General features: G+C 72.8%; 34 protein-coding genes (1 of these 34 running past the window's edge). 16 read left to right on the top strand and 18 right to left on the bottom strand.

The window, feature by feature from the left end; genetic code table 11:
- The 4 genes in view from ABD223_RS28720 to ABD223_RS28705 are tightly spaced (each overlapping or abutting the next) and all read left to right on the top strand, a layout consistent with a single transcriptional unit that may run on beyond the window.
- Nucleotides 1-4840: the 3' portion of a type I polyketide synthase gene (locus tag ABD223_RS28720; protein ID WP_344039705.1), read on the top strand. The gene continues 4076 nt to the left of window position 1, outside the view; the window shows 4840 of its 8916 coding nt (coding positions 4077-8916); its start codon lies beyond the left edge, outside the window; its stop codon occupies nt 4838-4840.
- Complete coding sequence (locus ABD223_RS28715) at nt 4837-9207, top strand: type I polyketide synthase (protein ID WP_344039704.1); 4371 nt, start codon at nt 4837-4839, stop codon at nt 9205-9207. The genes ABD223_RS28720 and ABD223_RS28715 overlap by 4 nt, the downstream gene beginning before the upstream one ends.
- Nucleotides 9204-10634 carry a hypothetical protein gene (locus ABD223_RS28710; protein ID WP_344039703.1) on the top strand — a complete coding sequence of 477 codons (1431 nt, stop codon included), beginning with the start codon at nt 9204-9206 and terminating at the stop codon, nt 10632-10634. Before ABD223_RS28715 ends, ABD223_RS28710 begins: the two co-directional genes overlap by 4 nt.
- The gene (locus ABD223_RS28705; protein ID WP_344039702.1) at nt 10631-12232 is read left to right on the top strand and encodes an MFS transporter; all 1602 of its coding nucleotides are present in this window, start codon (nt 10631-10633) and stop codon (nt 12230-12232) included. The genes ABD223_RS28710 and ABD223_RS28705 overlap by 4 nt, the downstream gene beginning before the upstream one ends.
- Here ABD223_RS28705 and ABD223_RS28700 read toward each other — a convergent pair.
- The 3 genes from ABD223_RS28700 to ABD223_RS28690 all read right to left on the bottom strand — a co-directional run bounded on the left by ABD223_RS28700 (nt 12207) and on the right by ABD223_RS28690 (nt 16903).
- A complete protein-coding gene (locus ABD223_RS28700; protein WP_344039701.1) occupies nt 12207-15254 on the bottom strand; it encodes an alpha-mannosidase in 3048 nt (1015 codons plus the stop codon). The genes ABD223_RS28705 and ABD223_RS28700 overlap by 26 nt on opposite strands.
- 108 nt (nt 15255-15362) lie before the next feature.
- On the bottom strand, nt 15363-16085 hold the full coding sequence (locus ABD223_RS28695) for a response regulator transcription factor (protein ID WP_344039700.1): 723 nt from the start codon (nt 16083-16085) through the stop codon (nt 15363-15365).
- A complete protein-coding gene (locus tag ABD223_RS28690; protein WP_344039699.1) occupies nt 16082-16903 on the bottom strand; it encodes a sensor histidine kinase in 822 nt (273 codons plus the stop codon). The genes ABD223_RS28695 and ABD223_RS28690 overlap by 4 nt, the downstream gene beginning before the upstream one ends.
- A gap of 140 nt (nt 16904-17043) precedes the next feature.
- On the opposite strand from ABD223_RS28690, the gene ABD223_RS28685 reads away from it, so the two are divergent.
- Both ABD223_RS28685 and ABD223_RS28680 read left to right on the top strand, forming a co-directional pair.
- The gene (locus ABD223_RS28685; RefSeq protein ID WP_344039698.1) at nt 17044-17751 is read left to right on the top strand and encodes an ABC transporter ATP-binding protein; all 708 of its coding nucleotides are present in this window, start codon (nt 17044-17046) and stop codon (nt 17749-17751) included.
- Nucleotides 17748-20084 carry an FtsX-like permease family protein gene (locus ABD223_RS28680; RefSeq protein ID WP_344039697.1) on the top strand — a complete coding sequence of 779 codons (2337 nt, stop codon included), beginning with the start codon at nt 17748-17750 and terminating at the stop codon, nt 20082-20084. Before ABD223_RS28685 ends, ABD223_RS28680 begins: the two co-directional genes overlap by 4 nt.
- A gap of 233 nt (nt 20085-20317) precedes the next feature.
- Here ABD223_RS28680 and ABD223_RS28675 read toward each other — a convergent pair whose 3' ends face one another.
- Entirely contained in the window at nt 20318-21358 is a 1041-nt protein-coding gene (locus tag ABD223_RS28675; protein ID WP_344039696.1) for an AraC family transcriptional regulator, read from the bottom strand.
- A gap of 108 nt (nt 21359-21466) precedes the next feature.
- Here ABD223_RS28675 and ABD223_RS28670 point away from each other — a divergent pair, with 108 nt between their 5' ends.
- A complete protein-coding gene (locus tag ABD223_RS28670) occupies nt 21467-22477 on the top strand; it encodes an aldo/keto reductase (protein ID WP_344039695.1) in 1011 nt (336 codons plus the stop codon).
- Between the two features lie 383 nt (nt 22478-22860).
- Here the strand turns inward: ABD223_RS28670 and ABD223_RS28665 are convergent, their stop codons facing one another.
- Nucleotides 22861-24012, bottom strand: a complete 1152-nt coding sequence (locus tag ABD223_RS28665; RefSeq protein ID WP_344039694.1) for an alkaline phosphatase PhoX — start codon at nt 24010-24012, stop codon at nt 22861-22863.
- A 1089-nt stretch (nt 24013-25101) separates the two neighbouring features.
- Entirely contained in the window at nt 25102-26760 is a 1659-nt protein-coding gene (locus tag ABD223_RS28660; protein ID WP_344039693.1) for a glycoside hydrolase family 27 protein, read from the bottom strand.
- A gap of 587 nt (nt 26761-27347) precedes the next feature.
- On the opposite strand from ABD223_RS28660, the gene ABD223_RS28655 reads away from it, so the two are divergent.
- Both ABD223_RS28655 and ABD223_RS28650 read left to right on the top strand, forming a co-directional pair.
- Entirely contained in the window at nt 27348-27722 is a 375-nt protein-coding gene (locus tag ABD223_RS28655) for an integrase (RefSeq protein WP_344039692.1), read from the top strand.
- A 333-nt stretch (nt 27723-28055) separates the two neighbouring features.
- A complete protein-coding gene (locus ABD223_RS28650; protein ID WP_344039691.1) occupies nt 28056-29096 on the top strand; it encodes an IS630 family transposase in 1041 nt (346 codons plus the stop codon).
- Nucleotides 29097-29263: 167 nt separating this feature from the next.
- On the opposite strand, the gene ABD223_RS28645 is transcribed toward ABD223_RS28650, so the two are convergent.
- From ABD223_RS28645 to ABD223_RS28635, 3 genes are all read right to left on the bottom strand, one after another.
- The gene (locus tag ABD223_RS28645; RefSeq protein WP_344039690.1) at nt 29264-29860 is read right to left on the bottom strand and encodes an SMI1/KNR4 family protein; all 597 of its coding nucleotides are present in this window, start codon (nt 29858-29860) and stop codon (nt 29264-29266) included.
- 750 nt (nt 29861-30610) lie between these two features.
- Nucleotides 30611-30859: a hypothetical protein gene (locus ABD223_RS28640; protein WP_344039689.1), complete on the bottom strand. Its 249-nt coding sequence runs from the start codon at nt 30857-30859 to the stop codon at nt 30611-30613.
- Nucleotides 30860-30930: 71 nt separating this feature from the next.
- Complete coding sequence (locus ABD223_RS28635; protein ID WP_344039688.1) at nt 30931-34941, bottom strand: nSTAND1 domain-containing NTPase; 4011 nt, start codon at nt 34939-34941, stop codon at nt 30931-30933.
- Here ABD223_RS28635 and ABD223_RS43660 point away from each other — a divergent pair.
- The 3 genes from ABD223_RS43660 to ABD223_RS28625 all read left to right on the top strand — a co-directional run bounded on the left by ABD223_RS43660 (nt 34889) and on the right by ABD223_RS28625 (nt 37438).
- The gene (locus ABD223_RS43660; RefSeq protein WP_380646998.1) at nt 34889-35176 is read left to right on the top strand and encodes a DUF2690 domain-containing protein; all 288 of its coding nucleotides are present in this window, start codon (nt 34889-34891) and stop codon (nt 35174-35176) included. The genes ABD223_RS28635 and ABD223_RS43660 overlap by 53 nt on opposite strands.
- 236 nt (nt 35177-35412) lie before the next feature.
- Entirely contained in the window at nt 35413-36837 is a 1425-nt protein-coding gene (locus tag ABD223_RS28630; RefSeq protein ID WP_344039687.1) for a hypothetical protein, read from the top strand.
- Nucleotides 36838-36937: 100 nt separating this feature from the next.
- Nucleotides 36938-37438: a helix-turn-helix domain-containing protein gene (locus ABD223_RS28625; protein ID WP_344039686.1), complete on the top strand. Its 501-nt coding sequence runs from the start codon at nt 36938-36940 to the stop codon at nt 37436-37438.
- Nucleotides 37439-37608: 170 nt separating this feature from the next.
- Here the strand turns inward: ABD223_RS28625 and ABD223_RS28620 are convergent, their stop codons facing one another.
- Nucleotides 37609-38286: a hypothetical protein gene (locus tag ABD223_RS28620; protein WP_344039685.1), complete on the bottom strand. Its 678-nt coding sequence runs from the start codon at nt 38284-38286 to the stop codon at nt 37609-37611.
- Nucleotides 38287-38511: 225 nt separating this feature from the next.
- On the opposite strand from ABD223_RS28620, the gene ABD223_RS28615 reads away from it, so the two are divergent.
- The gene (locus tag ABD223_RS28615) at nt 38512-38706 is read left to right on the top strand and encodes a hypothetical protein (RefSeq protein ID WP_344039684.1); all 195 of its coding nucleotides are present in this window, start codon (nt 38512-38514) and stop codon (nt 38704-38706) included.
- A 148-nt stretch (nt 38707-38854) separates the two neighbouring features.
- On the top strand, nt 38855-39856 hold the full coding sequence (locus ABD223_RS28610) for an endo-1,4-beta-xylanase (protein WP_344039683.1): 1002 nt from the start codon (nt 38855-38857) through the stop codon (nt 39854-39856).
- A gap of 27 nt (nt 39857-39883) precedes the next feature.
- Here ABD223_RS28610 and ABD223_RS28605 read toward each other — a convergent pair whose 3' ends face one another.
- Both ABD223_RS28605 and ABD223_RS28600 read right to left on the bottom strand, forming a co-directional pair.
- Complete coding sequence (locus tag ABD223_RS28605) at nt 39884-40132, bottom strand: ATP-binding cassette domain-containing protein (protein ID WP_344039682.1); 249 nt, start codon at nt 40130-40132, stop codon at nt 39884-39886.
- Nucleotides 40129-40365 carry a hypothetical protein gene (locus ABD223_RS28600; protein ID WP_344039681.1) on the bottom strand — a complete coding sequence of 79 codons (237 nt, stop codon included), beginning with the start codon at nt 40363-40365 and terminating at the stop codon, nt 40129-40131. Before ABD223_RS28600 ends, ABD223_RS28605 begins: the two co-directional genes overlap by 4 nt.
- A 167-nt stretch (nt 40366-40532) precedes the next feature.
- Between ABD223_RS28600 and ABD223_RS28595 the strand changes: the two genes are divergently transcribed.
- The gene (locus tag ABD223_RS28595) at nt 40533-43253 is read left to right on the top strand and encodes an nSTAND1 domain-containing NTPase (RefSeq protein WP_344039680.1); all 2721 of its coding nucleotides are present in this window, start codon (nt 40533-40535) and stop codon (nt 43251-43253) included.
- A gap of 517 nt (nt 43254-43770) precedes the next feature.
- Complete coding sequence (locus ABD223_RS28590; RefSeq protein ID WP_344039679.1) at nt 43771-44460, top strand: RICIN domain-containing protein; 690 nt, start codon at nt 43771-43773, stop codon at nt 44458-44460.
- A gap of 104 nt (nt 44461-44564) precedes the next feature.
- On the opposite strand, the gene rraA is transcribed toward ABD223_RS28590, so the two are convergent.
- The 6 genes from rraA to ABD223_RS28560 form a co-directional block, all read right to left on the bottom strand.
- Nucleotides 44565-45056: a ribonuclease E activity regulator RraA gene (gene rraA / locus ABD223_RS28585; protein ID WP_344039678.1), complete on the bottom strand. Its 492-nt coding sequence runs from the start codon at nt 45054-45056 to the stop codon at nt 44565-44567.
- A 154-nt stretch (nt 45057-45210) separates the two neighbouring features.
- Nucleotides 45211-47106, bottom strand: coding sequence for a non-ribosomal peptide synthetase (locus ABD223_RS28580; protein WP_344039677.1), 1896 nt, complete (start codon nt 47104-47106; stop codon nt 45211-45213).
- Complete coding sequence (locus ABD223_RS28575) at nt 47103-48863, bottom strand: condensation domain-containing protein (RefSeq protein ID WP_344039676.1); 1761 nt, start codon at nt 48861-48863, stop codon at nt 47103-47105. Before ABD223_RS28575 ends, ABD223_RS28580 begins: the two co-directional genes overlap by 4 nt.
- Nucleotides 48850-53712: a type I polyketide synthase gene (locus tag ABD223_RS28570; protein WP_344039675.1), complete on the bottom strand. Its 4863-nt coding sequence runs from the start codon at nt 53710-53712 to the stop codon at nt 48850-48852. Before ABD223_RS28570 ends, ABD223_RS28575 begins: the two co-directional genes overlap by 14 nt.
- Nucleotides 53699-57196: a non-ribosomal peptide synthetase gene (locus tag ABD223_RS28565; RefSeq protein ID WP_344039674.1), complete on the bottom strand. Its 3498-nt coding sequence runs from the start codon at nt 57194-57196 to the stop codon at nt 53699-53701. Before ABD223_RS28565 ends, ABD223_RS28570 begins: the two co-directional genes overlap by 14 nt.
- The gene (locus ABD223_RS28560; protein ID WP_344039673.1) at nt 57193-57573 is read right to left on the bottom strand and encodes a phosphopantetheine-binding protein; all 381 of its coding nucleotides are present in this window, start codon (nt 57571-57573) and stop codon (nt 57193-57195) included. Before ABD223_RS28560 ends, ABD223_RS28565 begins: the two co-directional genes overlap by 4 nt.
- Nucleotides 57574-57671 lie beyond the last annotated feature (98 nt).

Genomic DNA, 57671 nt, shown 5'->3' with positions numbered 1-57671 from the left:
GATGTCGGCCGTGCTGGGCGGCCTCGGGTTCGCCTCCTACGCCGCGGCCAACCTCGTCCTCGACGCGCTGGCCGTGGCCCACCGCGGGCCGGGCCGGTGGCTCGCCGTGGACTGGGACACGTGGGAGTCCGCCGCGGCGAAGGTGCGGGGTGGCCGGCTCGGCGCGGCGATGACCGAGAACTCCCTGTCCGCCGCCGAGGGCGTCGAGGCCTTCCGGCTCGCGCTGGCCGCGCCGGGCGGGCGGGTCGTCGTCTCCACCGGGGACCTGGCGCGGCGCGTCGAGCGGTGGGTCGGCCTCGTGAGCGCGACCGCGCGCCCGACCCGCACGGCCCGGCCCGCCCTGGCCCGCGCGTTCGCCCCCGCCGACGGCGACCACGAGCGGCGGATGGCGGGGCTGTGGCGCGACCTGCTCGGCATCGACCGCATCGGCGCCGACGACAACTTCTTCGACCTCGGCGGCCACTCGCTGATGGGCCTCCAGCTGATCAACCTGGTGAACGCCGAGTTCGGCACCGCCCTGACCGCGGTCGCGCTCTTCGAGTCGCCGACCGTGCGGGCGCTGACCGCCCGCGTCGCGCCCGCGACGCCGCGCGCGGAGTCGGGCGAGCCCGAGGTCCTGGCCGAGCGGCGCCACCGGGTGCGCGCCTCGGCGGAGTCCGAGCCGGTGGCGATCATCGGCATGTCCGGCCGGTTCCCCGGCGCGCCCACGGTGGACGCGTTCTGGCGGAACCTGTTGTCCGGCACCGAGTCCATCACCCGGTTCACCCCCGACGAGCTGCTCGCCGCGGGCGTGCCGGCGGACCTGGTCGGCGACCCGGCCTACGTGCCCGCCCGGCCGGTGCTCGACGACGTGCGCTCCTTCGACGCGCGGTTCTTCGGCTACAGCCCGCGCGAGGCCGAGCTGACCGACCCGCAGCACCGGCTGTTCCTGGAGTGCTGCTGGGAGGCGCTGGAGGGCGCGGGCTACGCGTCGACGCGCTACGCCGGGCTGGTCGGCGTCTTCGGCGGGGCCAACATCAGCACCTACTGGCACCGGATCGGCTCCGACCCGGACCTGTTCGGCTCGGTCAACGAGTACCAGGCGATCATCGGCGGCGACAAGGACGCCCTGACCACGATGGTGTCCTACAAGCTCGGCCTGCGCGGCCCGAGCTTCGCGGTGCAGACGTTCTGCTCGACCTCCCTGGTCGCGGTCCACCTCGCCTGCCAGAGCCTGCGCACCGGGGAGTGCGACGTCGCGCTCGCGGGCGGCGTCTCGGTGCGCGTGCCCGACCGGGTCGGGCACCTGTACCAGGAGGGCGGCATGGGCAGCCCGGACGGGCACGTGCGCAGCTTCGACGCGCGGGCGGGCGGCAGCATGTTCGGCGACGGCTCCGCCGTGGTCGCGCTCAAGCGGCTGGCCGACGCGGTGGCCGACGGGGACGACGTGGTCGCGGTGATCCGGGGCTCGGCGGTGAACAACGACGGCTCGGTCAAGGTCGGCTACACCGCGCCGAGCGTCGGCGGCCAGGTCGCCGTGATCCGGCGGGCGCTGGCCGACGCCGGGGTGTCGCCGGAGGACGTCGACTGCGTGGAGGCGCACGGCACCGCGACCGAGCTGGGCGACCCGATCGAGGTCGCCGCGCTGAACGCGGTGTTCGGCCCCGGCCGGCCGGGCACGTGCGCGCTGGGGTCGGTGAAGACCAACGTCGGCCACCTCGACCGCGCCGCCGGGGTGACCGGCCTGATCAAGACCGCGCTGTCGCTGCGGCACGGCGTGATCCCGCCCAGCCTGCACTTCGAGCGGCCCAACCCCGAGATCGACTTCTCGGCGGGCCCGTTCTACGTCAACACCGAGCTGCGGGCGTGGCCGGCGCGCGACCGGCCGCGCCGCGCCGGGCTGAACTCGCTCGGCCTCGGCGGCACCAACGTGCACGTGGTGGTGGAGGAACCGCCGTCCCGCCCGCCCGCAGACCCGCCGGGCAGGCCGCACCAGCTGCTGGTGCTCTCGGGCCGCGCCGACGCCGCCGTGGACCAGCTGGCCGCCTCCGTGGCCGACGCCCTCGACGACGGCGGCGTGGAGCTGGCCGACGCCGCCTACACGCTCCAGGTGGGGCGGCGCGAGTTCGAGTGCCGCCGGGCCGTGGTGGCCGCGGACACCGCCGAGGCGGTCGCCGCCCTGCGCGCCGGCGAGGTCCTGGCCGCGGTGGACGAGGAGTTCGAGGTGGACCGGCCGGTGGCCTTCGTGTTCGCCGACACCGCCGCGGACGCGGGAGACCCGGCGGACGCGGGAGACCTGTACGAGCGGGAGCCGGTGTTCCGCGCGGCCGTCGACGAGTGCCGGGCGCTGCTGGACGGCAGCCCGGCGGCCGAGGCGTTCACCACCGGGTACGCGCTGGCGCGGCTGCTGATGAGCTGGGGCCTGCGGCCGGACGCGCTGGCCGGCCAGGGCGCCGGCGAGTGCGTCGCCGCGTGCCTGTCCGGTGCGCTGACGCTGCCGGAGGCCGCGCGGCTGGCGGTCGAACGCGCCCGCCTGACCCCGGCCGAACTGGTGGGGTGGGCGCGGGCGAACCTGGACCCCGCCGCGCCGCGGATCCCGTACGCGTCGGGGACGACCGGCGACTGGGCGTCGGCGGATCCCGGGCACTGGGGGAGCGCACCGGCCGCCGAACCGGTGGACCTGGTGGACGTCGTCACGCGCGGGTCGAGCAGGATCGCCGTGCTGGTGGGCCCCGGTCGGCTCGCCGGAGCCGTGCCGACCCTGGCGGCGGGTGGCGGGGACCGGCAGCGGTCGCTGCTGACCGCCGTGGCCCGGTTGTGGCTCGCCGGGGCGCCGGTGGACTGGGCGGGCCTGCACGCGGGCGAGCGCCGCCACCGGGTGCCGCTGCCGACGTACCCGTTCCAGCGCCGTCCCTACTGGCTGGAGCCCGCCGGACCGGCCGAGCGGGGCAGCGCGGGTGAGGCGTTGAGCGGCCTGCGCCGCGAGGACCCGGACCGGTGGCTGTACCTGCCCGCGTGGCGGCAGACCGCGCCGCCCGCCCCCGCGACCGGTGACGGGACGCCGTGGCTCGCGCTGGTCGGCGGGCCCGCGGGCGAGGCGGTGGCCGACGCCGCGGCGCGCGGCGGCGCCGAGGTGATCAGGGTGCGGCCCGGCGACGGGTTCGCCGTGCTCGACGACGGCTCGCACACCGTCCGGCCGGACAGCCGCGCCGACCTCAAGGCGGTCCTGGCGCGGCTGTGGGAGGCCGACCGGCGACCCCGCCGCCTGCTGCACCTGCTCACCCTGGACACGGACGCCGGCGCTCCTCCGGAGGAGGTGCTCGACCGGGGTTTCCACAGCGTCGTCGCCCTCGCCCAGGCGCTCCAGGACCTGGGCGCGGGCGAGGTCCGCCTCGACGTGGTCACCCGCGGCACGCAGCGGGTCGTCGGCGACGAGCCGCTGCTGCCCGAGCAGGCCACCGTCGTCGGGCCCTGCCGGGTCGTGCCGCTGGAGTCCCCGGCCACGGTCTGCCGGCTGATCGACGTGGTGCTGCCGGACGACCTGGCCCCGCCACCCGGCCTGCTCGCCGAACTCGCGGCCGAACCGGGGGACCGGACGGTGGCGCTGCGCGCCGGCCGGCGCTGGGTGCCCGCCTACGAGCCGGTGCCCGCGCCACCCGCCGCGTCCCCGGTCCGCGACGGCGGCGTCTACGTGGTGACCGGCGGGCTCGGCGGCCTCGGGCTGGCCATGGCCGAACGGCTCGCCCGAGCCGCCCGCGCCCGGATCGTCCTGCTCGGCCGCACCGGTCTGCCCCGGCGCGCGGACTGGCCGGCGCTGCTCGCGGACGACGACCTCGACGCCGACGTGCGCCGTCGCATCGAGGGCGTCCGGCGGATCGAGGCGAGCGGCGCCGAGGTGCTGGCCCTCGTCGCCGACGTCGGCGACGAGGAGCAGGTGCGCGCCGCCCTGGCGACGGCGCGGGAGCGGTTCGGGCCGGTCACCGGCGTCCTGCACGCCGCGGGCGTGCCCGGCCTCGGCCTGCTGCCGTTCAAGCAGCGCGAGGCCGCCGACCGGGTGCTGCACCCCAAGGTCGCGGGCACCCGGGCGCTGGAGCGCGCCCTGCGCGACGACCCGGTCGAGTTCGTGGTCCTGTTCTCCTCCATCACCTCGCTCACCGGCGGCGGCCCCGGCCAGGTGGACTACTGCGCCGCCAACGCCTTCCTCGACGCCTACGCCCACCGCGCCGCCGACGACGGGCGTCGCGTGGTGGCGGTCGACTGGGGCGAGTGGCGGTGGAACGCCTGGGACGTGGGCCTCACCGGGTACGACGACCACGTGCGGGAGTTCTTCCGCGCCACCCGGGAGCGCTTCGGCATCGACCTCGACGAGGGGTGGGCGGCGCTGAGCGCGGCGCTGGCCACCGGGCTGCCGCAGGTCGTGGTGTCCACCCAGGACTTCAGGGCGGTGGCGGACCTCAGCGACCGGTTCACCACCGAGGCGGTGCGCCGCGCGGGACCCGCCGAGCGCCACCCGCGCCCGGACCTCACCACCACGTTCGTGGCGCCGGGGACACCCGTCGAGCGGACCGTGGCGGACCTCTGGGCGGACGCGCTCGGCGTGGCCGAGATCGGCGTCCGCGACAACTTCTTCGAACTCGGCGGCAACTCGCTGGTCGGCGTGGACGTGGTGGCCCGCGTCCGGGCCGCCTTCCCGGGCGCGGACCTCGCGCCGCACGTGCTCTACGAGGCGCCCACGGTGCGTGCCCTGGCCCGGCTCGTCGGCGGCGAGGACGGCACGCGCGACGACCGCGACCAGGACGACAGGCAGGCACGTGGCGCCCGGCGCAGGCAGGCGCTCGGACAGGTGAGGAGCCGGACGTGACCGAGCAGGACCCCGCTGGGCAGGACGCCGCTCAGGACGCTGTTCAGGACGCTGGCCGGGATGCCGGTCAGGACGTTGGTCGGGATCTCGTCGACCAGGGACCGGCGATCGCCGTCATCGGCATGGCGGGGCGCTTCCCCGGCGCTCCCGACGTGGCCCGGCTGTGGCGCAACGTGCTCGACGGCGTCGAGTCGATCCGCCGGCTGACCGACGACGAGCTCGACGCCGCCGGGGTCGACCCGGTCCTGCGGGCCGACCCGCGCTACGTCCGCGTGGCCGCCCCGGTCGACGACGTGGAGGAGTTCGACGCCTCCTTCTTCGGCTACAGCCCCCGCGAGGCCGAGCTGACCGACCCGCAGCACCGGCTGTTCCTGGAGTGCTGCTGGCAGGCCCTGGAGGACGCGGGGCACCACCCGGCCGCCGTGCCGGGCGTGGTCGGCGTCTTCGCGGGCTGCGGGTTCCCCAGCTACCTCCAGCACAACCTGTCGACCCGGCCCGACCTGCTGGCGACGGTCGACAAGATGCAGCTGGGCGTCGGCAACGACCGCGACTCGCTCAGCTCGATGGTCTCCTACAAGCTGGACCTCACCGGGCCCAGCGCGGCCGTGCAGACCTTCTGCTCCACCTCGCTGGTGTGCGTGCACCTGGCCTGCCAGAGCCTGCTGACCCACGAGTGCGACACCGCGCTCGCGGGCGGTGTCTCGGTCGAGGTGCCGCAGACCGGCGGCTACCTGTACCAGGAGGGCGGCATCCTGTCCCCGGACGGGCAGTGCCGCGCGCTCGGCGCCGACGCCAGGGGCAGCGTCATCGGCAGCGGCGTGGGCGTGGTCGTGCTCAAGCGGCTGGCCGACGCGCTCGCCGACGGCGACCGCGTCGACGCGGTGATCCTCGGTTCGGCCGTCACCAACGACGGCCTCTCCCGCGCCGGGTACACCGCGCCCGGCGTCGACGGCCAGGCCGCCGTCATCGCCGACGCGCTCGCCAACGCCGGCGTCGACCCCGGCGCCGTCGGCTACGTCGAGTGCCACGGCACCGGCACCCTGCTGGGCGACTCGGTCGAGCTGGCCGCCATGGCGCGGGTCTTCGCCGGCGTGCCCGCGGGCTCGTGCGCGATCGGCTCCCTCAAGCCCAACACCGGTCACCTCGACCGCGCCGCCGGCGTCGCCGGGCTGATCAAGGCCGTGCACGCGGTGCGGACCGGCCTGCTGCCGCCGAGCCTGCACGTGCGGCGGCCCAACCCCGCGCTCGACGGCCGCGACGGGCCGTTCCGCGTCAACGGGCGGGCACGCCGCTGGCCCGACCGGCGGGGACCGCGCCGGGCCGGCGTCAGCTCGTTCGGCCTCGGCGGCACCAACGCCCACGTGGTGCTCCAGGAGCCGCCCGCGATCCGACCCGGGACCGCCGAACCGTGGCCGCAGGCGCTGGTGCTGTCGGCGAAGAACCCGGCGGCGCTCGACGCCGCGGTGGCCGACCTGCGCGCCCACCTCGACCGGAGCCCCGACCTGCCCCTGGCCGACGTGGCGTTCACCCTCCAGTCCAGCCGCGGCGAGTTCAACCACCGCTTCGCCGTCGTCTGCCGGGACCTGCGGGACGCGGTCCGCGCGCTCGGCGACGGCCGCGGCCTGGTGGCCGAGCAGCGCCGACGGGACCGCCCCGTCCACCTGGTCCTGCCCGACCCGACGGGGTGGCCGCGGGGGACGGCACGCGACGTCGTGGTCCACCCGGAGGTCCGGGCCGCGGTCGACGAGTGCTCCGCCCTGCTGGACGGGAGCGGCGGGGTGGCGGGGCGCGGGCCGGCCGGGATCGAGGAGCGGTTCGGCCCGGCGGTGGCGGACGCGGTCGCCCAGTACGCCGTGGCGCGTGCGCTGCTCGGCTGGGGCGTGGACGTGGCGGAGGTGTCGGGGGAGGGCGCCGGAGGCGCCCTCGCGGCGTCCCTGCTGGGCGAGCTGCCCCTGCTCGACGCGCTGGCCGCCGTGGTGGCGGGGACGTCCGTGCCGTGCCGGGGGACCCGTCGGGGAGAGGACGCCGTGACGGTGGTCCTCGGGCCGGTGGGCGAGGAGCGCCCGGACGTGGTCGCGGGGTTCCCGGACGTGACCGGTCTGGTGGCTCGGCTCTGGCTGGCGGGGGCGCGGCTGGACTGGGCCGCGACCCACCTGGCCGGGCGCAGGCGGGTCTCCCTGCCCACCTACCCGTTCCAGCGCGAGCGGTACTGGATCGACGCCGTGCCGCGTGACCGGAAGCCTGGCTCGGCAGGGGGCGATCTGGCAGGCGGGGGATCGGCAGGGGGTGGCCTGACCGGAGCCGCGCCGGCGGGGCCGGCGGGGCCCGCGCGGTTCGACGACCTGGCCGACTGGTTCTCCGTCCCGGTGTGGACGCGGCTGCCGCTGCCCGTCGACGACCTGGCCGGGCGGGTCGGGGACCGGGGGCCGTGGTTGGTGTTCGCCGATCGCGACGGCCCCGGCGCGGCCCTGGTCGACGCCTTGCGCGACGCGGGCGCGACCGTCACCGCCGTCCGAACCGGGACGGACTTCCACCACGACCCCGATGGCGATTTCTTCCTGCGGCCCGGCAACCGGGACGACCACGACCGGCTCCGGTCCGCGCTCACCGCGCCGCCCCGCACGGTCGTGCACGCGTGGAGCACCGACGTGCCCGCCGGGATGCCCACCCCGGAGGCGTTCGAGGCTGCCCAGGACCTCGGCTTCCACGACCTGCTCGCGCTGCTCGCGGCGGCGCTGCGGTCCGGCCACACCCTGCCCGCGGACGTCGTGGTGCTCACGACCGGGGCTGTGCGGGTGACCGGCGGGGACCTGCGCGTGCCCGCGTCGGCCGGGCTGGGGGGTTGCTGTCGCGTGCTGGGGCAGGAGAACCCGGGCACGGTGTTCCGGCACCTCGACGTGGCCGGTTCCGGTGGCACCGGCTCTGGTGTGGCCGGTCCCGCCGTGGTCGGTTCCGGTGTGGCCGGCTCTGGCGTGACCGATCCCGGCGTGATCGGCTCCGACCCGCGCGTCCTGGCTCACCGCGTGCTGGCCGAGATCTGCGCCGGCACCGCGACCTCGGTCGCCTTCCGCGGCGGCGACCGGTGGGAGCAGTCGTTCCGGCCGGTGCGCGTCCCCGCGGGCGGTGCCGTTCCGCTGCGGGACCGCGGCGCCTACCTGATCACCGGCGGCCTCGGCGACGTCGGTTTCACCCTGGCCGAGCACCTGGCCCGAACCCGGCACGCCCGGCTCGCCCTGCTCGGCCGCACCCCGTTGCCGCCGCGCGCCGACTGGGCCGCCTGGCTCGACCGGCACCCGGCGGACGACCGGGTGAGCGTCGCCCTCCGGCGCGTCCGCGGGTTGGAGGCGGCGGGCGGCGAGGTGCTGACGCTGACCGCCGACGTGGCGGACGCCGACTCCGTGCGCGCCGCGGTGGCACGAGTTCGGGAGCGGTTCGGCGCGTTGCACGGCGTCGTGCACGGCGCGGGGGCCTCCGACGTGGCGGCGTTCGGCCTCGGGCACGCCGTCGACCGGGCGCAGTGCGACGCCCACTTCCGCCCGAAGGTCGGCGGTTTCCTCGCGCTGCACCGCGCGCTGGCCGCCGAGCCGCTGGACTTCCGGCTCACCCTCGGTTCGCTGTCGGCGGTGCTGGGCGGCATCGGGTTCGCCGCCTACGCCGCCGCCAACGCCGCGCTCGACGGTTTCGCCCTCACCGCGAACGACGACGGGGCCGGGCCGTGGCTGGCGGTCGACTGGGAGGGGTGGCGCGTCGGCGACGAGAAGCACCCGCTGCCCGGTGCGACGGTCGCCGACTTCCGGATGTCACCGGAGGAGGGCGTCGCGCTCTTCGAGCGGGCCCTCACCCTGACCGGGCTGGCCGGGCAGGTGGTGACCTCGTCCGGCCCGCTGGGAGCGCGCCTGCGCGCGTGGGTCGACCACGAGGCGAGTGACGCCCGACCGGACGCGTCACCCCGGCACGCCCGCCCCGCCCTGGCCACCCCGCACGCCGCGCCCACGACCGACGAGCAGGTCAGGCTCGTGGAGATCTGGGCCGACCTGCTCGGCATCGACGGCATCGGCGTCGACGACGACTTCTTCGAACTGGGCGGGCACTCCCTGCTGGCCGTGCGGGTGCTCGCCAGGGTGCGCGCGGAGCTGTCCACCTCGCTGTCGCTGGAGGACATGCTCCGCACGCCGACCGTCCGCGCCGTCGCGGCGCACCTGGCCGCTCCGGCGGCCGCAGGAGGAGCTGCGGAAGGGACTGCGGGAGGCACTGGCACCTGCTCGTCCTCAGCGGCCCCTCCTGCGGCCTCCTCAGCCGCCCTCTCCGCAGTCCCTTCCACGGCCACTCCTGTGGCCTCCGCCGCAGTCCCGGTGGCCGGGGCATGACCCCGCGGCGAGTGCTGCTCTCCGACGGCAGCGGCGTGTCCTCCGCCCAGGTCGCGCGCCTGCTCGGCGAGGACGGTCACCACGTCGAGGTCCTGGACTCGGGCGGCGCCCTGCTCACCCGCTCCATCCGGTGGGTGCGGGCGGTCCACGCCGTGCCGCCGTTCGGGGCCGACCCGTTCGCCTGGCTGAACGCCGCGCTCCAGGTGCTGGAGCGCGGCGGGTTCGACGCGCTGCTGGCGACCCAGGAACAGGTGGCCGTGCTGGCGCTGGAGGCACACCGGGTGCGCGACCTCGGGGTGGGACTGGCCGTGCCGGACTTCACGGCACTGGCCCGCGTGCAGGACAAGGCCGAGGCGTGGCGGACCCTGCGCGAACTCGGCCTGCCGCACCCGGTCACCAAGCTCGTGGCGAAACCGGAGGACCTGCTCACCCAGGTCGACCTGCCCGGCTACGTCAAGACCCGCATCGGCACGGGGAGCAGGGGCGTGCGCCTGGTGCGCGACCGCGCCGACCTGGTCCGGGTCGCGGTCGAGTTCGCCGGCGAAGCCGACCACGGCGGCATCCTGGTGCAGGAACGGCTGGACGGCCCGCTGGTCATGGTCCAGTCGGTGTTCGACCGCGGACGCCTGGTCGCGTGGCACGCCGCCCTGCGCGTCCGGGAAGGCGTGGGTGGGGCGGCGCTGGTCAAGGAAGGCGTCGACCTGCCCGCCGTCGCCGAGCACCTGGCCGTGCTCGGCAGCGACCTCGGCTGGCACGGCGCGCTGTCCGCGGACGCGGTCCTGACCCCGGACGGTCCCGCCTACATCGACCTCAACCCCCGCCTGGTGGAACCCGGCAACGCCCGCCGCTGCGGCACGGACCTGACCGGGGCCCTGCTGCGGGTGTCGCTGGGTGAGTCGCCCGTCCCCCAGCCGAACAGGTTCGGGCAGCGCACCCACCAGTTGCTGCTGGCCCTGCTGACCGCCGCGTCGCGCGGTCGGGCGGCGGTGCTCGGCGAGCTGGCGTCGGTGGCGCTGAGGCGGGGCGGTGCGGAGGAGCTGACGCCGCCGTGGCGGGACCGGTGGGCAGCGGTGCTGCTGGCGAAGGCCACCGCACTGCTGCTGGCGAACCCGAAGCGCGCCCGGCTGCTGGCCGACGGCACGGTGGGCGACTACGCCCTGACCGCCGACGGGTGGCGGCGGTTGTGCGAGGTGCACGGGAACCACAACGACCCCGCTGATCCAGCCGATCCCGCTGATCGTGCAGACCCTGTCGGCCCCGCTGATCCCACTGATCCTGTAGACCCTGCCGATCCCGCTGACCCCGCCGCCGCTGACAACCCTGCCGCCGCCCCGGCCGCCAATCTCGCCGCCGACCCCGTTGAATACAGCCCCTGCGCCGGCACCCTCGACCACCCTCCCCCCGACCGCGCCGACCACCCCCGGTGACCCGCGCCTGGTCCGGCCTGGCGGTGATGCTGCTCGCCGCGTTCATGGACGTCGTCGACAGCACGATCGTCGGCGTCGCCCTGCCCGGGATCCAGCGAACCCTGGGCGCGGACGGCGCGGAACTCCAGTGGATCGACGCCGCCTACCCCCTGGCCTTCGCCCTCGTCCTGATCACCGGTGGGCGACTGGGGGACCTGCGCGGCAGGCGACCGGTGTTCCTGGCCGGCGTCGCCGGGTTCACCGCAGCCTCCGCCCTGTCCGGCCTCGCGACCACGCCCGAGGTGCTGGTGGCGGGCCGCGTGCTCCAGGGCGTCGCCGCCGCCGTCATGGTCCCGCAGGTGCTGGGACACCTGCGGGCCGCGTTCCCACCCCGTGCGCGTGGAGCAGCCTTCGGCCTCTACGGCGCGGTGCTCGCCCTCGCCGCCGTCAGCGGCCCGCTGCTGGGCGGCCTGCTCACCGGGGCCGACCTGTTCGGCCTCGGCTGGCGGGCGATCTTCCTGGTCAACGTGCCCATCGGGGTGCTCACCCTGGCGGCGGGCCTGCTGCTGCTCCCGCGCCCACCGGCCCGAGCCGGCCCGACCGCGCTCGACCTGACCGGCGTCGTCCTGCTCGCCGCCGCGCTGCTCGCCCTGCTCTACCCGCTGGTGCAGGGCCGCGAGCACGGCGGCACGTGGTGGCTCGCCTGCGCGGTGGCACCCCTGCTGGTCGTGTTCCGGGCGCACGAACGGCGGGTCACCGCAGGCGGCGGCGCCCCCCTCGTGCGACCGGGGCTGCTCGCCGACCGCGCGGTGTCGGTCGGTCTGCTGGTCGGGCTGGTGTTCAGCGCGGGAGGCAAGTTCGGTTTCGTGCTCAGCGTCCACCTCCAAACCGGTCTGGGGGCCGACCCCTCCGAGGTCGGTGTGGCGTTCGTGCCGTTCGCCGTAGGCGTCGTCGCCGGGTCCGTGACGCGGGCCGGGCCGCGACGAAGCCCGGAGCACACGGCCATCCGCACCGGCATGGCCGTCATGATCGGCGGCCTGGTGGCCACCACCCTCACCGTGCGGTGGTGGGGCCCGGACCTGCACGCCTGGCAACTCGCCCCCGGCCTGCTGCTGGCCGGGGCCGGATTGGCCGTGGTCACCGCGGCCCTGGTGGACCTGGTCCTGGGCGCGGTGCCCGAGCACGAGGCAGGTTCGGTTTCGGGTCTGGTCAACACCTCCTTCCAGTTGGGCACCGCCATCGGCATCGCCGTGGTCGGCTCGGTCTTCTACGCGGTAGTAGGCAACGCGGTCACCACGGCCGCCGACCACCGAGCCCACAACCTGCCCACCTCCTGGTCCACCCGGCCGGAGGCAGCGGCCGCGGTCCGCTGCCTGGCGGCCGAGCACGCCGAGGCCGCGACCACCGGTACCCGACCGTCCCGCTGCACCATTCCGGCCGATCCCGAGATCCGCCGCCTCGCCGAGGACGCGGCGGCGGACGCGGTGCGCCACGGATTCGCCCGCGCCACCGAACGCGGCCTGTGGGCGACGACCGGCATCCTGGTGCTGGGCTTGGCCGCAGCCGGGGCGCTGCCCTCCCGGAGGCCCCGGATCAGGAGCGGTGCAGCCGCACGGTGATCACCTGGAACGGGCGGAACTCCAGCGTCACCGCATCGTTGGTCACGTCCAGGTCTTTCTTGAGGTTGGCTTCCAACAAGTCGGTGATGCAGGCCGATGCCACGGTGAACGACGCCGACAACGAGCAGCTCCTGCGGGTGCCGTACGCCTCGTACAACCGCACGATGACGTCATCCGCCTGGTTGTCGGACAGCTTGACGGTGTCGATCACCACACCGTTGTCGCTCACCCCCACCAGGGGTTTGACCTCCGTCGGGGTGGATGCGCCGCTCACGACGACTCTCCGCAGAGGGTGGTGCAGCCGGTAGCTCTCGCGCACCGCGTCCGGGATGCCCGCATTTACGGCCAAGACGTGGCGGAAGTGGTGTTCGCCGTGGTCGGAACCGTGATCTGGCCAGCGGGAGGCGCGCAGCAACGAGACCCGCACCGTGGTGCTCGTCCCGCCGTCCTCCTTGGGGCGACGGGTGACGTCGTGCCCGTAGGTGGTCTTGTTGGCCAGGAGGACGCCGTAGCCGGCCTCACCGACGTGCAGCCACCGGTGCGCGCAGATCTCGAAGCGCGCGGCGTCCCAAGAGGTGTTGGTGTGGGTTGGGCGGAACACGTGTCCGAACTGGGTCTCCGCGGCGGACCTCTCGGTCTGGACGTCGAGCGGGAAGGAGAGCTTGAGCAGCTTGTCCACCTCCTTCCAGTTGACCTGCGTCGTCACCTCCAACCTGCTGCCCATCCCGGTGACCAGTCGGAGTTCCTGGGTCACCTCGGACCCGGCACCGAAGGTGCGGACCACCTTCACTCCCTCGTCATTTGCCAGCGAAGTCACTTCACAAGGTGTGACCAGGTCCACCACGGTGTTGCGGTAGTAGTTTTCGATGTCCCAGGCATCCCACAACACCGGCAGGTCCTGGTGCAGTTGCAGCAGGTTCCCCCGCTGTCCCGCTGGGATGAGCTCCCGTTCGTTGCTCAGGTCGTAGAGGGACGAGAGGAGTCCGTCGCTATCGACCACCACGCGCAGGGTTGCACTTTCCATCACCCACGTCTTGTCGTTCTTCGGGACGGCCTTTATTTTCCCTTCGGGCGTCCGCTCCGCTCTCGCGCCCAGCGCGGCCACGTCCTGCCAGGGGTGGGGGTTCGAGTTGAAGTAGAAGGTGCCGTCGAATTCTTCCACCAGTTTCTTCTGCGCGCCCTCGACGATGGTGCGGAGTTCCTTCGCCGCGTCCTCGAACGCCTTCACGGCCTCCCGGTGCACCCAGGGGATCGAGGTGCCCGGCAGCACGTCGTGGAACTGGTTGAGCAGCACCGATTTCCAGATCCGGTCGAGGGCCGCGTACGGGTACGGGTGGTTCTTCCTGATCTTGGCGGTGGCGCACCACAGCTCCGCCTCGCGCAGCAGGGCCTCGCACTCCCGGTTGCCGCCCTTGATCTCCGCCTGGCTGGTGTAGGTGCCCCGGTGCCGCTCCAGGTATTGCTCGCCGTACCACACCGGGGGGCTCTGGTACTCGGCCTCGGCCTTCTCGAAGAAGTTCCGCGGGCTGTCCAGGGTGACCTTCGGCGAGCCCTCCAGGTCGGCCAGGCGTCGAGCCCGCCCCAAGTGCTCGCGGGTCGGCCCGCCGCCGCCGTCGCTGTAGCCGTAGGCGAGCAGGGACCTGGTGGCTGAACCCTTCTCGGCGAAGTTGCGCACGGCGCGGTGCAGCTCACGGCCGGTGATCTTGGCCTCGTACATGTTGGCGGGCGTGGCGTGGGTGAAGACGCGCGTGCCGTCGATGCCCTCCCAGAGGAACGTGTGGTGCGGGAAGACGTTCGTGTCGTTCCAGCACATCTTCTGGGTGAACAGCCACTTCGACCCGGACAGATCGATGATCTGGGGCAGTGCTGCCGAGTAGCCGAAGGAGTCCGGCAGCCACACCTCCTCGGTGTTCAGGTCGAACTCGCTGTCGTAGAAGTGTTTGCCGTAGGTGAACTGCCGCACCAGCGACTCGCCGCTGGGCATGTTGGTGTCCGCTTCCACCCACATGCCGCCAATGGGGAAGAACTGCTTCGCCGTGACCTTGTCCTTGACCCGCTTGTACAGCTCGGGGCTGTCCGTCTTCAGCCATTCGAGCTGCTGCGCCTGGGACATCACGAAGGTGTAGTCGGGGTGCTCGTCCATCAACGACACCGCATTCGCCACCGTGCGGAGGATCTTGCGGTGAGTCTCCTGGTAGGGCCACATCCACGCCGTGTCCAGGTGGGAGTGGCCGACAGCGGAGATCAGGTGCGCGCTCGCGTGCGCGGGCCGCGACAGCATGGTGCCGAGCTGGTTGCGCGCGTTCTGGGCGGTGCCGGACACGTTCTGAGGGTCGAGGGCGTCGGCGGATCGTTGCAGGGCGCGCAGGATCTCCCAGCGTCGCGGGGAGTCCAGGCCGAGTTGCAGCATCAGTTCCAGCAGGACCTCCACGTCGTGGGCCAGTTCCCACACCTGCTGGTCGAAGACGCGCAGCTGGGCTTTCTGGAACAGGTAGAGCGGCTTGTCGTACGGGGCCGGCACGGCATGGTCCCCGAAGGGGGACAGCGGTGGGTAGATCAGCGGGTTGGCGGCCGCCTCGACGTAGAACTGCACGGCTTCGCCACCCTTGGCTTCCCTCGCGATCAGGACCCACGCGGTGCGGCGGTTCAACCCCTTGATCGGAATGCCTTTACCGGTATAGGCGAGGCCCTCGGCGCCGAACCCGGTGTGCTCCGGCAGGTAGCCCGGGTCGAAGTGCACCTCGACGCGCTTGCCCTGCCAGTCCGGGGTCTTGGGAACGCCGAGCCCGTCCTTCGTCTCGACCTTGAACCAGCCGGTGCGCCACGGCTTGCCCCACGCCGTGCCCGGATCGATCCCCTGGAAGGTCTTGGTGATCGCGTCCTTGAAGAGGACCTGGTTGTGATCCGGCGTCTCCCACAGGGAAACCTTGAGGTCCACGGACTTCCGGTACTGGGCGGGCCAGATGCGTTGCAGCAGCGTCCGCTCGATGTGCTGCTCGATGGTCACTCGGTCGTCGTGCACGGTTCCTCCCCGATCCCGGCACGGAGTGTGCCCTCACACCAGTTTCAGCCCCGGGAAGGGGTGATTTCCATTACCTGATGGGGTATTCCTGGCACGACACGTTCGAGTTCACTTGTCGGAGAAGGTGTTCCCTGTGGTATCGCCGGGGAGGACGAGCCCCGTCTCGTAGGCGAGGACCACGGCCTGCGCGCGGTCGCGGAGGTCGAGCTTCGCGAAGATGCGGGCCACGTGCGTCTTCACCGTCGCCTCGCTCAACCCCAGTCCCGCGGCCAGTTCGGCGTTGGAACGACCACGTCCCAGCAGGGACAACACCTCCAGTTCCCGCGGTGTCAGGGCGGTGAGGTCGCGGTGGACCGCGGGCGGCCGCGCGTCGCGGTCCACCGCGGCGAAGCGCTGGACGAGCCGGCGCGTGATCGACGGCGCGAGCAGGGCGTCGCCGGTGTCCACCAGGCGCACCGCGGCGACCAGGTGCTCCGGGGTGACGTCCTTGAGCAGGAAGCCACTTGCGCCCGCGGCGAGCGCGGCGTACACGTAGCGGTCCAGGTCGAAGGTGGTCAGCATGACCACGCGGCAGCCGGGGTGGCGCGCCAGGACCTGGCGGGTGGCCTCCAGCCCGTCCACGTTGGGCATGCGGATGTCCATGAGCACCACGTCCGGCCGCTGCTCGCGCACGACCGCGACCGCCTCCGCGCCGTCGGCCGCCTCGCCCACGACGTCGATGCCGCCCGAGGCGAGGATCATGCGGAAGCCGGTGCGCACGAGGGCCTGGTCGTCGGCGATGACGACGCGCGGCTCGGCTCGCCCGGTGTTCGCGGTGGGCCCGGTGTTCACGGTCGCTCCAGCGGGATGCGCGCCCGGACCCGGAAGCCGCCGCCCAGCCTGCGCCGGGCGTCCAGGTCGCCGCCGAAGACCGCGACCCGCTGCCTGAGCCCCAGCAGCCCGCGCCCCTCGTCGGCACCGTCGTCGTGCCGCGCGGGCGCGGTCCGGTCGCCGGACAGCACGCTGGGGCCGGTGTTGAGCACCTCCACCCGCAGGTAGTGGTCCGCGTACCGCACGGTCACCTCCGCCTTCACCCCGTCGCCGTGCTTGAGCGCGTTGGTCAGCGCCTCCTGGATGACCCGGTAGGCGGTCAGGTCGACACCGGACGGCAGCGGCCGGGGATCGCCGGAGATGCGGACCTCCACCGGCAGCCCGGCGAACGCGATGCGGTCGACCAGCCGGCCGAGCCTGCTCAGGCTGGGTTGTGGCGACAGGTCGGGGTTGTCCTCGCCGTCGGCGGGCGGCGCGAGCACGCCGAGCAGGTGGCGCAGCTCGGTCATGGTGTCCCGGCCGGCCGCCTCGACCGCCAGCAGCGCGGCCGAGGCCTGGTCGGGCTCCGAGTCGACGACCCGGCGGGCCGCGCCGGCCTGCACCACCATGACGCTCACGTTGTGGCTGACGATGTCGTGCAGCTCCCGGGCGATCCTGGAGCGCTCGGCGTCGACCGCGTTGCGCGCCGCGCTCTCGCGCTCCCGCTCCAGCAGCCAGCCGCGTTCCTCCAGCGCGCGGGCGAACGCGCGCCGGGCGCGGGCGAGCCGCGCGACGAGCACGGCGAACACCACCGCGGCCGCGGCCGCGACCCCCAGCCAACCCGGCCCGACGTCCCACACGGCGACCACTGTCCCAGGTCGCCGCCCGGACCCGCATCATCCCCGGGAGCCGGCGCGTACACCTCCGGGATGACCCGCCCCGGCCGGTTACCTCCCGGGACCGATGACCGCGCCCGCGCCGCCGGGCCAGGATTACCGGCGTGACCAGTGACAACAGCACGGCGCAAGTGGTGGTGGAGCTGTCCGCCGTGCGCAAGGAGTACCGCGAGTCCGCGGCCCTGGACGGGGTTTCCCTCAGCATCCGGGCGGGGGAGGCGGTGGCGGTGACGGGTCCGTCGGGCAGCGGCAAGTCGACGCTGCTCAACGTGGTGGCCGGGCTGGACCGGCCCACGTCCGGGTCGGTCGTGGTGAACGGCGACGACCTCGGCCGGATGAGCGAGACGGACCTGGCGCTGTTCCGCCGCCGCCGGATCGGCATGATCTTCCAGTTCTTCAACCTGCTCGACGACCTGCCCGCGCTGGACAACGTCGCGCTGGCCGCGCAGCTGACCGGCACCTCGGCGGGCCAGGCCCGCGCACGCGCGCTGGAGCTGCTCGACGAGTTGGGCGTCGCCGGGCGGCGCAACACCTACCCCGCCCAGCTGAGCGGCGGCGAGCGGCAGCGGGTGGCGGTCGCCAGGGCGCTGGTGAACCGGCCCGCCCTGCTGCTGGCCGACGAGCCGACCGGGGCGCTGGACAGCCGGTCCGGCGAGCAGGTGGTTGACCTGCTGCTCGACCTCAACCAGATCGGCCAGACCCTGCTGCTGGTGACGCACGACCAGGCGCTCGCGAACCGCTGCGCCAGTCGCCTGGTCGAGCTGGTCGACGGGCGGGTCGCCCGCGACAGCAGCCTGGAGCGGACCCCGTGACCGCGGTGTGGCGGGTCGCGCGGGGCGCGGTGCGCAGGCGCCGGCTCCAGACGGTCGTGATCGGCGTGGTGGTGGGGGTCTCCACGGCGACGATCGTGCTGGCGCTCGGGTTGCTGGCGGCGGCGTCGGCGCCGTTCGACCGGGCGCACGCCCAGCAGGGCGGCGCGCACCTGGTCGCGGCGTTCGACCGCACCGCGGTGTCGGCCGAGCAGCTGACCGCGGCGGCCGGCCGGGCGGGGGTCGAGGCGGTGGCCGGGCCGTTCGACCAGGTCGCACTGGACGTCTCGGCCAACCGGGGCGCGATGGTGGCGCCCACCCTGAACGCGGTGGGGCGCGCGGATCCCGGCGGCCCGGTCGACCGGGTGAACGTCTGGCGGGGGCGGTGGGTCGCCGGGCCGGGGGAGGTCGTCCTGGACGTGCCGCCCGGTTCCGACCTCGGGGTGCGACCGGGCGAGCGGTTGGACGTCCAGGGCGGTCACCGGCTCACCGTCGTCGGTCTCGCCCACTCGGTGAGCGACACCGCCGACGCGTGGGTGACCCCCGACCAGCTCGCGGTCCTGCGGCCGACCGACGTCCAGGTCCTGTACCGCCTGACCCGCGCCGCGACGCCCGCGGAGGTCGACGAGGGGCTCGCGGCGGTGACGGCCGGGCTGCCGCCCGGCGCGCTGCTCGGTTCGCGGTCCTACCTCATGTCGCGGCAGCAGGTGGCCGCCGAGTCGGGCGTCTACGTGCCGCTGCTGGTGGTGTTCGGCGTGCTCGGCGTGGCGGTGGCGGTCCTGATCGTCGCCAACGTGGTCAGCGGCGCGGTCGTGGCGGGGGTCCGGCACATCGGGGTGCTCAAGTCGATCGGCTTCACGCCGAACCAGGTGATGGCGGTCTACCTCGTGATGGTCACCGCGCCGGCCGCCGTCGGCTGCGTGCTCGGCGCGGTGCTGGGCAACGTCGCCGCGCGGCCGGTGCTGGCCGAGGCGTTCGAGGTCTTCGGCGCGACCGACATCGGTGTCGGCCCCCTGGTGAACGTCGTCGCTCTGCTCGGGATGCCGGCCGTGGTCGCCCTGGCCGCACTGCTGCCCGCGCTGCGGGCGCGCCGGCTGTCGGCCGCCGAGGCGATCAGCGCGGGCAGCGCGCCGCGCGCCGGTCGGGCGCTCGCGGTCCAGCGGCTGCTCGGCGGCGCCCTGCTGCCGCGTGCGGTCAGCCTCGGCCTCGGCCTGCCGTTCGCCCGCCCGGCGCGCAGCGCCCTGACCCTGGCCGCGGTCGCCCTGGGCGTCATGGCCGTGACCCTCGCGATCGGCCTCACCAACTCCGTGACCGCCTACGAGGAAGCGGTCAGGCCGGTCCACGACGACCGGGTCGAGCTGGTGGTCGGGAAGGTGGGCGGCGGGGAGGGGCCTGAGCTGGGCGGACCGACCCACGGCGTCCCGCCGGTGCTGGGCGACGCCGAGGACGAGGCGGTGCTGCGCGCGCTGCCCGGCGCGGTCCGGGTGGCGGCGACGTCGCGGCAGCTGGTGCGGCTGGTCGGCGGGCAGGACTCGGCCATGGTCCTGTTCTACCGCGGTGACGCGGAGGAGCTCGGCCCGCGGATCCTGAGCGGGCGCAGGCCGGACGGACCCGGCCAGCTGGCCGTCCCGTCCAGGTTCCTGAACCAGCACGGGCTCCGGCTCGGCGACACCCTCACCGTGGAGCTGGGCGGGCAGCGCGCGCGGGTGGAGGTCGTCGGCGTCGCCCTGGCCAACAGCGCCGCGCAGGTCTTCGCCGACTGGGACCTGCTCGAACTGCTCGCCCCGGGCACCAGGGCGGGCTCCTACCACGTCCAGCTCGAACCGGGTGCGGACCGGCGGGCCTACGCGGCCGCCGCCGCGGCGGCCGACCCCGGGCTGGCGCCGGCGCCCCCGCGCGGGGGCTCGTCGATGGGCGTGGTCGTCGTCGGCGCCGCGGTGCTCCTGACGCTGGTGCTGGGTGCGGTGGCGGCGCTGGGCGTCTTCAACACCGTCGCCCTCAACGCCCGCGAGCGCCGCCGCGATCTGGGGGTGCTCAAGTCGATCGGGATGACGCCGCGCCAGGTGGTGGTGATGATGGTGACGTCCATGGGCGCGCTGGGCTTGGTCGGGGGGCTGCTCGGCCTGCCGCTCGGGGTCGCCGCGCACCACGTGGTCGCGCCGGCCATGATGCGGGCGGCCCAGGCCGACGTCCTCGACGTGGTGGTCGACGTGTACCGCGTGCCGGTGCTCGTGCTGCCGGCCCTGGCGGGCGTCGCCATCGCGGTGCTGGGCGCCTTCCTGCCGGCCCTGGCGGCGGCTCGGACGACGATCGCGGAGGTCCTGCACAACGAGTGACCGGTCGGGTTCCGCCGGACGGCGGTCGGGCCGGTGTTGATCGAATTGGGTCGTTCGGGCAACGAATTCCCACTGTCGAAACAACCCTGCCGCACTGTTGGAAGTTTCTGTTCCGCCGCCTGGTCGACGATGATCGAGGGAGGAACGCGTGAGGAAGTCGCTCGGGGCCGTCGTGCCCCTGTTGGCCGGTTTGCTGGTGGCGTCGCCGGCATCGGCCGCCGCGAGCTCGTTATTCAGCGGTCTTCGGACTCCGAATCGTGAACCTCGGGCGGCTCCGTCGGCGCGAAATCATCGGGCCTGTGGCCCCTCGGCTGTGCGTTCAGTGAGGCGCGGAACTCTCGCGGTGACATCCCGACAACGCGCCGAAAAGCGGTGCTGAAAGCACTTTCGGATTGGTACCCAACGGCCCCCGCTATGGCCGTGAGGGAGTCCTCCGTGCGCAGCGCGGCGCGCGCCAGTTGCATTCGCCACTCAATGAGGTAGTCCAAAGGGGGTCTTCCTACCTTGTTCCTGAAGTTCTCGGCGAAAGCCGACCTCGACATCATCGCGATTTTAGCCAGCTCTTCGAGCGTCCAGCGGTGGTGCGGTTCGGCGTGTACAGCGCGCAACGCTGCCCCGATCCCGTCGTCGCTGACCGACGCGAGCCACCCCAAGGGCTTGTGGGACGAAAAGGCGTGCAACCTCAGCATGTGCACCAGGAGGATCTGGGCCAGGTGCTCGAGGACGAGTGACCGGCCCGCGTTGTGCGCCTCGATCTCGTGGACGAGGATTGCCGCAATGTTCCAGAGCAGCCTCCCGTCGGTATCGTCTGCTTTGATGATCACGGCTGGGGGAAGCGATGAGAACAGGGTGGATGCGTCGGAGTCCTGAAATTCGAAGTCGACGCTGCACGCGTACGTGACGGAGCGTTGCGAAATCTCGGGCCCGCTCCCGGGATCCTCCTCGCGGAGTGGCCCGTCCGAGTCGCGGGTTCGGGCCGCCTCGATCGAGCTCCCGAGGCCGTAGGGGGGCGGGTTCCCGAGGAGGTAGAAATCGCCTGTGCTCAGGAAAAGGGGGTCCAGTCCGTCGATGCACAGCCAGCACTCGCCTTCCACCACCACGCCGAGCTTGATGTGCGGAAAGGGGGAGAACCGAGCTCTCCACGGCGCCGTCGCACGGAGCGGGACGGGGGCGACGGTCCGGGGTCGCGCCAGCGCCAGGGCGTCCCGGAAGGGGTCGTGCGCATCGAGGGGGACCTCGGCGCCGGACGATCGGTAAACATTGCTGGACTCCACGTTATGGACTGTACGCCCAGCAGTGGGAACGATGGGTATCTGACGGCAGGAACTGCCAGGCGTGAGGAGCCTGCTCGTGCCGGATCGACCTGAGGAGTGAAGAGACGTATGCGATACCGATTTCTTGGCAGATCGGGTCTGCGGGTGTCGGAACTGTCACTGGGGACAGGTAATTTCGGTATGGGCTGGGGTCACGGGGCGCACGCGCCCGAGGCTCGGGCGATGTACGACATCTACAGGGAAGCGGGAGGGAACTTCATCGACACCGCTTCCAACTACCAGTCGGGGGACGCCGAGGAGTACCTCTCGGACATCATCTCCGCGGACCGCGAGGACGTGGTCCTGGCGACGAAGTACACCATGGGTACTTCGGCGAGCAGCGGCCTCCAGATGACCGGGAACAGCCGAAAAGCGATGGTCCAGTCCCTGGAGCAGAGCTTGCGCCGACTGGGCACCGACCGGGTGGACGTGTTCTGGGCCCACGTGGCCGACGCATCCACGCCCATCGAAGAGATCTTGCGGGCCTTCGACGACCTGACGCGCGCCGGCAAGATCCTGTACGCCGGTCTCTGCAATTTCCCCGCATGGCGCGTGGCCACGGGAGTCACCCTGGCGCAGCAGCGGGGTTGGGCCCCTCTCGTGGCGATCCAGGTCGAGTACAGCCTCGTCGAGCGCAGCGCCGACCGGGAGTTGGTGCCGATGGCGGAAGCCTTCGGCTTGGGCGTGCTCGGGTTCTCGCCTCTCGGCGGCGGTCTCCTGACGGGCAAGTACCGGCGAGGCGCAACAGGTCGGGCGCAGAGCTCGATCAGCCAGTTCCTCCACAAGGAGGACGACCCCGCCAAGGCGAAGGTCCTGGACGCCGTCGAGAGCGTCGCCCGGGACCTCGACACGACTCCGGAGCGGGTGGCGATCAAGTGGTCGATGTCGAAGGGGGTGATCCCCATCCTCGGACCGAGGAACGTGGATCAGCTCACGTCCAACCTCGCGGCCGGCGAGCTGGACATCCCGACGCGCCAGTTCGAGTGGCTGGACGAGGTGAGCGCGCCACGGCTGGGGTATCCCCACGAATTGTGGTCGGAGCACGAACGGGTGGAGAAGAACCAGTTCACCCAGCCGTGAGGGACGTCCGCGGGAACAGTGCCGTTCGCGCGGCTCCACGTCACCGAGCGGGCTCCAAGCTTGCAGTTTGAGCTGTTCGGCGGGGGTTGGCGCCCTTCTTGTGGTGGGCCGGTCGGGTGTATGCCTGGCCGGTGACGAGGAGCAGGCCGACGTCGGAAATTGTTCTCCGCTGCCCGGTCCGACGTCGACGAATCCGTCGACCGCGTCACCGGTGGCCGCTCTCGACGTGCCCGAGCTCATCGCCTTCCGACTCGTCCCGGGGTGGGAGCCCGGTCGCCGTCCACCACGGCACGGGGGGAAGGGCGACCCGCGTCCCGAACGGGACGCGGGGCCCGTGGTGGCGGGCGGGCGCACCCGCTCCGGACCGGGGAGAGCCGGCGTTGTTACAGCGAGGTGCGGAACGGGCCGGTGACCTCGTAGGTGATGCCGCCGCTGCTGGAACCGCTGGTGCCCCGCTGGGACGAGAAGTAGAGGCGGTTGCCGGCCGGGTTGAAGGCGACGCCGCAGATCTCGGAGGAGCTCTGGTTGGTGATGCGCAGGAAAGGCGCGACGACGTCGTTGGGCGTGATGACGCAGATCTCCATGTTGCCACCGTCCTCGGCGACGTAGAGGTCGCCGACGGTGGCACCGGTCAAGTTGTCCACTCCGGTGAGCGGCGGATTGCCGGTGAGGTTGTCGTCGTAGGCGATGGCGATGGTGTTCGCGACCGCGTTGTACGCCCACACGCGGTTGTCGCCCTTCGTGGTGAAGAAGCACGTGCCGTTGCGGTAGTAGGCGCCTTCACCACCGTTGAACACCTTGGCGCCGGAGACCTGCCTGCGGGTGCGGGTCGAGCTGCCCGCGGGGTCGGGGACGTTGACCCAGGACAGCGCGCCGCCGACCTCCTTCAGCACCTGCAAGGTGCCCCTGGACAGGTCGCCCCAGGTGGTGGGGACGAAGCGGTAGAAGCAGCCGTCGCTCTCGTCCTCGGTCAAGTAGATCACCTTGCGGTCGGGGTCGCAGGCGGCGGCCTCGTGGTTGAAGCGGCCCATCGCGGCCTGCCGGACGGCCGGGTTCACACCGTACGGGTCGGTCTCGTACACGTAGCCGCGGTCGACCTCCTCGCACGACAGCCACGTCTTCCACGGGGTGGCGCCGCCGGCGCAGTTGCGGTTGGTGCCGGAGAGGATGCGGTAGGCGCCGGTGACGTCGCCGCTGGAGTTGAACCGGATCGCGCTCGCCCCGCCCGCGGCGCTGCCCAGCTCGGCGTTGGACACGTAGATCCAACCCGTGCCGTCGGCGTAGCAGGCACCGCCGTCGGGGGCGCCGTGCCAGACGTAGCTCGTCCCGGGCACGGTCCTGGTGGAACGGGCGATCACCCGGCTGGTGAAGCCCTGCGGCAGCTGGATGCCGTTGGCGTCGGCGCTCTGGAGGCTGCCGTAAGGGCTTGGACCGGTCTTCGCAGGGTAGGCCACCGCTTCGCTCCACAGCGTGAAACCGAACGCCATCGAACCGCCACCGGCGACGGCCGCGCGCAGGAAGGTACGCCTTTCCACGGTTGCTCCTCCCCGCCGAGGGAGTGGTCCGCACCCAGTGGCGGATCGCGTCGCTCCACCCGACGTGTCGGGACAGCAGAGCGGGTGGACGTGAACTCCGGGTTCAGGTGTTCGTGAACCGATCGGCAACAGCTGTCGAACCGTGGTGACGAGGTGGAACTCCTTTCAAGGAAGAAATTCTCACGTTTCGCGCGCTGGTCGCCGTCAAGCATCCACGGTGTTTCACCGTTGACGGTTGCTTCGTGGTGACGCACGCCCGAGTCCACAGTGGCATGTCACGTCGACCGGCCGACGGACCCGCCGTCCGCCCCCCCCGCGGCCCGGACCGCCGGATCGGTTGTTGCCGGCCACCCCGGGCGAGATCTCCGGTGCCGCACAACCCCCGGACCCCTGAGCGGGTGACCGCGAAGCCACGAGGCCGGACCGCATCTGAGGGGAGCGATCACGTGATTGGGGACGCTCACCTCAACCACGTGATCCGAACCCCGAACAGCTCCTGGCCCGACTCTGTCGGTGATCTTGGAATAGCCGGCGTGCGGTGGAGGGTGACTGATCGGCAACGGCGAGGCTTCCAGGGGTCGGCGAAGTCGCAATACTCCCCGAGGTGGTCGGATGTGGTCACCGGTTGGCAAGCGGTTTGCGGTGGAGGTCCTGGAGCTCACCGCGCGGATGGCTCGTGCCGGCAATCCCGGTGGTACGACGGCGATGTGGGTGCGTGACCGCCTCGGTGGCCGGTGGAGGTCGAGGACTTCGCCCGCGACGACTTCCGCATCGACCAGCAGGACATCCCGCGCCTCGCTACCTGACGAGCCGTCGACTGACACGCCGGCGACCAAGATCACCGACAGGGTCGAGCCAGTGGTGTCGGAAGCGGTGACGCTCATCCCGCCGGGCACGGTGGGCGGTTGGGTGTCGGCCCGGCACTGCGGCACGGCGGTGCGGGAGCGCGAGGCCACCGCACCGCCGCGACCGGCCCGCCGGCTCAGGGCGCCGTGCGGGCCGAGTCCTCGGAGGGTGAACCGGGTGGGTGAGGTGTTGGTGTCGTCCCGGTCGGCGGCGAACCCGGAGCTCGCGGTCGCCGCCCGAGGATCAGGTGCGGGTCCACCTCTGGTTGGTGCCGCCGTGGCAGTCCCAGATGATGACCTTCGTCCCGTTGGCGGTGGCGCCGCCGTTGACGTCCAGGCACTTGCCCGACGCCACCGCCGTCACGCTGCCGTCGGAGTTGACGCGGAACTGCTGGTTGCCCTGGCCGTTGCAGTCCCACAACGTCACGGCGGTGCCGTTGGCCGTGCCCTGGTTGTAGATGTCCAGGCACTTCGCGCCGTCGTAGGCGCGCAGCTCACCGGCCGCGGTCGTGGTGAAGCGCTGGTTGGTCTGGCTGTTGCAGTCCCAGATCTGGGCCAGGGCGCCATTGGTCGGCGTGCTGCCGGGGATGTCCAGGCAGCGGCCGGAGCCCTGGCTCGCCAGTGAGAACGACGTGGGCGCGGGACCCCCGCCACCGCTGACGACGTACACCGCGGTGCCGTGCGCCGGGACGCTGGCCGAGATGGCGCCGGACGTGGTGGTCGTGCCGTTGCTCCAGGCGTCGCGCAGGGTGAACGAGCTGCCGGACAGGCCGACCGCGCTCGCCGTGGTCGAGACGGTGGTCGTGCCGCCGCCCTGGTTGAACAGGGCGACCGCGACGTTGCCGTTGACCAGCCGCTTGGCCAGGACGCGTCGGGTGCCGTCGTTGGAGACCTGCCTGGCCTGCAGGCCGAGGCTGTCCTGGTTGATGGCGATGAGGTTGGCGTTCTTCTGGATGGTCGACGTGGCGGCATCCATGTTGCGCAGGTCGTTGCCGGCGATCAGCGGTGAGGCCATGATCGCCCAGAGGGCGAAGTGGCTGCGCATTTCGGTGTCGGTCATCCCGCCGCGGCCCACCTCCATCATGTCCGGGTCGTTGAACGCGCCCGGCCTGGCGTAGGAGGCGAGCGGCACGGTGACGTTGACGATGTTCTGGATGCCCATCGGGTAGCCGTTGGTCTGCCCGGTGTCCCACTTGTTGGTGATGTCCTCGGTCGTGCGCCACATGTTCGCCACGTCGCCCCAGTCGCGACGCGGCCCGGTCTTGTCGTGGATGCTGTTGGAGTTGATGCTGTAGACGATCGGCCGCCCGGTGGCCCGCAGCGCGTCGCGCATCTTGGCGAACGTGCGCACCTGGTCGTCGATCGTCCCGCTGGGCGAGCACCAGTCGTACTTGAGGAAGTCCACGCCCCAGGCGGCGAACTGCCGGGCGTCCTGCACCTCGTGGTTCAGGCTGCCGGTGGCGCCGGGGTAGGAGTCGAAGTACTGGGCGCAGGTCTCGGCCAGCGGCGCCTGGTAGATGCCGAACTTCAGCCCGCGGGCGTGGATGTAGTCGCCGAGCGCCTTCATGCCGCTCGGGAACCGGCTCGGGTCGCCCTGGAGGTTGCCCGACGAGTCGCGGTTGGGGTTCATCCAGCAGTCGTCGACGACCACGTACTGGTAGCCGGCGTCGCGCATGCCGGAACTGACCATCGCGTCCGCCATCTGCCTGATCAATGCCTCGTTGATGTTGCAGCCGAACGTGTTCCACGAGTTCCACCCCATCGGCGGGGTGCGCGCCACTCCGTTCTCCAACGCCTGCGCGGACGACGCGGGCAGTACCGCCGTCACCGTGGACAGCAGCAGCATGCCTGCCGCCAACAGCGTCGCCGCCCTGCGGGGACGGGGAAGTCGAGTTGCTGTCACCTGATTTCGCTCCTCGGTGCGTACGACATTCCGGCTGCCACCCGTGCTGCCGCACGGCCGGGCAAAGCGTTGCCCATTGCTCCGGAATTCCGGGTTGGACAGATCCGCCGGCGGGCTGTGACGGGGCGGCTTCCGTCAGCGGCGCAGGCTTCGACGGAGACAGTGTCGCACCTGTTGTTCACGCTCACAAGACTGCTCAAATAAAAACGAGTGTTCGTTAGCTGGCGTGAGGTACCCATTTGAGACGTTACGCTCACGTATGTCCATAGGCTGCATCTACCTGCGACTATTCGATTTTGAGGTCAGGTGGTTCGACGATAAGCCAACGACATCGGACCTAGGTGAGCGCTAACAATTTAGCTGAGGTGGTGCGTTGACTCCCTGCCCTCTGCGTGGCTACATTGAGCCATTTTCATCGTGACGTTGCAGGTCGCGGCACAGGCTGAGCGGTGGGAGTGCGGTGGGCGAGGCTCCCGGCGAGGCGGCAGTCGACCAGGATCCGATGCCCCGACCGGGAGCCCCTGTGCCGCTCGAAAAGTCATCGCCGCTGGTAGAGCAGTGCAGACGCCGCTTGAGAGCATGCTCGGGTGATCGTGTCTCTGCTGTGCAAGGTGACCCGGAGGTTGCTGTCCGTTCCGTCGGTGCTGCTGGGCAGCGAGGCGGCGACGGACGCCGAGTTGCTCGTGCCGCAGCACGAGAACGCGGTACTTCGTCGGCACCTGGCGGATCCGATCCGCCACGAGCCTGTAGACCGGTTCTGGTTCGCAGCCCTCTCCAGGCCGGTGGATCGTCGGCGCCTGCAGGAGGTCTTCCCGGTCACGCCGGGCACCCTGCTCACCTGGCACCGCAAACTCATGGCCCGCAAGTGGGACTACTCCGCACGGCGACCTGACGGTCGCCCACCGACCCGAGCGGCGATCAAGGCGCTCGTGCTGCGGCTCGTCAGAGAGAACCCGCGGTAGGGGCACTGGCGGATCCAGGGCGAACTGGCCCATCTCGGCCACCGCGTCGCTCACTCGACGGTCTGGCAGATCCTGCACGACGCGGGCATCGAACCGGCGCCACGTCGTCACGGCCCGACCTGGCGAGAGTTCCTCACCGCCCAGGCCGAGAGCATCATCGCGCCGGACTTCCTCTACCTGGGCACCGTGTTCGGCACACGCCTCTACTGGCGGGTCTCGGGGGGTTGACCCGGTAATCGGTCCTGTGGGTTGATCGGCCAGGCTGGTCCCGCATGTCGAGTGCGGGAGGTGGTCGTGGCTCGTCGACCGAGCGTGTTCGTGAGGCCCTTGTCGATGGAGGAGGGGCGGAAGCTCCAGCGGGTCAGCAGGACCGCGAAGGATCCGGTGCGGTTGCGGCGGGCGATCGTGGTGCTGATGTCCGGTCAGGGCCAGGCGGTCCGGGACATCACCTCGTTGATGCGGGTGAGCGAGGACTACGTGCGTGACGTGATCCGCGCGTTCAACGAGCGGGGGTTCGCGGCGCTGGACCCGAAATGGAGCGGCGGGCGGAGTCGGACGATCGGTGAGGCGATCCGTGAACGGATCCGCCTGATCGCCCGCACTGCGCCCGCCGACTGGGACCTCACCGCGTTCTCCACCTGGTCACTTGCGAAGCTGCGTGACCATCTGCTCGACCGCGGCACCGTCGCTGTGATCAGCCGGGAGACCCTGCGCCGCATCCTGCGCGACGCCGGCGTGTCCCGGCAGGCCACCACCACTTGGAAGGCCTCCACCGACCCGGACTTCATCGCGAAGATGCAGCGGATCCTCGACCTCTACGACCACCCGCCCGACGACGGACGCGCGATCTGCCTGGACGAGTTCGGACCGCTGAACCTGATGCCGCGCAAGGGCAAGGCCTGGCGACCGGCGACGTCACCGCGCCGATTACGAGCCACCTACAACCGGCGTCACCGCGTGATGCACACGCTCGCCGCACTCGACCTGACCACCGGGAAGATCCACTACCGGATCCGGCGCCGCAAACGTCATCACGAGTTCCTCGACCTGCTCAAAGCCCTCCGCGCCCGGTGGCCCGACCAGCGGCTCCACCTGGTCATGGACAACTTCTCCCCGCACCGGCACCCCGACGTCCGCGAGTGGGCCGTCGACCATGACGTCGAGTTGGTCTTCCTGCCGACCTGCTCCAGCTGGTTGAACTGGATCGAATCCGAGTTCGCCGCCCCGCGCTACTTCGCCCGGGGCGGCACCGACCACCGCAGCCACGCCGAGCAGAACGCCGCCATCGCCTCGTTCATCCGCCGGCGCAACGCCCGAGCCACACCCAAGACCGGCTTCGCCACCGACTCACCCATCCGCACCTGGACCCATTAACCGGCCAAGGCTGCGTGACCAGCCACTAGCTGGGTCTTTCAGCTCAGGCTGAGGCGCGGTGACGGAGGTTTCTGCGAGGGCTTCCCATCCCGCAGAGCCTCACCGTGGGGCGGACCCGGTCGGCGCGGTGCTCATGGCTCATCCGTGCCGAGCGGTGCGTGGTCCCCCTACCCTTCCCGGTTCGACCAGGACAGGAAATCCGACCAGAACGCTGCTGTGGCGGCAACGACGTGCCGCTCCTCGTCGGCTCTGCCCTGCGGGCCGCCGAACTCCTGGTGCACGTAGTCGATGAGGTCGTACCCGTAGGGGATGATGTCGGCGCCGCGGATCGACAACACCGGGTGGGCGAATGTCGCCTGGCCCGCGGGCAGGTAGCGATGGGAGTAGACCGGAACCAGCTGCGGCACTGACGCCAAGTGCGCCCTCGCGCCGGCTACGGCGTCGGTCTGCCGGGCAGGGCGCGTGCCCCAGCTCGGGTGCCAGAAGTCCGCCTCCGTCACCGCGAACACCACGTCCTCGACCGGTCTGTCGAGCCAGGAACGAAGCTGTGCGGCGTTGCCGTGGCGCCAGTCGGGCCATGCCCCTCCCGTGGGCAGCCCCACCGCGAGAAAAGCGCGGTGGTCGTCGGCGAACGCGAACCCGAACCGCGCTTCGATACCGGTCAACTCCTGCTCCGTCAACCCTGGGCGGATCTCGGCGCGTCCGAGCCGGGCCAGCAGGCGTGCGGCCTTGGCGCCGAGACTCACCCCGAACGGATTGATCATTTGTGCAGTTTACAGCCCCATGGCGTGCAATCAGGGCCCAAGAGCTGCGAGCTCGTCGACGCGCAGAAGATGTACGACGCGCATCGGAGCGATCGTCAGCACCGCACTCGCCCCGCTCGACATGGGAGGACCAGCCTGGACCGTCAGCAGACCGAGCCGATTACCGGGTCAACGTTCCGAGATGCGGCACTACGTCCTGGCGTTCCTCGAACACGGCGCCCGACGCCTGCACATCACCGGCGTCACCGCCCGCCCGACCCGGGATGGACAGCGCAACAGGCCAGAACCTCGTCGTCGACCTCGGCACACGCATCGAGTCCTTGCGACTTCTGCTACGTGACCGCGACGGCAAGTACGGCCAGACGTTCGACACCGTCTTCCGGGCCGACGACCTGCACGTGATCACCAGTGCCGCAAGCGCCCTGGATGAACGCCCACAGCGAACGGGTCATCGGCACCATCAGACACGAAGTCCTCGACCACATCCCGATTCTGGGCGAAGCCCATGCACGGCAAGTCCTCAAGACCTACGAAGGTCACTAAAACCGACACCGATCCCACCAGATCCGTGACCAGCTACCACCCGACGTCCAGCAGCACCCCACCGCCGTGCACAACCTCGACACCCGCAGACTGCTCCGCACCCGCATCCTTGGCGGACTCGTCAACGAGTGCAGACGCTCCGCTTGACCAGCAGCGATGACTTTTCGAGCGGCACAAGGTCCACTTCTTCGCGACCAGGCGTCGGTGCTATCGCAGGACGGTGCCCGGTGTCACCAACCGGTGTTGTCGTAGCCAGTCGGGCAGGCGTCGCACCAACACGGCGAGCACAGCGCGGTCGGCCCGGTTCCACCGCGGGCGAGGGTTGGTCCGGCGCAGCACGGCGACTTCTTGCCGCAGCACCAGCAGCTCCACGTCCTTGGCCGTCGATGACCGGCCGAGCAGGACCAGCCGGCCGACGAGCCGCACGAAGATCAAGTAGAGCAGTCGTGGCGCCACATTTGAACACGCGACCACACCGGTCGGCGACCTCGTTCTGCCGCCCGCCATGCAGGACAACGCCACCGGGCTCAGGCGTTGGCGGGCGGGAGGCCACGCTCGGTTCGCTGCGCGGCCAGTGCCCGGACCTGCTCGATCGGCGCGCAGGAGTCGCAGGTCCACAGCCGCGTCACGCCGTCGGCATGTGCGCTGACCAGCCGCTGCGCGTTCCGGCCGTAGGCGACCGACGGCGCCATCGGCCCGCTCCAGCGGACGACGATCGGGGCCTGACCATTGCCGACGGGCCAGAACCTGACCGTCTTGTCGCTGCCTGTGCTGGCTATCCACCGGCCGTCCGGGCTGTAGGCCACGTCCCACACCATGCCCTCGTGACCGCGCAGGACGACCGGCGGCCCGGACCCGTCTGCGGCCCACAGCAGCACGGTTCCGTCCTGTGTCCCGGCGACGATTCCGGTTCCGTCCCGGCTGAACTCGGCGCTCCACATGATCCGGTCCTGCCCCGCCCCCAGTACGTGTAGCGGGACACCCGTACGAGTGTCCCAAACGCGCAGGGTGCCGTCGTCGGACGCGCTCACCAGCCGCCCGCCGTCCGGGCTGAAAGCTGTCCGGCGCACGGAGTGCCGGTGCCCTCGCAGCACGGTCGGCCGGGTGGGCTCGTCGACCCGCCACAGGTGCACCGACCCTTCCGGCCCGGAACTCGACACCAGCAGGCCGTCCGGGCTCAGAGCCACTCCCAGCGCGTCCGGACTCGACGGCTGGGTGAGCAGCAGCGTGCCGCTGCCGGTGTCCCAGACGCGGATGACCCAATTCTCGGCGAGCGCGGCGGCCCGTCGGCCATCGGCGCTGACGGCGACACGGAGCACCGTGGCCTGATCGCCCTGGAGGACCGTCGGTGACCCACCGGACCCGGTACGCCAGACCCGTACCGTGCCGTCGTAGCCGCCGCTGACCACGGTCGTCTCATCCGGGGTCACGGCCGTGTCCAGCGCGGGGCCCTGGTGCCCGGCGGGCAGGGCGAGCACCTCCCCGCCCGCGGGATCCCACAGGCGCAGGGTGCCATCGGTCCCGGCGCTGATCAGGCGCGTGCCATCCGGGCTGAACCGCACTCCCGCCACGCCGCCCGCATGCCCGCGCAGCTCGAACGGTTCGGTTCGCGCGGTCATGTCCCAGAGCCGGAGCACGCCATCACTGCCGCCGGTGACGACGGAACGTCCGTCCGGTCCGAACACCACCGACGTGAGTTCGCTGGTGTGACTGTCGAACACCTCTGGCGGCCGCTCGCCGCCGAGGTGCCAGACCCGCACCGCGCCGTCCCCGCCCGCACTGGCCAGTCGGCCGTCATCGTGGCTGAAGACCAGTGCCTTGACGTGGTGGGTGTGGCCGACGAGCACGTCCGGATCACCCGGCGTCCCGACCGGCCACATGCGGATAGCCCGGTCGTCCCCGCCCACCGCGAGCCGCTGCCCGCTCGGATCGAACGCCAGGCTCAGCACCCGGCCGGGCGCGGGGAGCACCCGCGGCTCGGTGGCTGCCGGATCCCAAAGACGAACAGTGCCGTCGTCACCACCGGTGGCCAACTGCCCGGCAGGGCCGAACGCCACGGCGTTCACGTTCCCGGTGTGGCCGGGGAGCGCTCGACGCGGGGCGCCCGAACCGACGTCCCACAGCGTTGCCGCGCCACCCGAACCCACAGTGGCCAGTAGCAGGCCATCGGGACTGAAGTCGACCCCGGCGACCGGGCCGCCGGTGGCCAGCACCGTCGGCTCCTTGCCGAGCACGTCCCCGGCTCGATCCCAGATCCGGACCGTGCCGTCGTATCCGGCACTCGCCAGCTTGGCGCCGCTGGAGCTCACGGCGAGTCCCGAGAGATAGCCCTGGCCGGTGTCCAGCGCGGCCCGTCCGCGGAATTCGGCCACCGCCTGGCGCAACACCGCCGCCGCTTCGGCGGACGGCGAACTGTCGAATGCCCGCACGGCCAGCGACAGCCCGAGTTCCGGCTGCCTGGCCAGTTCGGCGCGGGCGGTGGCCACCTGCTGCCGGTGCGAGGCCAGGTCGCGTTCGGTCGCCACCCGGTCCGCCTGTACGACGGCGAGCCCGGCCAGGAGGCTGACCACCACCAGCGCGCAGCTCAGGCCCATGACAACCAGGTTCCGTCGGCGCCGCGCGGCGGCGTGCTCCCGAAGAGCACCGGCTCGGCAGGCTGTGAGGAACTCCCGCTCCTGATCGTTGAGCGCGGTCTCGGGTCGGCGCTCCCAAGCGGCCAGCCGGGCACCGCGGTAGAGCAGCCCCGGATCCCGCCCATGGCTGTCCCAGTCCGCCGCGGACTCCGTCAGCCGCCGGTGCAGGTGCAACGCTTCCCGATCTTCGGTCAGCCACTCACACAGCCGCGGCCAGGACCTGATGAGCGCCTCATGAGCGATCTCGACCGTGTCGCGGTCGAGCGTGAGCAGCCTCGCGGTCGCGAGCCGTTCCAGCACCAGAGCGAGATCAGCGTCTTGGCCGTCGAGTTCGGCACGGGTGATGCGGCGCTTGGTGTCCGCAGTGCCCTCGCCCAGTGCGGTCAGCCGCAGGAACAGATCGGCCGCCACCTGCCGCTGACGGGGTTCGAAGGAGTGGTAAACCGCCTCCGCGGTCTGCCGCAGAGCACCGTCGATTCCACCGGTCGCCTGGAACCCGGCCAGTGAAAGGGAATTCCCGCGCCGCCGCCGCCAGGTTTCGAGAAGCGCGTGTGAGAGCAGCGGCAGGACGCCCACCTCACTGTCCGCGTGGGTGCACAAGGTCGCCAACAAAGCCGATTCCACCGAGCAATTCACACGAATCGCTGGTTTCGTGATTGCGTCGCGGAGATCCTGTCCCGACATCGGGCCGACCACCACCTGGTGGTCCTGCAACACATCGACCAGTCCCGGGTAGCGGCTGCAATGACCGTAGAAATCGGCCCGGACCCCCAGCACGATCCGCACCCGGCTGTTCTCCGCCGCCGCCGCGGTCACCAGCAGCTCGATGAACCGGGAGCGTTCCCGCTGGTCACCGCAGAGCGTGAAGACCTCCTCGAACTGATCCACGATGAGGATCAGTTCGGCGTCGTTGGGCCGGCTGGTGAGCGCCTGCCGCACCAGCCGGTGCAGGCCACGTCCGCCCTCGGACAGGTCGTCGAGCAACGTGGCCGGGCTGCTCCCGAGCGGCGCGGCGAACTGGATCGCGCACTCCTCGATCGGGTGCCGCCCCGGCGTCATCGTGATGACCACCGACGTCCCGGCCCGGAGTTCCGGCAGCAGCCCCGCCCGCAACAGCGAACTCTTCCCCGCGCCCGAGGCTCCGACCACCGCGACAAGACGGTTCGCACGGACCCGCGCGCTCAGCTTTGCGAGCAGATCCCCTCTGCCGAAGAACAGGTCCGCGTCACTTTCCTGGAACGCGCTCAAACCCACATAAGGAGCACGAGCGGCGGGATCGAGTGGCTCGGGTTCCGTCTGCCGTGCGAGTTCGGCGGCGACCTCGTGCCAGCGTTTCTCCCATTCTCCGGAATCCCCGTCACAGGCACGGACATAGGCCAACACGATCGTCAGACTGGGCAGTTTTCGGCCACCGGCAGCCGCCGACAACGCCGAAGCGGACACATGCGCCCGCGCGCCGAGTTCCCGATACGACGGCTGCCCCACCTCCTCCCGAAGTCGCCGGAGATCCCTGGCGAATCGCACGAGTTCGTCGTCCTCATCACCCAACGGCCGTTCGCCACGAGGCAACGCGCCACCCCCCTCCACCCCCAAGGGGATTGTGCATGATCTGTTGTCCAGTGTCCAGCGGCCGATCGTGCACAACCGATCGGTGCTACACATCAATGGTTCGCACCGATCGAGGAGGAATTCCATGGCAAAAAGATCTGCTCGGAAGATCGGGATCCTGTTCGCCGCAGCGGTGGCGATCCCGCTCATCACGATGACCTCGGCGTCCGCCGACACCGACGGCCGGTCAGGCATCGCGGGACTTTGCCACGCGTGGGAATGCGAGGGACTGTGGCCCGACGTCATGCTCTGCGACCAGGACGCGAGGACGGTGAAGACAGCGAGCGTGCAGGGCATCTCCATCCACCTCCGCTACAGCCCCTCCTGTCGATCGGCCTGGGGCCGTATCAGCGGAGGCGCACCAGGTGACCGGGTACGCGTCCACAGTTCGGACGGATCGCACTTCGGCCGGACGAATGGGCCGGGGGTCACCGGCACGTGGACCCAGATGGTGGACGACGCGAACAAGGTGGCCTGGGCGTGCGCTCACGACGTGGGCACGGGACAGGAGAACTGCACCGGGAAGTACTGAACCCACGTCCTGACATGGTTCGCCCAGGAAACCCGCGAGTGCCAACGGATAGTGGTCAACGCCGGGAAGCCGGCCACTCAGGTCGCTCAGGTCCTGTTGGAGATTCCGGGCGATGCACCCGGACCCGTTCCGGCTTCCGGCGAAGGGGACGCGGGTCCGCGAACGGTGCAGTGCACCGGTGAAGTGAGGGGAATGAAGTGAATCCAGGAAAATTGCGACCAGGAAAGACCGGGACGATGGCGAGTTTGGTGTGCCTTCTGCTGACACTTTCTTTCGCGCTTGCCCCCTCCGCGGCGCACGGGCAATCCGCGCTCGGCAACTCCGGTGAAGCGGACATCTCGCCCGAGATCTCCGCGGAGACCGTCGGCGTGCTGGCGGCTCCCATCAGTCGCGGCGAAGTGCTTTCCCGCGCAGCCAGCTGGACGGGTGTGCCCTACAGCCAGTCGGACTACCACCCGACCCCGTACGGCGAGTTCCGGCAGGACTGTTCCGGTTTTGTGTCGATGACGTGGGGGCTTCCTGGCAGACCGGCCGATCCCAACGGCGGAACCAACACCGTCGGCCTCGCAGGCATGAGCAGCTTGATCGCCAAGGACGAACTGCGACCAGGCGACGCCCTGATCGACACCGAGGGCGACTCGAACACCCGGCACGTCGCGCTCTTCGAAAGCTGGGCAAATCCGGAACGGACGCGGTACTGGGCCTACGAGCAGGCCGGCCCGACCGGGAACCTCGGCGCCGAGCACCGGATCATCGAATACCCGTATGACGGAGGGTCCACTCAGTTCAAGCCCTACCGGTACAACAACATCGTCGAAGACGGCGGGGGCCTGCACCACCGGGTGCGGTCGGCCGGCGGCGCCTGGACCCCCTTCGGCAGCCTGGGCATGCCCTCGGCGACCCAGGTGGCGAGCGCGGCCGCTCCCTCCAAGGAGGTGCACACCCTGGCGGTCAGCGGCGGTCAGGTCCACCATCGCGTCCGCAACGCGCTCGGAGTCTGGGGTCCTTGGGGGCTGGTGGGGAATCCTGGTTCCGCTTCGGCGGTGACGGCGGCGACGGATGATGGCGGGAACCTGCAGGTGGCGGCGATTCTGAATGGGCAGCCACATCATCGTATCCGTTATGCCGGAACCGGCGCTTGGAGTGCGTGGGGCGGAGTTGGTGCCGCTGGGTCTTTCACCGCGGTCGCCGGAGCGATCGACACGGCAGGCAAGGTGTTCCACCTGACGGCTGTGTTCAACGGTCAGGTCCACCACCGCGTCCGCAACGCGCTCGGAGTCTGGGGTCCTTGGGGGCTGGTGGGGAATCCTGGTTCCGCTTCGGCGGTGACGGCGGCGACGGATGATGGCGGGAACCTGCAGGTGGCGGCGATTCTGAATGGGCAGCCACATCATCGTATCCGTTATGCCGGAACCGGCGCTTGGAGTGCGTGGGGCGGAGTTGGTGCCGCTGGGTCTTTCACCGCGGTCGCCGGAGCGATCGACACGGCAGGCAAGGTGTTCCACCTGACGGCTGTGTTCAACGGTCAGATCCACCACCGCATCCGCAACGCGGACTCCACCTGGACTCCCTGGGCGCGCGCGGGCAATCCCGGCACAGCGCTCGCCATCGGCGCCACCGTCGATCCCGATCGCGCCCTTCACCTGGTCGCCACCTACTGACACCCGGCGCTGACCGAGGTGGCCTGGTTGGGAGCATCTTGACCAGGCCACCGTTCGTGCCGAGCCCGCCCTTGGGAGGACATCAGGACCGAAGGACCCGGTGCGACTGCGGCGGGCGATCGTGGTGCTGATGTCCGGCCAGGGCCAGGCGGTCCGCGACATCACCTCGTTGATGCAGGTGAGCGAGGGCTACGTCCGTGACGTGATCCACGCGTTCAACGAGCGGGGGTTCGCGGCGCTGGACCCGAAATGGAGCGGCGGGCGGAGTCGGACGATCGGTGAGGTGATCCGTGAACGGATCTGCCTGATCGCCCGCACTGCGCCCGCCGACTGGGGCATCACCGCGTTTTCCACCTGGTCGTTGGCCAAGCTGCGCGACCATCTGCTCGACCGCGGCACCGTCGCCGCGATCAGCAGGGAGACGCTGCGGCGCATCCTGCACGACGCCGGCGTCTCCTGGCAGAGCACGGTTGTGGGCAGGATGACCGAGGCTGCGATCTGGGTTCCCTCCAGTTCGGAATCCGGCCGGGGTCGATGCCGAGGGCGTCGAGGAACCCGCGCACCGCCACCGCGGGGTCCACCGAGTCCCTCGCGGGACTGAAGCCGCGCAGGTCCACGAACAGCTGCCCGTCGGGGAACCGGTCGAGGTTGCGGTGGGCCCAGGCCGGAGCGAGCCAGGTCTTGCCGATCCCGCCGGCTCCGCCCAGCGCGCAGATGACCACCGCCGCTCTGCACCCGGGCCCCTCGGCGGTGGACAGAGCTCGGTCCGGATCAGCCAGGTGCCCCTCGCGGCCGACGAAAAAAGCCGGTGACGCGGGCAGTTGCCGAGGTACGGCGGCACCGCTGTCGTCGAGCACGGCCCGGAGTCGGTCGAGCACAGCCGGGTCGGCTGGATAGGGGAGGTCGGGCAGGGGAGAGCCAGGCGGTGTCCCGGACCTCCTTCACCGCCACCGCAACCGGCCGGAACGTGGCAGGGTCGAGCACCTCCGAGTGGCGGACCACCTCGTCGAACAGCCAGCGCGACACCACCAGCGCGACCAACCCGCACGAGTCCGCGAGTGCCGTCTTCACCGACGGGGCGTCGAGCAGCCGGAAAGCCGTGGTCACCGCGGTGGAGGTGACGCCGTGGCGGTCGAAGGCCACCTCACCGGCGTGCACCACCACCCGCAACCGGACACGGCGCATGACGGCACTGGTGTCGTTGTGCCCCTGCAATGCCGCCACCAGCGCACAGGGAAACACCTCCACCAACGGCGCCTTGGCGAACTCCGGGGGCACCAGTATGAACACGCCGTCACCACGGTCCTCGTAGTAGCACGCCTCCCAGGGCACCCCCGCTGCGTTCAACGCATCGACGATCGCCCGGTACGGGGCCGCCCGGGTGCCCACCTGGTGGGGCGGAGTCCGGCGAGGATCACCGAAGCCCTCCACGTCCACCACCACGATCATGCGGTGCACGGCCTGACCGGAACTCGCCATTCCAGACCTCCAGGGCACCTGCCGGGTCTGCCGACCAAGCCCGGTCTACTGCACGACCGACCGCCGTCCTCCCCGACCCCGCCACGCATAACGCCCGTTCGGTCCCACGACTTCACCCGACCGGCAGAACCCACTCTCCCGCCTCCCTGCTCGGGGGCGACGGCGGCCCAAGGCGTGAACTGGGTGGTGGTGATGATGGCAACGTCGCGGCAGCTCGCGCGGTTGGTCGGCGGGTTTCTCGGGGTCGCCGCGCACCACGTGGTCGCGCCGGCCATGATGCGGGCGGCCCGGGCCGACGTCCTCGACGTGGTGGTCGATGTGTACCGCGCGCCGGTGCTCGTCCTGGCGGCGGCGCGGACGACGATCGAGGAGGTCCTGCACGACGAGTGACCGGTCGGGTTCCGCCGGACGGTGGTCGGGCCGGTGTTGATCGAATTGGGTCGTTCGGGCAACGAATTCCCACTGTCGAAACAACCCTGCCACACTGTCGAAAGTTTCTGTTCCGCCGCCTGGTCGACGATGATCGAGGGAGGAACGCGTGAGGAAGTCGCTCGGGGCCGTCGTGCCCCTGTTGGCCGGTTTGCTGGTGGCGTCGCCGGCATCGGCCGCCGCGAGCTCGTTGAAGGACGCCGCGGCGGCCGGTGGCCGGGTGTTCGGCGCGGTGGCCCAGGCCGCCCGGCTCGGCGATGCCGACTACACCAAGACGTTGGACCACGAGTTCGGCCAGCTCACGCCCGAGAACGAGATGAAGTGGAACGTCATCGAGCGGGTGCGGGGGAAGTTCGACTTCGCCGCCGCCGACCGACTGCTCGACCACGCCGAGAGCCGGGGCATGGAGGTGCGCGGCAGCGTGCTGGTGTGGCACAGCCAGCTGCCGTCGTGGGTCATCAACATCGACTCGGGCGCCGGGCTGCTGACCGCCGTGCGCGAGCACGTCGACGGCGTCGCGGGCCACTTCAAGGGCCGGATCGACTACTGGAACGTGGTCAACGAGGCCTTCACCGACAGCGGCGCACGGCGCAACTCGGTGTTCCAGGAGCGCATCGGCGACAGCTGGGTGGAGGAGGCGTTCCTCGCGGCCGAGGCCGCGGACCCGGGGGCGCGGCTCTGCTACAACGACTACTACACCGACGGGTACGGGCCGAAGTCCGACGCGGTGTACGAACTCGTGCGGGACTTCGTCGCGCGCGGCGTGCCGATCGACTGCGTCGGTTTCCAGGCGCACTTCAACAGCGACCACCGGGTGCCCGCCGACATGGGCAAGAACCTCCAGCGCTTCGCCGAACTCGGTGTCGACGTGCACCTCACCGAGCTGGACGTGACCGGTTCCGGTGAGGTGCAGGCGGCGGCGTACGCCCAGGCCGTCAACGCGTGCCTGTCGGTGCCGCGCTGCACCGTGATGACCGTGAGCGGCGTGTCGGACAAGTTCTCCTGGAACGTCGCCCGGACGCCGTTGCCGATCGACAGCGACTACGGCCGCAAGCCGGCGTACTACTCGGTGCTCGACGCGCTGAACGCGGCGGTCCCGGCGCCGAAGTAGGCGGGGAGGCCGGCCCGGAGTCCGGGTTCAACCGTCCACAGAGGACAGCACGACGCCGGGCCCGTCCCGCAGCACCCCGGGGAACCGCACGTGCGGCCGACCGTCCCCGCCGGTGGTGACCTCGGCCCGCACGCCGTGCACGTCGGCGATCAGCTCCTCGGTCAGCACCTCGCCCGCCGGTCCGGCGGCGACCACCCGGCCGGCGCGCAGCACCACCACCCGGTCGCAGGACATCGCGGCCGGGTTCAGGTCGTGCAGGGCGACGACGCCGGTCACCGGCAGGGCTGCGACGAGGGCTCCCGGTGAACGTCGTCCATGGTCAGCGCGGTGGAGCGGACCCCGTCGCCGTCACCGCTGTTGTCCTTGGCCCCGCAGTCGGTGGGCGACAGGTAGGTGGCCACGCCCGGCTGCTCGAACCGGTCGCGGGTCGCCACGCCGCTGACCAGGCCCAGGACCGGCATGATCTCCGCGCTGCCCTGGTTCAGCACCACCGCGGTTGCCGGTTTCACACCGGATTCCCCCGTCCGGACCCGCCCGGACGCGGGCTCGGCCGGCAGGGGAGAGCTGACACGGCGCCTGACCGGTCCCGGCACGCCGAGGCGCCGCGACGACACCCTATGGCGGTGTCACAGGCCCGTCGGCCCGGCAAAATCGGTTCCTCGGAAGGGGGGTGGCCGTGCCACGCCACGAGCGCCCGCTGCTCTCGGAGGACACTCCGGTCCTGAAGTTCGCCGGCGACCTGCGGCGGCTGCGGCAGCGGGCCGGGCTGCCGCCGTACCGCGAGCTCGGCCGACTGGCCAACTACTCGGCCGCCGCGCTGTCCGAGGCGGTGGCCGGGCGGAGGCTGCCGAGCCTGGCGGTGACGCGGGCGTTCGTCCGCGCGTGCGGCGGCGACGTGGAGGAGTGGACCGCCCGGTGGCGCTCGCTGGTCGCCGCGCCGGAGCAGCGGCCGGAGGACTGCCCGTACGTCGGCCTGGCCGCCTACCGGGTGGAGGACGCCGACCGCTTCTTCGGCCGCGAGGCCCTGGTCGACTCGCTGCTGGCGCTGGTGGACGAGCGGTGCTTCGTCGGCGTGTTCGGCCCGTCCGGGTCGGGCAAGTCGTCCCTGCTGCGCGCCGGGCTCGTCGCGCGGTCCGGGCGCACCGGCCTCGTGGTCACGCCGGGCGCGGATCCGCTGACCGCGATCGCGGCCGCGATCGCCGGACCCGTCGGCCGGTCCGCGGTCGAGGTCCGGGCCGAGCTGGCGGCCGACCCGGGTCACCTGCGCGTGCTGCTGCGGCAGGTGGCGGACGACCCGCTGGTCGTGGTCGACCAGTTCGAGGAGGCGTTCACCCTCTGCGGCGAGGCCGACCGGGCGTGGCTGGTGCGGGCGCTGACCGGGGCCGCCTCGGGCGCCACCCGGGTCGTCCTCGGCGTGCGGGCCGACTTCTACGGGCACTGCGGCCGCCACCCGGAGCTGGTGGCCGCCCTGCACCGGGCCCAGCTGCTGGTCGGGCCCATGTCGGTGGACGAGCTGCGCCGCGCCGCCACCGAGCCCGCCGCGCGCCGCGGGGTGTCGCTGGAGACCTCCCTGCTGACCCGCCTGCTCGCGGACGTCGCGGGCCGGCCGGGCGCGCTGCCGCTGGTGTCGCACGTGCTGGTCGAGACGTGGCGGCGGCGACGCGGGACGGTGCTGTCGCTGGCCGCCTACGAGGACGCGGGCGGGGTCGGGCACGCGTTGGCCCGCACCGCCGAGGAGGTCTACGGCGCGCTGACCGAGGAGGACCGGCACGCGGTGCGCCGGGTGCTCCTGCGGCTGACCGCGCCGGGCGACGGCACCGAGGACACCAAGCGGCGCGCGCACCGGCACGAGCTGGACGTCGGCGACGAGCTGCTGGGCAGGCTCTCCGCCGCGCGCCTGATCGCCCTGGACCGGGACGCCGTCGAACTCGCCCACGAGGCGTTGTTGCGCGCCTGGCCCCGGCTCGCGGCGTGGCTCGACGAGGACCGCGACGCCCTGCGGGCGCACCGGCGGCTCACCGAGGCCGCCGCGGCGTGGCGGGCGCACCACCGCGACCCCGACGCGCTCTACCGGGGCGCGCACCTGGAGCAGGCGGACCGCCTGCGGGACCGGCTCAACCCCGGCGAGCGGGAGTTCCTGGACGCGAGCCTGGCCTCGCAGCGCGAGCTGCTGGCCGACCGGCGTCGCGGCGTGCGCAGGCTGCGGCGGCTCGTGGCGGGCCTCGTCGTGCTCGCCGTGCTGCTGGCCGGGACCGCGGTCTACGCCGGGTCCGCCCAGCGCACCGCCGCCCGTGAGCGCAACGAGGCGCTGTCGCTGCGGGCCGCGGACGCCGCCGTCGCCCTGGCGCACTCGCGACCGGGCCACGCGGTGGCCCTCGCGCGGGCCGCCTACCTGGTCGCGCCGACCACCGAGGCGCGCGACGCCCTCCTGCTCGCGGCCGCCGCGGGCGGCGCCGAGACCCTGGGCGGCGGCTTCGCGTTCCCGCCCGACCGGATCGCGCTCACCCTGGACCGGCAGGGCGACCGGCTGTGGGCGCGGGACGGCGACCGGTGGCGCCGGGCGGCCGCCCTGCCGCCCGAGTCCTTCCCCTACCTCGTGAGCGCCGACCAGCGCACCCTGCTCACCAGGGCGACGACGGGCGACTCCTTCCGGCTCTGGGACGTCGGCGACCCCGACTCGCCGAGGGAGGTCGCCACCGTGAGCGGTTGGCCGCTGTTCCACGGCATGGACGCGGCGGGCGCCCTGCTGACCGCGGTGGAGGACGAGGCCGCCGTGACCTGGCGGCCGGGCGACGCGCACCGCACCCGCCTGCCCGCCACCGCCGTCGAGCACGCCGTGCCCCTGCCCGACGGCACGGGCGTCGTCCTCTCCCGCCGCGAGGGCGGCAGCCACCACGTGGAGCTGTGGTCGGCGAACGGGACGCCGCACCGCGTCGCGACCCTGCTCAGCCGCACCAACCGCCTGTACCCGCACCCGGGGCCCCGCGGCCTGGTCGCGGTCGTCGACCTCGACACCTCCGACCTGACCGTCCTGGACGCCGCCGACCCCGGCTCGCCCCGCACCCTCCTGGAGGCGGACGGCGTCCCCGAACGCCCGGAGGTCGGGTTCTCGCCGGACGGGCGGGCGCTGGCCGCCGTCCACCGCGGCGCCGTCGCCCTGTGGGACCTGGCGTCCGGCCGGTCCCTGCTGTCGCTGCGCACCCCCGGTCTGGAGTTCTCCGGACCGCGCTACGACCCGGAGAGCCGCCGGCTGCGGCTGGTGGAGGTGCGCAGCGGCGAGCTGTGGCAGTTCGACACCGACTTCGAGCGGGTGCTGCGCGAGACGTGCGCCGAACCCGCCGGCGCCGACTGGGAGACCTACTTCCCCGGTGTGCCGCACCGGTCGGTGTGCCCATGAGCGGAGATGTCGACCCGAACGCGTGTTCGATTTCGAGGAAGTGCCCACGTGCGGGCAACCTCCGGGGGCGGAACGCCGTCCTCAGGGTGTCCGGACCAGTCCGAACGGTATCCCCGTGTCCCGCCGGCGGGATGCCGGAGAGGGCGGTCCGGTCATTGCCCGCGCTTTGTTGAGCTGCCTGTTGGAATTCTTGGACAAAGCCGGGGCGCGGATCCGCGCCGCCGTGTCCGGAGCTCCTCGGCGCCATTTCTCCACGCCGTCCCGGAAGCGGTGCCCCGGTGTCCCGGACCTGGACTGCTCTTGCGCATCGCGTGAGGTGAACAGCTGCTGAACGATGCCTCGGCGGAGAGTTGCGCCGGATACGGCCGACCTCGTCCGAGGGGTGGGCGGCGTCTATCGTTCGAGAGGCTCGATCCGTTACCCGTGCAATTCTGCTTGACGGCGTGGGTGATTTCTGCGAAGGTTTCTTCGCCCGGTTCGGAGACCGGGCGCTCACCAGTGGGGGAAAGGGTATTCGTTGAAGAAGGTAATCACCCGTTCGGTCGTCGTGGCGGCCATCGGTTTCGCGGCGGTCACCGGTCTGCTCTCCTCGTCGGCCACGGCCGGCGCGCCGCAGCCCGCGACCGCCGCGAAGGGCAGCACCGTGGGGGAGGTCCTGGCGAAGGTCGGCAAGGCCAAGCCGGGCGCGGCTCAGCAGCGCTCGGCCGACGTCTCGGCCAACGCCGAGGAGCTCATCATCGAGATCGAGAACGTCAACAGCCGCAAGTGCTTCGACGTGGTCAACGGCTCCGTCGCCAACGGTGCGGACATCCAGCAGTACAACTGCGTGGGCGTCAGCCAGCAGCGGCTGCGCGTGCTGACCCCGGACGCCGAGTGGTCGCAGCTCCAGTTCGTGCACTCCGGCAAGTGCCTGGACGTGCGCGGCGGCAGCGTGGCCAACGGCGTCCAGCTCCAGCAGTGGGACTGCACCAGCAACCCGTCGGACCTCCCGTCGCAGCGGTTCCTGCTGGTCTCCCAGAGCGACGACTCGGTGGCGATCGCGCCGGAGCGCAGCTGGTTCGCCAACGTGCTGCGCCCGAAGTGCGTCGACGTGCGCGACGGCTCGGTGGCCAACGGCGCGAAGATCCAGCAGTGGGCGTGCGCCACGACCCGTGACGACAACTCCGACGTGGTCGGCGCCCAGCGCTTCCACGCCTGGATCATCTGACGCCGGTCGGCGCGGTCGAGTGACGTGAAGGCCCCCGGCGGACGCCGGGGGCCTTTCGCGTGCCGCGGCTCGTGCCGGGCGACCCCGTCAGGCGAGCGGTGCGATCACCCGTGGGCGGGCAGGACCACGATGCCGTCCTCGTCGCTGTGCAGCAGGCCGCCGGGGACGAAGGTGGCGCCGCCGAAGCTGACGGGGACGTCGCGCTCGCCCGCGCCGGTCGTGGTGCACTTGCGCGGGTTGGTGCCCAGCGCCTTGACGCCGACGTCGAGCCCGCGCAGGGCCGCGACGTCGCGGACGGCCCCGTTGACCACGATGCCGGCCCAGCCGTTGTCGACGGCGATGCCCCCGACGACCGCGCCGACGAGGGCGCGGTGGAGCGACCCGCCGGCGTCGACGACGAGCACCCGGCCGTGGCCCGGCTCGGCGAGCACCGACCTGAGCAGAACGTTGTCCTCGGGGCAGCGGACGGTCGTGATCGCGCCCCGGAAGGCGGTGCGACCGCCGAACTGCCGGAACTGCGTGTCGCAGCACTGGACCGACTCGCCGTGCTCGTCGTAGAGGTCGGCGGTGGCCACCAGGTCGGCGGGAACGGACATCGTGCTCCTCAGTGCGATCCGACGCGCGTCGGCACGAGAATCTACCCCGGCCGGCGGCCGGCGCGGGAGCTCCCGGACCGGGCCCGCGGACCCGCTGCGGCGGGTGGATCGCGCCGGGCCCGCGGACCTGCCGGGGCGGGTGGGTCGCGCCGGGTCACCGGCCCCGCCGGGGCACCCGCTGCCGACGCCGACCCCGCAGCACGGCCTCGCTGCGGTCGCCGCCGCCCGGCGCCCGGCCCTCGCCCGCCAGCGCGCCCGCCCAGCCCGCCACGGTCGGGTCCTCCAGCAGCAGGGCGATCCCCGGCACCGGCCGGTCGACGCCGTCCAGGTCGGCCAGCCTGGTGACGACCTGCGCGAGCAGCAGCGAACTGCCGCCCAGGTCGAAGAAGTTGTCGTGCGCGCCCACCTCGGACAACTGCAAGACCTCCCGCCACAGCCCGGCGACCGCGGCCTGGAGCCCCGGCCTCGGCGGCACCGCCGGCGCGGCCAGCCGAGGACGCCGCGCGACCGGGTCGGGCAGGGCCAGCCGGTCCACCTTGCCGCTGGGCGTCATCGGCAGCCCGGCCAGGGTCACGTACGTGGCGGGCACGCTGAAGTCCGGCAGCCGGGCGCTCAGGTGGTCGAACCACCGCGGCTCGAAGCGCCGCGCCACGACCTCGCCCGCCCCCTCGGGCGGGGCCTCGACCGGCACGACGTAGGCGACCAGCTGCTTCCACCCGTCGGGGTTCTCGCGCGCCACGACGACGCAGTCCCGCACCTCCGGGTGCTCGGCCAGCACCGCCTCCACCTCGCCAGGCTCGACCCGGTACCCCCGGATCTTGACCTGGTGGTCGGCTCGGGCCAGGTAGGTCAGCACGCCGCCCGGGTCGCGGCGCACCAGGTCGCCGGTGCGGTAGGTCCGGCCGCGGTCGGCGGGACCGGTCGGGAAGCGCTCCGCGGTGAGGTCGTCGCGACCCAGGTAGCCGTGGGCCAGGCAGTCCCCGCCCAGGTGCAGCTCGCCCTCGCCGACGTCCACCGGGTTCCCGGCCTCGTCGAGCACGTGGGCGCGCACGTGCGGCAGGGCGCGGCCGATCGGGGGCAGCGCGGGCCAGTCCGCGGGGTCGCCGGTCATCCGGTGCGCGGTGACCACGTGGGTCTCGGTGGGGCCGTAGTGGTTGTGCAGCACGCAGCCGGGCAGCGCGCCGAACCACTCCCTGACCGCCGGGGTGATCCGCAACTGCTCCCCGGCGCACACCACCTCGCGCAGGGCGCCCGGCGGCGGGACGTCCCGCCCCGCCACGGCCAGCGGGTGCAGCACGGCGGCCGGCAGGAAGAGCCGGTTCACCCGCTGCTCCACCAGGGTCCGCGCCAGTAGCCCCGGGTCGCGCCGCCGCCGCTCGTCGAGCAGCACCAGCGTGCCGCCCGAGCACAGCGTGGAGAAGATCTCCTGGAACGAGACGTCGAAGCTGATCGGCGCGAACTGGAGGGTGCGGTGGCCGACCAGGTCGCCGTCCTGGTCGCGGTGCCACCCGACGAGGTGCGCCAACGGCCGGTGCCCCATCAGCACGCCCTTCGGCCGCCCCGTCGACCCCGACGTGTAGAGCACGTACGCCGGCGCATCCGGGTCCGCGGAGTCCGGGTCCGCCGCGTCCGGTGCCGTCCCCCCGCCGCGACCGGCCGCGGCCAGGTCGTCGAGGGTCAGGCCCCGCACCGGGTCGGGGAGGTCGACGCCCGGTCGGGCGCCGGTCACCACGAGCCGGGCCCCGCTGTCCGCGAGCATGAACGACAGCCGCGCGTCCGGGTAGGCCGGGTCCAGGGCCAGGTAGGCCCCGCCGGCCCGGAGGACGGCCAGGACGCCGACCACCAGCTCCGGCGAGCGGTCCACGCAGAGCCCCACCACCGATTCCGGCCCCACCCCGAGCGAGCGCAGGCCCGCCGCCGCGGCGGCGCTGCGCCCGTCCAGCTCGCGGTAGGTCAGCCCGACCCCGTCGTGGAGCACGGCGACCGCCTCGGGGGTGCGGGCCGCCTGCTCGGCGAAGACCTCGTGCACCGCGCGCGGACCGGGTGTCATCGGCGACGCCTCCGTTGCTTCATGGCCTGGGTCCTCGCCCGCGCCCGGTCCTGCCCGGCGGTCCGGGACTCCTGCTCACCGGACAGGAACGCGGCGAACGAGCGGACGGTGGGGAAGCGGAGCAGGTCCACCATCCGGAGCTCCCGCGCCAGGTCCCGCTGGAGGCCCTCGTGGACGCGGGCGAGCAGCAGCGAGGTGCCGCCGACGTCGAAGAAGTTGGTGTGCACGTCCACCAGGCCGACGTCGAGGGCCTCGCGCCACCGGGCGGCGACCAGCTCCTCCAGCTCGGTGCGCGGCTCGCCGCCCGGCAGGTCGGCGGCCACCGCGCGCGGCGGCTCCGGGGCCGCGGGTTCGGCGGGAGCCGGCAGGTCGGCCTCCGGCAGGAGCTCGCCCAGCGGCAGGTCGGCGTCCCGCGTCGCGACCTCCAGCACCTGCCGCAGGTGCGCGGACATCCGCTCGACGGTGGTGGTGTCGAACAGGTCGGCGGCGAACACGAACAGCCCGCGGAAGTGGTCGGGGTGCTCCCAGAAGTGCAGTTCCAGGTCGAACCGCGTCCACCACCGGTCGACCCGGATCGGCGCCACCCGCAGGCCCGGCAGGGGGATGTCGGTGTTCGGGGGCGCCTGCATCGCGAACATCACCTGGAACAGCGGGTTGCGGCTCGGGTCGCGGTGCGGGTGCAGGTCCTCGACCAGCTTCTCGAACGGCGTCTCCTGGTGCGCGTACACCTCGACGCACACGTCCCGGACGCGGTCGAGGAAAGCGCCGAACGAGGGGTCGCCGGACAGGTCGGCCCGGAACACCAGCGTGTTGACGAACAGGCCGATCAGCGGTTCGACCTTCGCCTGGTGCCGGTTCGCCACGGGCGACCCGACGACGATGTCGTCCTGGCGCGAGTAGCGGTGCAGCAGCACCAGGAACGACGCCAGCAGGACCATGAACGGCGTGGCGCCGCACCGCCTGCCGAGGTCCTTGACGGCGTCGGACAGCGCGGGGCTCAGCGCCAGCTCCACCCGCCCGCCGCGGAAGGACTGGACCTCCGGTCGCGGCCGGTCGAGCGGCAGCCCCAGCACCGGCAGCTCCCCGCCGAGCCGGCCGCGCCAGTACGCGAGCTGCGACTCCAGCACCTCGCCGGACAGCCAGTCGCGCTGCCACTCGGCGAAGTCGCCGTACTGGACCTCCAGCGGCGGCAGCGGTCCGGGCGTGCCCGTCACCCTGGCGCGGTAGGCGGCCGACAGCTCCCCGCCCAGCACGCCCAGCGACCAGCCGTCGTGGATGATGTGGTGCAGCACGAACAGCAGCAGGTGGTCCGCCGGCCCCAGCCGGAACAGCGTCGCCCGCAGCAGCGGGCCGCGCTCCAGGTCGAACGGCGGCCGGACCCGCTCCACGAGCAGCCGGCGGACCTCCTCCCGCTCCTCGACGGGCAGCTCCGGGTCGGCCGCGGGCGGCACCTCGACCACGGGCAGCTCCACGTCCGCGCGGGAGGCGACCACCTGCACCAGTTCCGACTCGACGGTCCCGAACGTGGTGCGCAGGATCTCGTGCCGGTCCGCGATGTCGTTCAGCGCGCCCCGCAGCGCCGCCACGTCCAGCTCACCGGTCAGCCGCAGCCCGAGCGGGACCGTGTAGAACGGGTTGCCGGGGTCGAGCCGGTAGAAGTACCACATCCTCTCCTGGGCGTAGGAGGGCCGGAACAGCACGACGTCGTCGCCGTCGTCGACGAGCACGTCGTCACGTCCTGGTTCAGTCGGTCCCACGCGCGTCCCCCACCTCGGTCGGCGCCGCGGCGCCGGCGACCAGGAGGCCGCCGTCCGCGGTCCGCCGCGCCGCCCGGCCGCGCCGGTTCCCGCCGGTGACGGTCGGCGCGGACGTCCCGCCCGCCGCGCGCAGGAGCGCGGTGAGCCGGGCGACGGTCGGCGCGTCGAACAGCTGCCGCATGGACAGGTCGGCCCCGTGCCGGTCGCGCAACCTGGCCACCAGCTGCATGGCCAGCAGCGACTCGCCGCCCAGGTCGAAGAAGTCGTCGTGCGCGCCGACCCGGTCGAGCCCCAGCACCTCGGCCCACAGCTTCGCCACCGCGTCCTCCAACTCGTCCCGGGGCACGACGTACTCGGTGCCCAGCGCCGGCCGCTCGTTGAACGCCGACCCGCCGCCGGGGTCCCGTGGCGCGCCCCGCTCCCGCCCGTCACCGGACACGTCGGGCCGCACCACGACCGACGGCGCCCGCGCCGTGGTCAGCAGCGCGCGCAGCGCGTCCGCCTCCAGCCCGTCCGCGTCACCGCCCTCGGCCGAGCGCCACGCCACGTAGGTCCAGGCGTCGTCGCCGTCGAGGTGGTGGCGGGCCACCAGGCCCTCGGCGTAGCGGGACAGCCTCGGGTCGGTGGGCGCGGCGCCGTCGAGCAGCAGGACCCGCGCCGCGCCGCCGACCCGGGTCGCGCGGCGCAGCTCGTCCAGGTCGGCGGCCGTCGTGCCCGGCGTGAGCACGAGGACGACCCCGTCGAGGCCGACCGGCAGCCAGGAGGTCGAGGGCACGACCGACACCGCCGCGCCGGACGCCTCCAGCAGCCCGATCCGGCGCCGCTGCTCGGTGGCGAGGTCGTGGTCGGCGGTCGGGCGCCGCCCGATGACCAGCGCGTGGTCGACCGGCTCGGGAGGGCCGTCGCCGCCCGGGTGGGCGGTGACGGCCTCCAGGCCCGCCGCGCCCAGCACCTCGACCCACCGGTCCGGGCCGATCAGCGGCGAGTCCACGCGCACGTCGTCGTCGAAGTACCACCAGCCCTCGGCCAGGCCGGCGCGCAGCGTCGACCACCGGCGCGGGCGCGTCGCCTCCAGCACGAGGGCCACCCCGCCCGGGGCCAGCAGGGTCCGGGCGTTGCCCGCGGACACCCGCACGTCCGGCGTCGCGTGCAGCACGTTGAACGCCAGCACGACGTCGAAGCCGCCCGGCGGGTAGTCGTCGCCGGTGGGCTCGCGCGAGATGTCCAGCACGCCGAACCGCATGAAGTCGATGCCCGCCTCGCGGGCCCGGCGCTGCCCGGCGAGCACGAACGACCGGCCCAGGTCGGTGAAGTGGTACTCGACGTTGCCCAGGCCGCGCACCGCCTCGGCCACCAGCCAGCTCAGGTGCCCGCTGCCGGCGCCCACCTCCAGCACCCGCAGCGTCCGCCCGGCCGCCTGCCGGGCCAGCTTCGCGACCAGCTCGGCGATCAGCGGCCCGTAGACCGACACGTCGCTGGTCTTGATCCGGTCGTCGAGCAGGGTGGTGAACGCGTCGACGTCGCCGCCGGGGATGAACGCCTCGTTGCCGTCGATCTCGCCGCGCAGCGCGGGGCCGAACCGGGAGACGGTGTGCGCCAGCAGCTCCAGGTCGCGCCGGTAGTCCGGGTGCCGGGCGGCCAGCTCGGCGCTCAGCTCCGCCGCCTCGCCGGGGCGCGACCCCTCGCGCAGGACCGCGACGGCGTCGCCGTCGAGCTCCACCAGGCCGTCCTCGGCCAGCATCCGCAGGAACGCGTCGAGGAACCGCTCGTACTTGGGCAGCAGCCCCAGCGCCGCCGCGATCTCCTGCCTGCGGTGCGCCGACCCCGGCTCCAGCCGGATGCCGTGCTCGCGGAGGTAGTCGCACACGTGGTGGACGCTCAGGCGGTCCAGCTCCGCGGCGAGCCCGGCGGGCATCCGGTCGACCGGGTTCCGCTCGCGCAGGCGCCGCTCGGCGGCGCGCACCGCGTCCGGCGCCACGACGGCGGGCGCGATGGGTGAGCGGGCGCGCGGCGGGTCGGTCACCACGAGCCGCCGCGCGCCGAGCGCGGCGAGGTGCCGGGCGAACCGGAAGCCCGGGTCGGCCAGCCCGTCCACCACCAGGTAGGCGTCGCCGAGCCCGGTCGGCTCCCCGGTGGGTTCCGCCCCGGCGGTCGACCACGGCGCGGCGGAGAGCCGGGTGGTCGGCTCGACCGCGCCGGACCGGCCGGCCGGCGGCTCCAGCCAGTACCGGCGGCGCTGGAAGGCGTAGCCGGGCAGGGGCACCCGGCGGCGCGAGCGGCCGGCGTGGTGCGCGCGCCAGTCCACCGGGACGCCGTGCCGCCAGAGCTGCCCGACCGCGTCGAGCAGCACCGCGACGTCGGACCGCCCGGCGCTGGGGTGGCGCATGGTGGCCACCACCGGCCCCGACAGCTCGGGCAGGCCCGCGGCGAGCCGGGACAGGCTCCGGCCGGGCCCGACCTCCAGCAGGACCGGTCGCCGGTCGCGGCACAGGGTGCGCAGCCCGTCGGCGAAGCGGACCGCGGAGCGGGTGTGCCGCACCCAGTACGCGGGGTCCGCCGCCTCACCGGGCGCGATCCAGTCGCCGCTGACGTTGGACGCGAACGGGATGGTCGGCTCGCTCAGCCCGATCGCGGCGAGCCGGTCGGCGTACTCGCCGAGGACCGGTTCCAGCAACGCCGAGTGGACCGCCGCCGGGATGCGCATCCGGTGGTGCTCCACGCCGTCCGCGGCGAGCCGGCGCTCCAGCGCGGCGACGTCCTCCACCGCGCCGGACACCGTGCACGAGACCGGGCCGTTCACCGCGGCGACGGACAGCGTGCCGGTCAGCAGGCCCGCGACCTCCTCCGCGCCCAGCGCGACGCCGAGCGTCGCGCCACCGGCCCGGACGAACAGCCGCTCCCGCGCCACCACCAGCGGCAGCACGTCCTCCAGCGACAGCACGCCGGCCACGCAGGCGGCGGCGTACTCGCCGAGGCTGTGCCCGATCATCGCCGCCGGCCGCACCCCGCGCGAGATCAGCCACGTGGCCATGGCGTACTCGGTGGCCAGCAGCGCCGGGAAGGTGGCGTGCGCGGCGGAGAGCCGGTCACCGCCCGGGGCGCCCACCGGGTACAGCAGTTCGCGCAGGTCCCGGCCGAGGACGGGGCGCAGGACCTCCGCGCAGCGGTCGATCGCGTCGCGGAACACCGGCTCGGCCCCGTACAGCTCGCGGCCCATGCCGTCGTACTGCGCGCCGCCGCCGGGGAACATGAACACCACGGGCGGCGCGGACTCGTCGGCGACGTGGACCGCGCCGACGGGGTCGTCGGCGAGCGCGCGGGCGGCCTCCGCGGTGTCCCGGCAGACCAGCGAGCGCCGGTGCCGGTGGGCCTTCCGGCCGACCTGGAGCGTGTGCGCGACGTCGGCGAGGTCGAGTTCCGGGTGGGCCGCCAGGTGGGCGCCCAGCTCGGCGGAGGCGGCGCGCAGGGCCTCGGGCGTCTTGGCCGACAGCACCAGCGCGGACCACGGTTCGGCGGCGCCCGGACCCGGGGCGGGCGGCGGCTGCTCCAGCACGGCGTGCGCGTTGGTGCCGCCGATGCCGAACGAGCTGACCCCGGCCCGCAGCGGCCCGTCGCCCTCCCAGGCGGCGCGCCGGTCGTTGACGTAGAACGGCCCCCGGTCCAGCTCCAGCAGCGGGTTGGGCGCCCGGAAGTTCGGGCTCGGCGGCAGCACGCGGTGCTCCAGCGCCAACGCGGCCTTGATCAGCCCGGCGACGCCCGCCGCCGCGTCGGTGTGCCCGATGTTGGCCTTCGCCGCGCCCAGGGCGCACCGGTGGCGTTCCGAGGTGCCGGCGAACGCCCGCTTCAGCGCGCTCACCTCGATCGGGTCGCCGACCGCGGTGCCCGTGCCGTGCGCCTCCACGTAGGTGATCGACTCCGGGTCCACGCCGGCCAGCGCGTGCGCGGTCGCGATCACCTCCGCCTGGCCCACGACGCTCGGCGCGGCGTACCCGACCTTGCGCCGGCCGTCGTTGTTGATCGCGGTGGCCCTGATGACGGCGTGCACGTGGTCGCCGTCGGCGAGGGCGTCGGACAGCCGCCGCAGCACCACGACACCGACCCCGTCGCCCGGCACCATCCCGTCGGCCTCGGCGTCGAACGCGCGGCAGCGCCCGCTCGGCGACAGGTGGCCGTCGCGCACGTACCGGTAGCCGCGCCGGGGCGCGGGGTTGAGCGAGGCGCCACCCGCCAGGGCCATGTCGCAGCGGTACCCCAGCAGGTCCTGGCACGCCAGGTGGACCGCCGTCAGCGAGGTCGAGCAGCTCGTCTGCACCGCGACGCTGGGACCGGTGAGGTCCAGCTCGTAGGAGGTGCGGGTGGCCAGCGAGCTGTGCGCGTTGCCGAACAGGGCGGGCAGCAGCCCGATCGCGTCACCGGACGACAGGTTCGGCAGCACGTTGAACAGCAGGTACTTGTTCAGCCCCGTGCCCGCGTACACCCCGATGGCGCCGTCGAACGCGCCGGGGTCGTGACCGGCGCGTTCGAGCGCGTGGTGCGCGCACTCCAGGAACAGGCGCTGCTGCGGGTCGAGCAGTTGCGCCTCGGCGGGCTGGTAGCCGAAGAAGGCGGCGTCGAAGGAGTCGATCCCGTCGACCGCGGCCTCGGCCTTGACCAGGTAGGGGTCGTCGAGCCCGCCGGGGTCGCCGCCCGCGGCGAGGTACTCCTCGTCGGTGAAGGTCGAGACCGACTCGACCCCGGTGGAGACGTTGCGCCAGAACGCGTCCACGTCGGGCGCGCCGGGGAACCGCCCCTGCATCCCCACGATCGCGATGCTCAGGGACATCGCCAGTTCGTCGTCAGCGTCGGTCATCGCCGGCCCTCCGCGTCGCCTGAGCCACTCGTCCCGCGGTCATCGCCAACCGTTGGCGCGCCGCCCGTTCCCTCGCCTTGTCCAGCCCGTCGTCGGCCCGCGCCGACCCGTTCCCGCCACCGGCCCGCGCCGACCCGTCCTCGTCGCCGGCGGCCCGCGTCGCGTCGAGGTGCGCGGCGAGCGCCCGCACCGTCGGGTGGGTGTAGAGCTCCACCACGGGCAGGTCCCGGCCCAGTTCGGCGCGCAACCGGGTCTGCACGCGCACCAGCAGCAGGGAGTGCCCGCCGAGGTCGAAGAAGTTGTCGTCCAACCCCACCGCCGGCGCGCCCAGCACCTCCGACCACACGGCCGCGACCAGGCGCTCGGTCGCCGCGCGCGGCTCCAGGTGCGGCACGGCCGGTTCGCCCGCGGCGGCCCTCGGGGCCAGCGCCCGCAGCGCGGCCCGGTCGACCTTCCCGGAGTCCAGCGCCGGGAAGGCGGGCAGCGCGGTGAACGCGGTGGGCACCATGTAGTCGGGCACCTGCCGGGCCAGCCAGCCGCGCAGGTCGGCGGCAGGCAGGGCGCGGCCCTCCTCGTGGACGTAGTACGCGGCCAGCGCCGCCGCGCCCGGGGTGTCCTCGCGCAGCAGCACGACCGCCTGGCGGACGTCCGGGTGCCGCCGGAGGACGGCCTCGATCTCCTCCAGCTCCACCCGGGAACCGCGGATCTTGACCTGGTTGTCGGTCCGGCCCAGGAAGACGATGCTGCCGTCCGGCCGGTACCGGCCGAGGTCGCCGGTGCGGTAGAGCCGGTCGCCCGAGCCGAACGGGTTGGCCACGAACCTGCTCGCGGTCAGACCGGGCTGGTTGAGGTAGCCGCGCCCCAGGGGTTCGCCACCGACGTAGATCTCCCCGGTGACGCCGACGGGCACCGGCGCCAGCCGGTCGTCGAGCAGGTGGATCGCGGTGTTCGGGTTCGGCCGGCCGATGGAGATGCCGCGCGGGTCGTCGTCCTCGGCGTAGACCTGGCAGGTCACGCCGATCGTCGTCTCGGCGGGGCCGTAGCCGTGGTACATGGTCACGCCGATCCGCTCGCGGAAGCGGCGGTGCAGCTCCGGGCTCACCGTCTCCCCGCCGCACCAGACGTGCCGCAGCGAGCGGGTCGCCTCGGCGACGTCCGGCCGCTCCAGCACCAGGTCGAGCATCGACGCCACCAGGTACACGAAGGTGACCCGCTGCTCGGCGACCACCTCCAGCAGGTGGCCGACGTCGGCGTGCCCGCCGGGTTCGGCGACCACCAGCCGGGCGCCCGCGTACAGCGGGAGGAACACCTCGTTCATCGAGATGTCGAAGCTCAGCGGCGCCTTGAACAGCACGGCGTCGTCCCGGCCGAGCCCGAGCAGGCCGCGCTGCCACGGCAGCCGGTTGGCCAGGCCGCGGTGCCGGATCATGGCGCCCTTGGGCGTGCCCGTCGAGCCCGAGGTGTAGATGACGTAGGCGCACGACTCGCCGCCCACGTCCGGGCAGTCCACCCCGGCCACCAGGTCGGTGTCCCCGAACCCGGCCAGCGCCTCGCCGACCAGGTCGAGGCGCACGACCGGGAGGTCCGGCGCCTCCGCCGGGTCGGCGGGCGCCGAGCGGCTCACCACCAGCGACAGGCCGGCGTCCTCGGCGATGGTCCGGACCCGCGCCGCGGGCCAGGACGTCTCCAGCGGCACGAACGTGCCGCCCGCCTTCAGCACCGCCAGCAGCGCCACCACGAGGTCCACCGACCGCTCCAGGTGGACGCCGACCAGCGACTCGGCCGTCACGCCGAGGGAGACGAGGTAGCGGGCCAGGCGGTTCGCCGAGGCGTTGAGCCCGGCGCGGGTGACCTGCTCGGTGCCGCCGCCGGGCAGGTACGCCACCACGGCCACGTCGTCGGGCGCGGCGGCCGCCCGGTCCTCCAGCAGCCGGTGCAGCGGGCGGTCCAGCGGGAAGTCGGCGTCGGTCCGGTTCCACTCCTCGACCACCCGGGTCCGCTCCGGCCCGCTCATCAGCCGCAGCCGCCCGACCGGGAGGTCCGGGTCGGCCAGCGCGCTGCCGAGCAGCTCCCGCAGGTGGCCCAGCAGGCGGTCGGCGGTCTCCGCGGTGAACAGGTCGAGCCGGTAGGTCAGGGTGCAGGTCAGGCCGGCCGGGGCGCCGTCCGGCGCCGTCTCCGGGCGCGTGCCCAGCACCAGGTCGAACCGGGTCACGCCGTTGTACAGCTCGCGCTCGCGCAGCACCAGGCCGGGCAGCTCGACGTCCCTGGGCGCCTCCACCCGCTGGGAGAACACGACGTCGAACAGCGCGGAGCGGTTGATGGCCCGCGCGGGTTTCAGCTCCTCGACCATGGTGTCGAAGGGGAGGTCCTGGTGCGCGAACGACTCGGCGCACACCTCCCGCACCCGGCGCAGCAGCCCGCGGAAGGTCGGGTCGCCGGAGAGGTCGGTCCGCAGCACCAGGGTGTTGCCGAAGTTGCCGATCAGGTCCTCCAGCTCCGGGCGGTCGCGGTTGATCACCGGCGAGCCGACCGCGATGTCGGTGCTGCCCGTGTAGCGGAACAGCAGCGCCTGGAACGCCGCCAGCACCACCATGAACGGCGTGGCGCCCTCGCCCCGGCCCAGCTCGGTGATCTCCGACCACACCTCGGCCGGCAGGGTGACCGACCGCCTCCCGCCGTCCAGCGCGGGCGTCGGCGGCCGGGCGGAGTCGGTGGGCAGGTCCAGCGCCGGCGGCGCCGGGTCGAGCCGGTCGCGCCAGAACCGGCGCTGCGCGTCGAGCCGGTCGCCGGCGAGGAAGTCGCGCTGCCAGGCCGCGAAGTCGCCGTACTGCAACGCCGGTCGCGGCGGGGCGTCCACCGGCCGGCCGGTGGCGGACGCCGCGTAGCCGGCGGCCAGCTCCGTGATCAGCGGGCGCCAGGAGACGTCGTCGAAGGCGATGTGGTGCGCGGTGAGGACGAGCAGGTGCTCGTCGTCGGCGAGCCGGACCAGCAGCACGCGCAGCGGCAGGTCCTCGGCCAGGTCGAACGGGCGGCGCCCCTCCGCGCGGGTGACCGCCTCCACCTCCTCGGCCCTGTCCCGCTCCGGGAGGCCGCTCAGGTCGAGGACTTCCAGCGGGAGTTCGGCCTCCTCGCGGACGACCTGGACCGGCAGGCCCCCGTCGGGCACCCGGTAGGTGGTCCGCAGGACCTCGTGCCGGGACACGACCTCGGCCAGGGCGCGGCGCAGCGCCCCCACGTCGAGCCGGCCGCGCAGCTCGGCCCCGCCGCACAGGTTGTACGCCGGGCTCGCCGGGTCCAGCTGCTGGAGGAACCACATCCGGCGCTGCGTGGCGGACAGCGGCGGGTCGACGCCCTCCTCGCGCGCGGGTATCCGGTCGGCGGCCTCGGCCGCCGGGCGGAGCAGGCCTTCCTCGGCCAGCCGCAGCCGCAGCAGTTCGCGCTTCTTCGCGGCCAGGGCGTCCCCGGCCGTGCGGTGCTCGGTCATCGGCGGGCACCGCCCTCGCTGTCGCGCTGCCTGGCGAGCTCGGCCTCGACCTCGTCCGGCGACAGCCGGGCCACCTCCAGGTGGAGCTGCGCGATCCGCTCCAGCCTGCCGGGCACCGTCTCGCCCGCGGTGAGCGCCGCCGCCATCGCCGCGACGGTCGACGTGGTGAACAGCGTCCGCAGCGTCACGTCGCCGCCCTCGAAGACCTGCCGCAGCCTGCCGATGATCCTGGTGGCGGTCAGCGAGTCACCTCCCAGTTCGAAGAAGTCGTCGTGCACGCCGACCTCGCCCACGCCGAGCACGTCGGCCCACGCCTCGACCAGGACCTCCTCCAGCGCCGTGCGCGGCGCGGTCCGGTCCGCGCGATCGGCGTCCACATCCCCGCTTGGTGCGGGTAGGGCGTTTTTGTTGATTTTTCCGTTGGGGGTGAGGGGTATTTGGTGGAGGGGGATGAGGTGGGTGGGGATCATGTGGG

Origin of the sequence: Saccharothrix xinjiangensis (assembly GCF_039527585.1) — a bacterium.
GTDB classification, from domain to species: Bacteria; Actinomycetota; Actinomycetes; order Mycobacteriales; family Pseudonocardiaceae; genus Actinosynnema; species Actinosynnema xinjiangensis.
The sequence above is the reverse complement of the archived record's forward strand: the minus strand, read 5'-3'. Positions and strand labels throughout refer to the sequence as shown.

Bases quoted from the DNA above. Each gene is read 5' to 3' on its own strand.
- ABD223_RS28710 (WP_344039703.1), top strand. From the start codon at position 9,204: ATGACCCCGCGGCGAGTGCTGCTCTCCGACGGCAGCGGCGTGTCCTCC.
- ABD223_RS28670 (WP_344039695.1), top strand. From the start codon at position 21,467: ATGCGATACCGATTTCTTGGCAGATCGGGTCTGCGGGTGTCGGAACTG.
- ABD223_RS28650 (WP_344039691.1), top strand. From the start codon at position 28,056: ATGGAGGAGGGGCGGAAGCTCCAGCGGGTCAGCAGGACCGCGAAGGAT.
- ABD223_RS28645 (WP_344039690.1), bottom strand. From the start codon at position 29,860: ATGATCAATCCGTTCGGGGTGAGTCTCGGCGCCAAGGCCGCACGCCTG.
- ABD223_RS43660 (WP_380646998.1), top strand. From the start codon at position 34,889: ATGCTCTGCGACCAGGACGCGAGGACGGTGAAGACAGCGAGCGTGCAG.
- ABD223_RS28635 (WP_344039688.1), bottom strand. From the start codon at position 34,941: ATGCCCTGCACGCTCGCTGTCTTCACCGTCCTCGCGTCCTGGTCGCAG.
- ABD223_RS28630 (WP_344039687.1), top strand. From the start codon at position 35,413: ATGGCGAGTTTGGTGTGCCTTCTGCTGACACTTTCTTTCGCGCTTGCC.
- ABD223_RS28620 (WP_344039685.1), bottom strand. From the start codon at position 38,286: ATGATCGTGGTGGTGGACGTGGAGGGCTTCGGTGATCCTCGCCGGACT.
- ABD223_RS28615 (WP_344039684.1), top strand. From the start codon at position 38,512: ATGGCAACGTCGCGGCAGCTCGCGCGGTTGGTCGGCGGGTTTCTCGGG.
- rraA (WP_344039678.1), bottom strand. From the start codon at position 45,056: ATGTCCGTTCCCGCCGACCTGGTGGCCACCGCCGACCTCTACGACGAG.
- ABD223_RS28580 (WP_344039677.1), bottom strand. From the start codon at position 47,106: ATGACACCCGGTCCGCGCGCGGTGCACGAGGTCTTCGCCGAGCAGGCG.
- ABD223_RS28570 (WP_344039675.1), bottom strand. From the start codon at position 53,712: ATGACCGACGCTGACGACGAACTGGCGATGTCCCTGAGCATCGCGATC.
- ABD223_RS28565 (WP_344039674.1), bottom strand. From the start codon at position 57,196: ATGACCGAGCACCGCACGGCCGGGGACGCCCTGGCCGCGAAGAAGCGC.